At 54.6% G+C, this 57,671-nt stretch carries 57 protein-coding genes (2 of these 57 cut by a window edge); 8 read left to right on the top strand and 49 right to left on the bottom strand.

Annotated elements, in window-relative coordinates; genetic code table 11:
- The 7 genes from K1558_RS10975 to pdhA form a co-directional block, all read right to left on the bottom strand.
- Positions 1–156 carry the 5' portion of a glutamate synthase subunit beta gene (locus tag K1558_RS10975; RefSeq protein WP_238651611.1) on the bottom strand. Its footprint begins 1,332 nt before the window's first position, so the window shows 156 of its 1,488 coding nt (coding positions 1–156); it begins with the start codon at positions 154–156; its stop codon lies beyond the left edge, outside the window.
- Positions 157–384: 228 nt separating this feature from the next.
- Complete coding sequence (locus K1558_RS10970) at positions 385–876, bottom strand: dihydrofolate reductase (RefSeq protein WP_238651610.1); 492 nt, start codon at positions 874–876, stop codon at positions 385–387.
- A 48-nt stretch (positions 877–924) separates the two neighbouring features.
- Positions 925–1,719, bottom strand: a complete 795-nt coding sequence (thyA, locus tag K1558_RS10965; RefSeq protein ID WP_238651609.1) for a thymidylate synthase — start codon at positions 1,717–1,719, stop codon at positions 925–927.
- Positions 1,720–1,965: 246 nt separating this feature from the next.
- Positions 1,966–3,378: a dihydrolipoyl dehydrogenase gene (lpdA, locus tag K1558_RS10960; RefSeq protein ID WP_238651608.1), complete on the bottom strand. Its 1,413-nt coding sequence runs from the start codon at positions 3,376–3,378 to the stop codon at positions 1,966–1,968.
- A gap of 3 nt (positions 3,379–3,381) precedes the next feature.
- A complete protein-coding gene (locus tag K1558_RS10955; protein ID WP_238651607.1) occupies positions 3,382–5,037 on the bottom strand; it encodes a 2-oxo acid dehydrogenase subunit E2 in 1,656 nt (551 codons plus the stop codon).
- Positions 5,038–5,060: 23 nt separating this feature from the next.
- Positions 5,061–6,038: an alpha-ketoacid dehydrogenase subunit beta gene (locus K1558_RS10950; protein WP_238651606.1), complete on the bottom strand. Its 978-nt coding sequence runs from the start codon at positions 6,036–6,038 to the stop codon at positions 5,061–5,063.
- Positions 6,039–6,053: 15 nt separating this feature from the next.
- A complete protein-coding gene (gene pdhA / locus K1558_RS10945) occupies positions 6,054–7,121 on the bottom strand; it encodes a pyruvate dehydrogenase (acetyl-transferring) E1 component subunit alpha (protein WP_238651605.1) in 1,068 nt (355 codons plus the stop codon).
- Positions 7,122–7,388: 267 nt separating this feature from the next.
- Between pdhA and K1558_RS10940 the strand changes: the two genes are divergently transcribed.
- Positions 7,389–8,120, top strand: coding sequence for an alpha/beta hydrolase (locus tag K1558_RS10940; RefSeq protein WP_238651604.1), 732 nt, complete (start codon positions 7,389–7,391; stop codon positions 8,118–8,120).
- 135 nt (positions 8,121–8,255) lie between these two features.
- Here the strand turns inward: K1558_RS10940 and K1558_RS10935 are convergent, their stop codons facing one another.
- Entirely contained in the window at positions 8,256–8,729 is a 474-nt protein-coding gene (locus K1558_RS10935; protein WP_238651827.1) for a low molecular weight protein-tyrosine-phosphatase, read from the bottom strand.
- 164 nt (positions 8,730–8,893) lie between these two features.
- On the opposite strand from K1558_RS10935, the gene K1558_RS10930 reads away from it, so the two are divergent.
- The gene (locus K1558_RS10930) at positions 8,894–9,535 is read left to right on the top strand and encodes a thiamine diphosphokinase (protein ID WP_238651603.1); all 642 of its coding nucleotides are present in this window, start codon (positions 8,894–8,896) and stop codon (positions 9,533–9,535) included.
- A 280-nt stretch (positions 9,536–9,815) separates the two neighbouring features.
- Entirely contained in the window at positions 9,816–10,340 is a 525-nt protein-coding gene (locus K1558_RS10925; RefSeq protein ID WP_238651602.1) for a C40 family peptidase, read from the top strand.
- 38 nt (positions 10,341–10,378) lie between these two features.
- On the opposite strand, the gene K1558_RS10920 is transcribed toward K1558_RS10925, so the two are convergent.
- The 17 genes from K1558_RS10920 to K1558_RS10840 form a co-directional block, all read right to left on the bottom strand.
- Complete coding sequence (locus K1558_RS10920; RefSeq protein ID WP_238651601.1) at positions 10,379–11,107, bottom strand: winged helix-turn-helix transcriptional regulator; 729 nt, start codon at positions 11,105–11,107, stop codon at positions 10,379–10,381.
- Positions 11,108–11,246: 139 nt separating this feature from the next.
- On the bottom strand, positions 11,247–11,558 hold the full coding sequence (locus K1558_RS10915) for a Dabb family protein (protein WP_238651600.1): 312 nt from the start codon (positions 11,556–11,558) through the stop codon (positions 11,247–11,249).
- 15 nt (positions 11,559–11,573) lie between these two features.
- Positions 11,574–12,641 (bottom strand): ThiF family adenylyltransferase, encoded by a 1,068-nt coding sequence (locus K1558_RS10910; RefSeq protein ID WP_238651599.1) that lies wholly within the window; start codon positions 12,639–12,641, stop codon positions 11,574–11,576.
- A 218-nt stretch (positions 12,642–12,859) separates the two neighbouring features.
- Positions 12,860–14,386 (bottom strand): serine/threonine-protein kinase, encoded by a 1,527-nt coding sequence (locus K1558_RS10905; RefSeq protein WP_238651598.1) that lies wholly within the window; start codon positions 14,384–14,386, stop codon positions 12,860–12,862.
- A 265-nt stretch (positions 14,387–14,651) separates the two neighbouring features.
- Entirely contained in the window at positions 14,652–15,665 is a 1,014-nt protein-coding gene (locus K1558_RS10900; RefSeq protein ID WP_238651826.1) for an SAM-dependent methyltransferase, read from the bottom strand.
- A gap of 56 nt (positions 15,666–15,721) precedes the next feature.
- Entirely contained in the window at positions 15,722–16,504 is a 783-nt protein-coding gene (locus K1558_RS10895; protein WP_238651597.1) for an ABC transporter ATP-binding protein, read from the bottom strand.
- Complete coding sequence (locus K1558_RS10890; RefSeq protein WP_238651596.1) at positions 16,504–16,818, bottom strand: thioredoxin family protein; 315 nt, start codon at positions 16,816–16,818, stop codon at positions 16,504–16,506. Before K1558_RS10890 ends, K1558_RS10895 begins: the two co-directional genes overlap by 1 nt.
- Positions 16,815–17,663 (bottom strand): deoxyribonuclease IV, encoded by an 849-nt coding sequence (locus K1558_RS10885; protein WP_238651595.1) that lies wholly within the window; start codon positions 17,661–17,663, stop codon positions 16,815–16,817. The genes K1558_RS10890 and K1558_RS10885 overlap by 4 nt, the downstream gene beginning before the upstream one ends.
- Complete coding sequence (locus K1558_RS10880) at positions 17,653–18,468, bottom strand: Fpg/Nei family DNA glycosylase (protein ID WP_238651594.1); 816 nt, start codon at positions 18,466–18,468, stop codon at positions 17,653–17,655. Before K1558_RS10880 ends, K1558_RS10885 begins: the two co-directional genes overlap by 11 nt.
- Before the next feature lie 48 nt (positions 18,469–18,516).
- A complete protein-coding gene (locus K1558_RS10875) occupies positions 18,517–19,305 on the bottom strand; it encodes a TIGR01457 family HAD-type hydrolase (protein WP_238651593.1) in 789 nt (262 codons plus the stop codon).
- A 292-nt stretch (positions 19,306–19,597) separates the two neighbouring features.
- On the bottom strand, positions 19,598–20,548 hold the full coding sequence (gene rnz, locus K1558_RS10870) for a ribonuclease Z (protein ID WP_238651592.1): 951 nt from the start codon (positions 20,546–20,548) through the stop codon (positions 19,598–19,600).
- Between the two features lie 238 nt (positions 20,549–20,786).
- Positions 20,787–24,167, bottom strand: a complete 3,381-nt coding sequence (metH, locus tag K1558_RS10865) for a methionine synthase (RefSeq protein ID WP_420800430.1) — start codon at positions 24,165–24,167, stop codon at positions 20,787–20,789.
- Positions 24,168–24,347: 180 nt separating this feature from the next.
- Positions 24,348–24,767: a FixH family protein gene (locus K1558_RS10860; RefSeq protein WP_238651590.1), complete on the bottom strand. Its 420-nt coding sequence runs from the start codon at positions 24,765–24,767 to the stop codon at positions 24,348–24,350.
- A gap of 249 nt (positions 24,768–25,016) precedes the next feature.
- Positions 25,017–25,802, bottom strand: a complete 786-nt coding sequence (locus K1558_RS10855) for an HAD family hydrolase (RefSeq protein ID WP_238651589.1) — start codon at positions 25,800–25,802, stop codon at positions 25,017–25,019.
- Positions 25,803–25,836: 34 nt separating this feature from the next.
- Complete coding sequence (locus K1558_RS10850; protein WP_238651588.1) at positions 25,837–26,367, bottom strand: hypothetical protein; 531 nt, start codon at positions 26,365–26,367, stop codon at positions 25,837–25,839.
- A 48-nt stretch (positions 26,368–26,415) separates the two neighbouring features.
- Positions 26,416–26,625, bottom strand: coding sequence for a DUF896 domain-containing protein (locus K1558_RS10845; protein ID WP_238651587.1), 210 nt, complete (start codon positions 26,623–26,625; stop codon positions 26,416–26,418).
- Between the two features lie 108 nt (positions 26,626–26,733).
- Positions 26,734–27,144, bottom strand: coding sequence for a LysM peptidoglycan-binding domain-containing protein (locus K1558_RS10840; protein ID WP_238651586.1), 411 nt, complete (start codon positions 27,142–27,144; stop codon positions 26,734–26,736).
- A gap of 196 nt (positions 27,145–27,340) precedes the next feature.
- On the opposite strand from K1558_RS10840, the gene lexA reads away from it, so the two are divergent.
- Entirely contained in the window at positions 27,341–27,967 is a 627-nt protein-coding gene (lexA, locus tag K1558_RS10835; RefSeq protein ID WP_238651585.1) for a transcriptional repressor LexA, read from the top strand.
- A 178-nt stretch (positions 27,968–28,145) separates the two neighbouring features.
- Positions 28,146–28,484, top strand: a complete 339-nt coding sequence (locus K1558_RS10830; protein ID WP_238651584.1) for a L,D-transpeptidase — start codon at positions 28,146–28,148, stop codon at positions 28,482–28,484.
- Positions 28,485–28,644: 160 nt separating this feature from the next.
- Here the strand turns inward: K1558_RS10830 and K1558_RS10825 are convergent, their stop codons facing one another.
- The 4 genes from K1558_RS10825 to K1558_RS10810 all read right to left on the bottom strand — a co-directional run bounded on the left by K1558_RS10825 (position 28,645) and on the right by K1558_RS10810 (position 29,910).
- Complete coding sequence (locus K1558_RS10825; protein ID WP_238651583.1) at positions 28,645–28,863, bottom strand: hypothetical protein; 219 nt, start codon at positions 28,861–28,863, stop codon at positions 28,645–28,647.
- A gap of 83 nt (positions 28,864–28,946) precedes the next feature.
- Positions 28,947–29,168, bottom strand: a complete 222-nt coding sequence (locus K1558_RS10820; protein WP_238651582.1) for a hypothetical protein — start codon at positions 29,166–29,168, stop codon at positions 28,947–28,949.
- 91 nt (positions 29,169–29,259) lie between these two features.
- Entirely contained in the window at positions 29,260–29,619 is a 360-nt protein-coding gene (locus K1558_RS10815; protein ID WP_238651581.1) for a DUF4359 domain-containing protein, read from the bottom strand.
- A 15-nt stretch (positions 29,620–29,634) separates the two neighbouring features.
- On the bottom strand, positions 29,635–29,910 hold the full coding sequence (locus tag K1558_RS10810) for a hypothetical protein (protein WP_238651580.1): 276 nt from the start codon (positions 29,908–29,910) through the stop codon (positions 29,635–29,637).
- A gap of 136 nt (positions 29,911–30,046) precedes the next feature.
- Here K1558_RS10810 and K1558_RS10805 point away from each other — a divergent pair, with 136 nt between their 5' ends.
- The 3 genes from K1558_RS10805 (at position 30,047) to K1558_RS10795 (ending at position 32,643) form a co-directional block, all read left to right on the top strand.
- Positions 30,047–30,853, top strand: coding sequence for a HipA family kinase (locus tag K1558_RS10805; protein WP_238651579.1), 807 nt, complete (start codon positions 30,047–30,049; stop codon positions 30,851–30,853).
- 3 nt (positions 30,854–30,856) lie between these two features.
- Positions 30,857–31,438: a serine/threonine protein kinase gene (locus K1558_RS10800; protein ID WP_238651578.1), complete on the top strand. Its 582-nt coding sequence runs from the start codon at positions 30,857–30,859 to the stop codon at positions 31,436–31,438.
- Positions 31,439–31,764: 326 nt separating this feature from the next.
- Entirely contained in the window at positions 31,765–32,643 is an 879-nt protein-coding gene (locus K1558_RS10795; RefSeq protein ID WP_238651577.1) for an HD domain-containing protein, read from the top strand.
- A gap of 343 nt (positions 32,644–32,986) precedes the next feature.
- Here the strand turns inward: K1558_RS10795 and glnA are convergent, their stop codons facing one another.
- The 20 genes from glnA to K1558_RS10695 form a co-directional block, all read right to left on the bottom strand.
- Positions 32,987–34,315 carry a type I glutamate--ammonia ligase gene (glnA, locus tag K1558_RS10790; protein ID WP_238651576.1) on the bottom strand — a complete coding sequence of 443 codons (1,329 nt, stop codon included), beginning with the start codon at positions 34,313–34,315 and terminating at the stop codon, positions 32,987–32,989.
- A gap of 29 nt (positions 34,316–34,344) precedes the next feature.
- A complete protein-coding gene (locus K1558_RS10785; RefSeq protein WP_019910684.1) occupies positions 34,345–34,755 on the bottom strand; it encodes a MerR family transcriptional regulator in 411 nt (136 codons plus the stop codon).
- Between the two features lie 258 nt (positions 34,756–35,013).
- Positions 35,014–35,547, bottom strand: coding sequence for a P-loop nucleotide/nucleoside kinase family protein (locus K1558_RS10780; RefSeq protein WP_238651575.1), 534 nt, complete (start codon positions 35,545–35,547; stop codon positions 35,014–35,016).
- Positions 35,548–35,835: 288 nt separating this feature from the next.
- Complete coding sequence (locus K1558_RS10775; RefSeq protein ID WP_238651574.1) at positions 35,836–37,089, bottom strand: methionine gamma-lyase family protein; 1,254 nt, start codon at positions 37,087–37,089, stop codon at positions 35,836–35,838.
- Between the two features lie 156 nt (positions 37,090–37,245).
- Positions 37,246–38,535, bottom strand: coding sequence for a GTPase HflX (hflX, locus tag K1558_RS10770; protein WP_238651573.1), 1,290 nt, complete (start codon positions 38,533–38,535; stop codon positions 37,246–37,248).
- Positions 38,536–38,576: 41 nt separating this feature from the next.
- A complete protein-coding gene (locus tag K1558_RS10765; protein WP_238651572.1) occupies positions 38,577–39,551 on the bottom strand; it encodes an AAA family ATPase in 975 nt (324 codons plus the stop codon).
- Between the two features lie 90 nt (positions 39,552–39,641).
- Positions 39,642–40,298: a YdcF family protein gene (locus K1558_RS10760; protein WP_238651571.1), complete on the bottom strand. Its 657-nt coding sequence runs from the start codon at positions 40,296–40,298 to the stop codon at positions 39,642–39,644.
- 2 nt (positions 40,299–40,300) lie between these two features.
- Complete coding sequence (locus K1558_RS10755; protein WP_238651570.1) at positions 40,301–40,855, bottom strand: ribonuclease FAU-1 family protein; 555 nt, start codon at positions 40,853–40,855, stop codon at positions 40,301–40,303.
- Between the two features lie 222 nt (positions 40,856–41,077).
- Positions 41,078–43,747 (bottom strand): PBP1A family penicillin-binding protein, encoded by a 2,670-nt coding sequence (locus K1558_RS10750; RefSeq protein ID WP_238651569.1) that lies wholly within the window; start codon positions 43,745–43,747, stop codon positions 41,078–41,080.
- Positions 43,748–43,886: 139 nt separating this feature from the next.
- Positions 43,887–44,126, bottom strand: coding sequence for an RNA chaperone Hfq (gene hfq / locus K1558_RS10745; protein WP_042236917.1), 240 nt, complete (start codon positions 44,124–44,126; stop codon positions 43,887–43,889).
- 19 nt (positions 44,127–44,145) lie between these two features.
- The gene (gene miaA / locus K1558_RS10740) at positions 44,146–45,126 is read right to left on the bottom strand and encodes a tRNA (adenosine(37)-N6)-dimethylallyltransferase MiaA (RefSeq protein WP_238651568.1); all 981 of its coding nucleotides are present in this window, start codon (positions 45,124–45,126) and stop codon (positions 44,146–44,148) included.
- The gene (locus K1558_RS10735) at positions 45,110–45,895 is read right to left on the bottom strand and encodes a class I SAM-dependent methyltransferase (RefSeq protein ID WP_238651825.1); all 786 of its coding nucleotides are present in this window, start codon (positions 45,893–45,895) and stop codon (positions 45,110–45,112) included. The genes miaA and K1558_RS10735 overlap by 17 nt, the downstream gene beginning before the upstream one ends.
- Positions 45,896–45,937: 42 nt before the next feature.
- Positions 45,938–48,004 carry a DNA mismatch repair endonuclease MutL gene (gene mutL / locus K1558_RS10730; protein ID WP_238651567.1) on the bottom strand — a complete coding sequence of 689 codons (2,067 nt, stop codon included), beginning with the start codon at positions 48,002–48,004 and terminating at the stop codon, positions 45,938–45,940.
- Between the two features lie 477 nt (positions 48,005–48,481).
- Positions 48,482–51,325, bottom strand: coding sequence for a DNA mismatch repair protein MutS (mutS, locus tag K1558_RS10725; protein ID WP_238651566.1), 2,844 nt, complete (start codon positions 51,323–51,325; stop codon positions 48,482–48,484).
- A 459-nt stretch (positions 51,326–51,784) separates the two neighbouring features.
- Entirely contained in the window at positions 51,785–52,162 is a 378-nt protein-coding gene (locus K1558_RS10720) for a SpoIIAA family protein (protein ID WP_238651565.1), read from the bottom strand.
- 186 nt (positions 52,163–52,348) lie between these two features.
- Positions 52,349–53,905 (bottom strand): putative amidoligase domain-containing protein, encoded by a 1,557-nt coding sequence (locus K1558_RS10715; protein ID WP_238651564.1) that lies wholly within the window; start codon positions 53,903–53,905, stop codon positions 52,349–52,351.
- A 346-nt stretch (positions 53,906–54,251) separates the two neighbouring features.
- The gene (locus K1558_RS10710; protein WP_238651563.1) at positions 54,252–54,809 is read right to left on the bottom strand and encodes an outer spore coat protein CotE; all 558 of its coding nucleotides are present in this window, start codon (positions 54,807–54,809) and stop codon (positions 54,252–54,254) included.
- A 243-nt stretch (positions 54,810–55,052) separates the two neighbouring features.
- Positions 55,053–56,075 carry an HD-GYP domain-containing protein gene (locus K1558_RS10705; RefSeq protein WP_238651562.1) on the bottom strand — a complete coding sequence of 341 codons (1,023 nt, stop codon included), beginning with the start codon at positions 56,073–56,075 and terminating at the stop codon, positions 55,053–55,055.
- Between the two features lie 228 nt (positions 56,076–56,303).
- A complete protein-coding gene (locus K1558_RS10700; protein ID WP_238651561.1) occupies positions 56,304–57,293 on the bottom strand; it encodes an aromatic acid exporter family protein in 990 nt (329 codons plus the stop codon).
- A gap of 88 nt (positions 57,294–57,381) precedes the next feature.
- Positions 57,382–57,671, bottom strand: partial view of an ABC transporter permease gene (locus tag K1558_RS10695; RefSeq protein WP_274528528.1) — the 3' portion only. It continues 499 nt past the right edge of the window; the window shows 290 of its 789 coding nt (coding positions 500–789); its start codon lies beyond the right edge, outside the window — the gene reads right to left on this strand; its stop codon occupies positions 57,382–57,384.

Here is a 57,671-nt window from a genome sequence, read left to right as displayed (position 1 = left end):
AGGTGTGCCGCAGTCCATACAACGGGCACCCTGGGTGCGAAGCTCCTCTTCGGACAGGTGCTCATGGAATTCTTCCCAATCCTTCACGCGCTGCTCGGGTTCCCGGTCTCCAGGGAGCTGGCGCTTATACTCCATAAATCCAGTAGGTGTAGACATATTTACGTTTCCCCCATCCGTTCTCTTCGTGTTGATGTATAGTACACTATTGCATCCCCGCGGCATAATTCGATAATGATACAGCGCAATGAAGGTTCTGCATATTTTATACTAACTAACATTTCTAATTTTAATTATAGTAGCATTCATTACTTTTGCACGGTAATGGATTAATTTGCTGATTATTTGTACTATTTCACATCTGATGTCAGAGAAAACGCTTCATTGTCATCCCTTGCGTTCATACACATAGAAATGGTAATCATATGGATTCTGCTCATTCTTCAGCCCCGGTGTACTGGAAACTTCCTTCCACCCGCTCCAGTCTACCTCCGGGAAAATAGTATCGCCCTCGAACTCTGCATCAATTCGTGTCACCTGCAGCTTATCTGCAAAGGGAAGCATCAGGCTGTAGATCTCGGCGCCGCCGATCACCATCAGCTCATCCTCCTTACGGCCTTCGGCAAGCGCGTCTTCCAGCGTATGCACCACTTCAGCGCCTTCAGGCGCGAAGCTGCGGTCCCGGGTCAGGATCAGGCTGGTGCGTCCTTTAAGCGGCTTGCTGCCGAGGGATTCCCAGGTTTTGCGCCCCATCAGCATTCTTTTGCCGAGCGTCTCTGCCTTGAAATAAGCAAAATCCAGCGGCAAATGCCAAGGGATATCATTATTGTTCCCGATGACCCTGTTCGAGCCCATCGCCCAGATCATAGTTATGCTCATCTGCACACTCCCTTCTTCAAGCTATCACACATCCGCATATGGAATGCTCTATATCGCTACCGGTGCCTTGATCCCCGGATGATGGACGTAATCCTTAAATTCGAAATCCTCAAAGGTATAATCAAATATACTGTCAGGCTTGCGGCGGATCACCAGCGTCGGCAGCGCATACGGCTCCCTGGCCAGCTGTGTGGCGACCTGCTCCAGATGATTGGTATAGATATGCACATCTCCGCCCGACCAGATGAATTCTCCTACCTCTAGGCCCGTCTGCTGGGCGACCATATGAGTGAGCAGCGCATAGCTGGCAATGTTAAAAGGAAGCCCCAGGAACGTATCCACAGAACGCATAGTGAGCATACAGGAGAGCTTCCCGTCCGCCACATAGAACTGAAATACAAAATGACAAGGCGGAAGCTTCATCTCCTCAATCTCGCCTACATTCCAAGCGCTGACGATATGACGGCGGGAATCCGGGTTGTTCCTGATTGAATCGATAACATTCGCAATCTGGTCAATATGACGGCCGTCCTTGGACTCCCAGGCCCGCCACTGTGAACCATAGACAGGTCCCAGCTCGCCGTTCTCATCGGCCCACTCGTCCCAGATCGAGACCCCGTTCTCCTTCAGATACGACGTGTTGGTCTCTCCCTTGAGGAACCATAACAGCTCATGCACCACCGACTTCAGATGAATGCGCTTAGTAGTCACGAGCGGGAAGCCCTTCGTGAGATCGAAGCGAAGCTGCCGTCCGAAGACCGAGATGGTGCCGGTGCCGGTCCGGTCGTTCTTGGCTGTGCCGTTATCCAATATATCCTGCAATAGATCCAAGTAATTACGCAAGTAGTATCGCACCCCACTCTCTTTTTCTTATACCAGTTTACCATGAGCTGACTGTCCTTGTAATTCCCTTTGCACAAATTCCTTCCGGTTAAAATAACCCCACAAAGTGAAGCTCTGACTCCGATGTGATCTCAAGTACTTTGCGGGGGCCCCAAAACATATTTTTATATAAAAAGGATGTTCCCCGCCACTTGCATGGCTCAGGAAACATCCTCTTGAATTATTGCGGAAATAGCTTCGCAGCTATTATCTGATTACATGAATCGGGTGGCCTTCTACCAGCTCAGCCGCTTCCATAACAATCTCGCCGAGAGTCGGGTGTGCATGGATGGTCAAGGCGATATCCTCAAGGGTAGCGCCCATCTCAATGGCCAGCCCCAGCTCAGCAATCAGGTTGGAAGCTTCGATGCCGACGATTTGCGCGCCCAGCACCTGATTATTGTCGCTCTTCGCAACAATCTTGATGAAGCCTTCAGGCGCATTCAGGGAGACAGCACGGCCGTTGCCTGCGAACGGGAATTTGCCGGCTTTCACTGCATAGCCCTTATCCTTGGCTTCCTTCTCAGTCAGGCCGACGCTGGAGCATTCAGGATCAGTGAATACGACAGCCGGCATCACTTTGTAATCAACGACCGACTTGTGTCCGGCGATAGCTTCGGCAGCAATCTTACCTTCGTACGAGGCTTTGTGCGCCAGAGCCAGGCCAGGTACGATGTCACCGATCGCGTAAATGTTAGGAATGTTGGTGCGTCCCTGGTGGTCAACCTTCACCAAACCGCGTTCGTCCAGCTCAACGCCGATCAGATCCAGACCAAGCTCACCGTCAGTGTTCGGACGGCGGCCTACGGTTACCAGCAGGTATTCCGCAGTGACTTCCTTGGACTCTCCGCCAACGGAGTACTTCACAGTAACTTCCTTGTCGTTCTGCACAGCGGATTCCGCTTTGGCATTCGTTACAATCTCAATGCCGGTCTTAGCCATGTTCTTGGCTACCAGACGGGTCATGTCCTTGTCGAAGCCAGGCAGAACTGTATCCAGACCTTCAATGATCGTAACCTTCGTACCGAACTTGGAGTACATCTGGCCCAGCTCGGCGCCGATGTAGCCGCCGCCGATCACGATCATGCTCTTCGGAATTTCAGGAAGATCCAGCGCTTCGGTGGAGGACAGAATCCGTCCGCCGAACGGGAACGGCTTCAGCTCAATCGGGCGGGAGCCTGTCGCGATGATGCAGTTATTGAACTTGTAGCGCGGGGATTCATGGTCATTGAACAGACGGGCTTCGTTTGCACTAATGAACATCGCTTCACCGCTGAATACTTCAATCTTGTTGCCCTTCATCAGGCTGGTTACACCGGAAGTCATCTTCTTGACTACGCCGTTCTTGAAGGCCTGGGTCTTAGCCCAGTCTACCTTTACGTTCTCGGCAGTCACGCCGAATACGTCGCCGTGCTGAGCAGCCTCGTATTGATGAGCTGCCGAGATCAGCGCCTTGGAAGGGATACAGCCGCGGTTCAGACACACGCCGCCGAGCTCCGATTTATCTACAATGATGACCTTTTGGCCGAGCTGGGCGGCACGAATTGCCGCCACATACCCGCCGGGACCTGCACCAATTACCAATGTGTCGATTTCAATTGAAGCGTCTCCGACTACCATTAATTACACCTCCATAACTAACATATCAGGATTTGCAAGCAGGGTCTTAATGTAATTCATGAAGTTCTGTGCAGTTGCGCCGTCGATAATCCGGTGGTCAAAGCTCAGCGACAGGGCCATTACAGGCGCAGCTACGATTTCACCGTTCTTCACTACCGGCTTCTCAGTGATACGTCCGGTTCCCAGAATTGCAACTTCAGGGAAGTTGATAATCGGGGTGAAGAACATACCTCCGGCCGAGCCGATGTTGGTGATCGAGATGGTGCTGCCCTTCATTTCATGCGGTGCCAGCTTGCCGTCACGTCCGCGCACAGCCAGATCCGAGATCGCGCTGGCGATCATCCAGATGCTCTTGCGGTCAGCATCCTTGATCACAGGAACGATCAGACCGTTGTCTGTGTCTGTAGCGATACCGATGTTGTAGTACTTCTTGTAGACAATCTCATTCGCAGCTTCGTCAATCATGGCGTTAAGCGCCGGGAACTGGCGGGAAGCGGCAACGAGTGCCTTCACGATGAACGGAAGGTAAGTGACCTTCACGCCCTTCTTCTCAGCCACAGGCTTCATGCGGGCACGGAAGGCTACCAGCTCGGTAACATCCACTTCGTCCATGATGGTTACATGCGGTGCAGTGTAAGCCGATTTCACCATCGCATTCGCGATCGCCTTGCGGATACCCTTGAACGGTACACGTTCTTCTTCCAGGTTCGCGTTGCCGGAAGCTGCAGGAGCCGAAGCAGCTTCTTTAGCCTTCGCCTGCAGTGCTTCTGCTGCTGCCGGTGCAGAAGCTGCTGGAGCCGCCGCTGCCGGTGCTGCTGAGCCGCCCTTCAGGAAGGCTTCCACATCTTCAAGGGTGATCTTGCCGTTCTTACCGGAGCCGTTCACCTTGGAGATGTCCACGCCTTTATCACGGGCGAATTTGCGTACGCTTGGCGTTGCCAGCACTTCGCGGTCCGGAGCCGGAACGGCTGCTGCCGGTGCTGCCGCCTGGGAAGGTGCTGCGCCCTGCGCGCCGGAGGCTTCAGCATGGCCGCCTTCCTGATGCGGAACATCGCCTTCAGCGGCAATTACCGCTACAACCTCGCCTACGCGGCAGACCTGGCCGTCTTTGGCGAACACTTCAACGACTGTACCATTGACCGGGGAAGGAACTTCCACTACCGCCTTGTCGTTCTGAACTTCCATGATGATATCATCGTCAGTGATCTTGTCGCCGACCTTGATGTGCATCTTGATGATTTCCCCTTCATGCAGGCCTTCACCCAGTTCAGGGAATTTGTATTCAAAGTTCGATGCTCCGCCGCTTGCCGGTGCACTGGTAGCCGGAGAAGAAGTCGTCTCTGCTCCGCCCTTGGCTGCGTCAGCTTCCTGGGAAGCATGCTCTGCCGGATGGCCGCCTTCCTGTTCAGGAATGTCGCCTTCCGCATCAATGATAGCTACCACTTCGCCTACGCGGCAGACCTGGCCGTCCTTGGTGAAGACTTCCAGCACAGTGCCGTTAACCGGACAAGGCACTTCAACTACTGCCTTGTCATTCTGAACTTCCATTACGATATCGTCATCGGTTACCTTATCGCCAGCTTTGATATGCATTTTGATAATTTCGCCTTCATGCAGACCTTCGCCCAGCTCAGGGAACCGGTACTCAAATTTTGCCACCTTGATAACCTCCCGAGTGTAGTTTAGAATTCCATAACTTTCTTAACAGCTGCAATAACACGTGCTGGTGTAGGAATCCAGGTATCTTCGATTTGTGCAAATGGATATACAGTATCAGGACCGGCTACACGAAGTACAGGAGCTTCCAGGTGCAGCAGTGCTTTTTCGTTGATCTGGGCAATGACCTCAGCGGCCACGCCGGAGCTCTTCTGCGCTTCCTGAACCACGATGGCACGGTTAGTCTTCTTAATGGAGGCTACAATCGTGTCGATATCAATCGGGCTGACCGTGCGCAGGTCAATGATTTCAGCTTTGATGCCCTCTTTTTCGAGCTGTTCCGCGGCTTTGGTGGCAGTATGTACCATCAGGCCGTAAGCGATGATCGATACATCGGAACCTTCACGCACTACGTTAGCTTTGCCCAGCTCAACCGTGTATTCACCTTCAGGAACCTCAGCACGGAATGCATGGTACAGGTTGAGGTGCTCCATGAAGAATACAGGGTCATTGTCGCGGATCGAGGCGATCAGCAGGCCCTTGGCGTCGTATGGATTGGATGGAATTACTACCTTAATCCCAGGGCTCTGGGCAATCAGGCCTTCCAGGGAGTCTGTATGAAGCTCGGCTGCCTTAACGCCGCCGCCAAAAGGAGTACGGAATACTACAGGAGCATTATACTTGCCCCCGGAACGCCAGCGCAGACGCGCAGCTTGAATGACAATCTGATCCAGGGCTTCAAAGATGAAGCCGACAAACTGGATTTCAGCAATCGGGCGGAAGCCTTGTACACCCAGACCGAAGGCCAGACCGCCGATTGCGGATTCTGCCAGCGGGGTGTCGAAGACACGCTCTTCGCCGAATTCTTTCTGCAGTCCTTCCGTTACACGGAAGACACCGCCAACATTACCAACATCCTCCCCGAAGATAAGGACATTAGGGTCACGAGTCAGTTCAACGCGCATCGCGTCACGAATTGCTTCTTTCATATTCATCTGTGCCATTGCCTGATATCCCCCTTATTCAAAATCGGCTTTTTGCTCTTCAAGATGTTTCGGAGTTACCTCGAACATGCTGTCGATCAAGCCGGGAATGGTCATTTTTTCGGTCTGTTCTGCTTTCTTAATCTGCTCGTTGACAGTAGCCTTCGCTTCTTCTCTCACGCGCAGGGTGTCTTCCTCGGTCCAAAGGCCTTTCTTCTCCAGGTACTTGGCCAGACGGGCAATCGGATCCTTCTCGTTCCATTGTCCTTCTTCTTCCTTCGTACGGTACTTGCTGGCATCATCGGAGAGGGAGTGCGGACGGAAACGGTAAGTTACCGCTTCGATCAGCGTTGCTCCTTCGCCTTTGCGTGCACGTTCAGCAGCCTGCTGAACCGCAGAGATTACTGCGAATACGTCCATACCGTCCACCTTGATCCCAGGGATGCCAGCGGCAACAGCCTTATGGGCAATGGACTTGGCAGCGGTCTGCTTCGAGAACGGAGTCGTGATTGCATAGCCGTTATTCTGCACGAAGAAGATTACCGGAAGCTTGTATACTCCCGCATAGTTCAGACCTTCATAGAAGTCACCTTCAGAGGAGCCGCCGTCACCAGTGTAAGTGATCGCAACGTTCGGCTGTTTCTTCAGTTTGAAGCCCATAGCAATCCCGGTCGCATGAAGGATCTGTGCGCCGATGATGATCTGAGGCATCAGTACATTAACACCGTCAGGAATCTGTCCGCCATGCTGGTGTCCGCGGGAATACAGGAATGCCTGATATAGCGGAAGTCCGTGCCAGACGAGCTGCGGAATATCACGGTAGCCCGGGCATACGAAATCTTCTTTTTGCAGAGCGAACTCACTGCCGATCATTGTTGCTTCCTGGCCGGATACCGGAGCATAGAAGCCGAGACGGCCTTGGCGGCCAAGGTTGACTGCACGGTCATCCCAAGTACGGGTAAATACCATACGGTACATGATTTCTTTCAGCTGGTCATCGGAAAGCTTAGGCATCATATCCTTATTGATAATTTCTCCATCCGGGGAAAGTACCGAAAGGGCCTCAACGTCCTCTGTATACACTTCATAAGGAACTCTGGTCATTATCTTCACCTCAATAAAAAAATTTGAATATCAGTGGTCTCTGTTATAGAATTATTATACACCTGTTGTATCTGTTTCGTCAAAGAAATACGCATAAAATTTATGTTTCCATAAATTTTGTATGTATAACAGGGTAAGATAAATTATATAACAGATTACAGGAAATCAATCAAGTAAATGATATTTCCCACATTTGCCGCTTGGGTAATATTAACGCAACACTACGTGTTATGCAAAAAATCCGACATGAAAGGTGACGATCTGACAATGAATGAGCCTGTTTTTCTGAAACGAACAATCGTCAAACAAACCCTTTGGAGCGAGCATCTGCAGGAAGAACGCAAGCTGCGCATCTATCTCCCTCCCGGCTATAATGAAGTTCTCAGCTATCCCGTGGTCTACTGCCAGGACGGTGAAGAGTTCTTCAACTTTGGACGGATTGCTACACTGGCCGGCCAGCTGATTCTGGAGCAGGATGTGGAGCCTTTCATTATAGTAGGCGTTGAAGTGAACGTCGCCGTTCGCACCGCAGAATATGCTCCGTTCGGCAGCCGCTTCCAGCAGTACCTGTCATGCTTCGCCGAAGAGATTATTCCCTTCATTGAACATAATTATCCTGTCCGGCGCACTACCGGGGAACGGATTATTGCCGGTGACTCCCTCGGAGGCAGTGTCTCCCTTCACCTTGCGCTGGCCTACCCGGGATTATTCAGCCGCGTGCTCAGCCTCTCCGGCGCGTATTACCCCGAGACCCGTGAGCTGCTGGCCAAGGAAGAGGATCTCTCCTGGCTGCAGATCAATATGGTTGTGGGTCTCCAGGAGAGAGAATATAAGACTGACACCGGGGTCTACGATTTCGTAGAGATGAACCGGCTGACCCGCGACATGCTGGAATCCCGGGGAGCCACCGTCTCCTACCGCGAGAAGGACGGGCAGCATCTTTGGGGATTTTGGCAAAAAGAGCTCCCGGAATCATTACTCTATTTCTTCAACGCTTGAAACAGCAAATAGAGCCTCAAAAGTGAACATCTTACGAACTTATGTATCTCCCCGTGATGTGCGCGCTTTCAAATCTGCCGGATCAGCGGTGCCGGCCCTTAAGAGATAAGGACGGCAACCGTTCCGGGCGTAATCCTAAGCTTGCTTAAGCTTGTCCTTGATGATCTTCTCCAGCAGCACATCACAACCGGCGTTAATCAGCTCATAGACCTGCTCGAAGTTTCCGGTGAAGTACGGGTCAGGCACCTCGCGCAGCTCCTCATCCGGCAGCAGGTCCATGAAGAACAGCAGCTTCGCATGCTCGCCTCCGGGAATTTTGCGGACATTGTCGCCATTGGACTTATCCATGCAAATGATATATTGGAAGCTCTCAAAATCATCACCGCTTACCAGGCGGGCTCTCATCTTCTCATAGCTGATTCCGTGCAGATCGAGAATCCGTCTGGTCCCTTCATGCGGCGGATTGCCGATATGCCAGTCTCCGGTTCCTGCAGAATCTACGCTGATCTGATCCTCCAGCCGGTGCTCCGCCACCTTATGGCGCAGTACCGCTTCTGCCATCGGCGAGCGGCAGATATTCCCCAGACACACAAATAACACGTTTACGATCTCTCTCACCCCCTGATCTGGTACAATAATCACTGCACCGGGTTTGTGCGCAATGCGCACTGTCTTTATTTTAGCGTCCGCACAGCAATTGTACAACTTCAGAAACTGCTATATACTGTTCAGGGTGATACACTTGATTGCACCGAACAAGGAGGGAGAATATCTTGCCAGCAGGGCGTGTCGTTATTGTAGCGGGCGGTAAGGTGACAGCGGATTGCCTGCGTTACTTAGATGAAGAAGATTATATTATCGGCGCTGACCGGGGGGCGCTGTTCCTGATAGAGCACGGCTTCAGACCCGCTCTGGCCGTAGGAGATTTCGATTCTGTCCCTGAGGAAGCATTAGAACGGATTCAGGCGGGCAGCAACGAGACCATCAGCTGTGATCCGGTGAACAAAGACCTGACAGACAGCGAGCTGGCGCTTGATTACGCGCTGGGCCTCCAGCCGCAGTCTATTGTAATGATCGGAGTGACCGGGACACGCATGGACCAGACCCTGGCCAGCATCCAGATGATGACACGGGCGCTGCAGCGGCAGGTGGCGTGCTCCATCATTGATCCGAACAATTATATTACGCTTACCGGCTCCCAGGCGGTGGTTGAACAGCGCGGCTATACTTATGTCTCTCTCCTGCCTCTGACTCCGGAGGTTACCGGCATCACACTGAAGGGCTTCCAGTACCCTCTGAATCAGGCTACCCTGAAGCTGGGCCAGTCGCTGGCTGTTAGCAATGTGCTTGTCGAGAGCACCGGAACCGTCACAATCGAGAGCGGACTGCTGATTATTATTCAGAGCAAGGACTGAATACATAGAGTTTTGGAGACATCGCTGTAACTTTTGATTCAAATCAAAGAAACCGGGAATTCCTTGTATTATCAAGGGTTTTCCGGTTTTTTTCTTCGCGCAGAGCTGATAAATATTAATTTTTTGTAACTTTTAATGAGATTTTAATAAAACGCTTTCAATGTAGTCGCTGCCTGCATTTGGAGGGTCTGTTCCATAATTTAGGGACTCTATAACCTGCTATACTACGAATCAGAGAACGGCACTACTACACTAGATTACAATTTCGGAGGTATACAACATGAATAAGCATCCTTGGGTCAAGCGGGCCCTGACTATTGGTTTGTGCACAACAATCGGCTTCGGCGCACTCTTGGCCACCGGAGCAGGAACAGCACCTGCGGCTGCCGCAGCGGTATCGGCTGACTCGGTTTCAGCTTCAGCGAAAGGATCGAGCGTAGTCAGCTTCGGCAAAAAATACCTGGGCACACGTTACAAATTCGGCGCTTCGACTTCCACCACACGTTATTTTGACTGTTCATCATTTACACAATATATCTTCAAAAAATACGGCGTGGATCTGCCCCGCACTTCAGTCGCCCAATCCAAAGTCGGCTCGGCCGTCAGCAAAGCAAATCTGCGGGTCGGCGATCTGGTATTCTTCTCCAGCGGCAGCCGGGCGAATGGAAAGAACGTAACCCATGTTGCTGTATACGCCGGTAACGGAAAGATTCTTCACACTTACGGCTCACCGGGTGTGACCATTTCAGATCTTAACTCCGGCAACTGGAAAAAAACCTACCTGAAGGCACGGCGCGTACTATAGTCAAGCCTTTCAGCCGGGGAGCAGCACTGTAACGGACTTCAGCCAGAGGTCCCGCTCTCCGGTACCCGCAGTACATACCCTGTCCCCCGTACGGTATGAATCAGCTTCGTCCGCCGGCCCTTATCAACCTTCGTCCGGAGATGCCGGATGTAGACATCCACCACGTTGGTGTCTGCATGGAAATGATAGCCCCAGACCTGCCGCAGAATCTCGTCCCGGGGACAGACTTCACCCTGATTCATCACGAGATACTGCAGCAGGTCGAATTCCTTCGGGGTCATCCTCACCTCTGCTCCGTCCCGGCTGACCTGCCGGCGTCTGGGATCAAGAACCAGTCCGCCTGCCTTGAGCAGAGTACCCGTATCCCGCCTGCGGCCCGTAAGCTTCAGCAGATTCATGACCCTGCATGCGAATTCACCGGTATGCACCGGCCTTTCCATACACTCATTGCCCCCCGCTTCAAAAACCGTAACCGCTGCTTCCCCCCGCGCTTCGGATGGTCCGGTTATCACGATCACCGGCAGCCTCATCCCTTGTCTCCGGGCAGCCGAGACTTCCTCCCAGCCCGCCCACTCTCCGGGATCATCCAGCTCCGCGACCAGCAGTACCGGTTCACCGCTTGACAGCACGAAGCGAAGACTCTCCGGGTCTTCGCTTCGTGCTGTTGTCATGCCCAGACTGCGGAGCCCCTCCTCCAGTCCGGTACGGCTTGCTTCCCGCCCCGCCGGATCAGAGGCAGGGGCATACCAAGCAATCAATTCATTCACAAGCCCTATCCCCCCAGATCAGCCTTGCACCGGCAGTGCCGCCGCAGATACAGGATAGAATTCCCCCACAGCAAAGAGACCATTCGGAGGAACGGCCTCTTTGCTGAAACATCTTCTTGTGAATGAAGCATTCCGGAACTTATACAGCCCCGTTTACGAAATCGATCTCCTGGAAGGCCGCAACCTCCGTATCCCAGCGCCTTGTAACAAACGCCTGATGGTCCGGGTGATTGTTATACGCATCATAAGCCGCCTGATCGGCGAATTCCATGGAGAAGGCATACTGATAATCACATTTACTGCTGATCTGATTCAGCACCTCGAAGTTATCCACGCCAGGAATGGCGCTCAGAATCTCTGCACCGTCCCGCAGAAAAGTCCGGGTCTTCTCGCTGTCGGGGGCAGACTTCAGTGTGAATACCGCCATATGCCTGATAGTTCCTTTGTTCATTCGTATCTCCTCCAGTTATCCGAAATACCGGTGATAGAAGCTGCGGGCAGCCGCCACATCACTGGTTCCATGTATCAGAGCCCTGCCATCCGCGAACACAACCATACGGTACGGCTCCTCCGTATAGGACACCAGATAGGGGTTGCTCTCCACCTTGCCGCTGTCCAGTCCCGCCAGCCGTGCGGCAATCTCCGCAAGATTGAGGCTTCGCCTCTGGGCCGGGCGGATCTGCACCGTATCCCTGCCGCACAGCACATCGCTGCGTTCCGTATTCGCTGCCGTCAGATAAGGATAGAGCGGATGACCGCCGCAGGAAGGGCAGTCTATTCTTTTCGCGGACTTCACCCCGATCTCCTGCTGCTCATTGCGCCAGACATCGAAGGTCAGCAATCGCCCGCGCAGGTTGTCCCTGTATCCGCCAAGCAGCTTGAGCGCCTCCGCTGTTGCGTTGGCTGTAACCAGTTGCACCGCCTGCGGCAGAATACCGGCGATATCACAGGTATCCCCGCCCATAGGAACCGTCCCGAGCAGGCAATTCAGGCAAGGCGTCTCGCCCGGCAGGATAGTGTATGTAATCCCGTAGCTGCCGACACAGGCCCCGTAGATCCAGGGAATGCCGTGCTTCTGGGCCAGATCATTCATGATCAGCCGGGTATCGAAGTTATCCGTACCATCCATAATAAGATCCACCCCCGGCAGCAGGCTCTCCAGCTCCTCCGCCCGTACATCCAGTACATGGGCCTCAATCGCAATTTCCGAGTTCACTTCTGCCAGTCTGGAGCGGGCTGCAGCCGCCTTAGGCATTCTCTGACGGGCATCCTCCTCCGTGTACAGCTGCTGCCGCTGCAGATTGCTCCATTCCACATAATCACGGTCCACCAGAATAAGCCGGCCGACCCCGCAGCGTGCCAGTGTCTCGCCTATCCCTGTTCCCAGCGCCCCCATCCCCACGATCAGCACACAGGACTGTGCCAGTCCCTGCTGTCCAGCCGCTCCGAACGGCGCGAAGCGCACTTGCCTTGAATATCTGCCGTCCCTTCCGGCGGATGAAGCCGTTGCCGGTGTATCGTTGTCAGGCCCCATCTATGACCAGCCCTCCTAAATAAGTCTATTACCCCAAGTTGTGTCCGGCCGTAACCGAGCCTCCCATCATCCGGCTCATTGCACAGGAGTCTGGATGGGATTTCGCTCCATTGTAGCATACCTGCAGCTTACACCGGAAGTCCGCAAGCCAGCTCTTTCCAGCCCAGCAGCCGGGTATACGATTCTATCAGGCCAGTGATAGGCTGGTCAAAAGCACACTACCAGCGCTTCAGCGTCGCCCGCAGGCCGGAATGCAGGCCCAACAGACTACGGAGCGTCTGAGTCAGCCTCCCTTTACGCTGAAACGGGTCCGGCTGAAGCGGCAGGCTGTACACGCCGGCTATTCCCAGTGCCGGTGCCAGCAGTCCGGCGGCCTGCTCTCCGGCCAGCGGCAGGCCAATCCGCCACTGCATTCCGGGAACAAGCTGCCGGCGGCGCAGCCAGTGCAAGGTTTCTTCCAGCCTCCAGTCGGCTCCTGAAGCTATGAGCAGCGGCACATCGCTGCCTGTAAATAGCGGCAGTGCCCCCTCGAAGCCGCCGGTTCCCAGATCCAGGACAATGAAGGCATAATCCTGATCCGGTCGCTGCGGCAGCCCCTCAGCAGGCGCAGGCGGCCAGAAGTCTACTTCCTTCCAGGTAAACGGAAGGTCCGGTGCTCCGAGCCTGCCCCTTTCTTCAACAGCTTCAGCCATACCCTTCATGCGGTTAAATATCTGCGAGCCCGGAGTGCAGTCTACCCAGGCAGTCAAGCCTGCACGGGACACGCAGCTTGCGGCCGCAAGTGAAGTATGGGTCACCCCAAGTCCGGGGGACACGCCGAGCACCGCAATAATCACAGCTGACTGCTGCGGTCCAGATTGCACAGCCCCGCCAGACTGCTGTCTGCTTGAGTGGAGGGTTGTCTTAACACCCGCCCGGTCCGATTCCGGGAATTTCAGTGGCGCAAGCTGCCCCAGTGCCCCCTTCACCTCTTCCGCGCTGGCATAACGCTCCTCCGGGTGCTGCCGCAGCAAGCGCCGGATGACAGGGATCAGCCGGTCCGGCAGGTGTCCTCCCCGCAGCCTCCTCTCCATTCCCGGCTGCCAGGCGCTGTACTGGCCGCCTGAGGCCATATACAGCAACAGCGCCCCCAGACCGTACAAATCCGATTGCGGGCAGCTCTGCCCGCCTCCGTATTGCTCCGGCGCGGCGAAGCCCGCTGTTCCCAGCTTCTCCGTATCCCCGCCGCTCCCGCTTCTCACTCTCCGCGCTATACCGAAGTCAATTACCTTCAGCTCATGCTCTCCGGTCAGCATGATGTTAGAAGGCTTCAGATCCCGGTAGATGATCGGCGGCTGATGGCTATGCAGGTATTCCAGCACGTCCAGCAGCTGCAAGGCGTAGCTTATGATTCTGCCGCCGGGGACCTGGAAGGGCTGTTCTGATATATATTGCTGCAGCGTGATTCCTTCGATATACTCCATCACCAGATAGCTGTAGCCTTCAGGGTCCGGCGGGAAGAAATCAGCGATCTGCGGCAGCAGCGGATGGCGCAGCGAGCTTAGCAGCTCCGCTTCCGCCCGGATAGCCCCTGCTCCCGCTTGCCCTTCGCGGATTACGCTCTCCTTCACCGCCCGGAGGACTCCCGGCAGCCGCAAGTCCTCCGCCAGATAGACCTGGCTCATTCCTCCCGTTCCGAGCAATCCCCTGATGGCGTAACGCTCCCCAAGGATTTGTCCCGCCTGTAATTTCGCTGCATATTCCATTCAGTTGCCCTCCTCATAAATGCCCTGTATTGTTGTAAGCCCTGAACAAACCTCCGTAGCCTCGTACCTACCCAACTCGTACCTGCCCAATATGTTCGGTTTTCCGATTACATTTGGCCTACGCAGCACATTCGCTCCAAATGTAGTCGGTCGGTTTTCCGCCTACATTGCCCTCGCCCCTCTTACCCGCCAACAAAAAAGCACCCCACGACCGCCCCGAACCGGCCATAGGCCGGCAGTGCAGTCGCGGGATGCTTTCCCACGCTTAATATTTAATCATATAAAGTGTTATCTCGTCCCGGTTATGGAACAGCTGCTTCGCACGCTGGATCTGCATCCGCTCTCCCTCGAACATGGCCATAATCTCCTTGATCACCGCCATCGGCTTCTTATGCATCAGCTTGACTGTTACCACCGCCGTCCCGCCCGGCGACAGGCTGTACAGCAGTCCCGTGACCAGCTTGGCCATCAGCTTGGGACTCCAGCTCATATCGCAGACCAGCAGATCGAATTCATTCTCACGGAACTTGACCTCGCCGGCATTCTTGCGCAGAATCTTCAGGCCCGGATGACTGCGCAGCGATTCATGCATCAAGGCAGGATCAACAGCGGTCACCTTAAGGCCCCGTTCCAGCAGGAACGAGGTCCAGCCGCCGGGCGAGGCGCCAATGTCCAGCGCATTCCTGAAGCTGCCGAACGGAATGTGGAACTCCTTCTCCGCCTCCATCAGCTTGAACTTGGCCCGCGAGATCTGCCCGTCCTCCTTGCGGAAGCGGATCATACCGCCGTTCCAGCTGGAGAGATTGTCTTCCGGCCGGGAGATTCCGGCATACAGGGCGTCAGCGTCCGCGTAGACGGAGATTATCCAAGCCGGTTCCTGCACGGTGAACTCTGCATCCAGGTTCTCCAGCCGGGCTTGCAGCCACTCGCGCAGCTCTCCAGGACTGTCCTCCCAGAAGGAACGCGTCCCTTTGCGTACATGCAGCGATACCTTCGCCCCTTCCAGCTCAGAGCGGCGGCTCAAGAAGACCGCCAGCCGCTCCAGCGCAGGCAGGCCGCCTGTATCCTGGAAGTCCACCGGCTGAATATGGCGCAGGAATACCGGCGGATGCTGCCCCAGCCTGCGCGAGATCTCCTGCGGCTCCGCCTCAAGGGTAGCCAGGAACACCTCGCCCGGCAGCAGAAGGGTGCTCTTCACCGCTCCGAACAGGCGGCGCAGCTCCTCCTGGGCGTAAGGAGCGAAGCCGTGATTCGCCGTGCAGATGTATCTTGAGGTGATCCTGTCTTGCGGAGCAGCATCCTGCTCCGGGACTACTTCTGTTTCTGTGAAATCATTCAAATCGGTAAGCCTCCAGGTCTTATTTTAATCCAGGGACGTCCATGCTCCCATTCAACATCTACAGGAACTCCGAAGGTATCCATCAGCCCCTCCTGTGTCAGTACTTCTTCCTTGGGGCCCGCTCCTGCCAGCTTCCCGCCGCGGATGAGCGCCACATGAGTGAACAGCGGGACGATTTCCTCCACATGATGAGTGACATAGACCACCGCTACCTGCTGCCCGCCGAGCTTGTTAATCTCGTGCAGCATCTTCTCCCGTTCATAGAGATCCAGACCCGCACAAGGCTCGTCCATAATCAGCAGCTTGGGGGAGGCGATCAGGCAGCGGGCCAGCATCGCTTTCTTGCGTTCCCCCTGAGAGAGCGAACCGAACGGATGATACGCCAGCCCGCCAAGATTCATCCCCTCCAGCAGCTCCAGCGCCCGCTCCTTTACACTCTCCGGAATCGTCTGATAGAAGCGCAGGAACGCATAGGCGCCCGTTGCCACTACCTCCCACACCGGGTCGCTGAGCGAGAGCTTCTCCATCAGGGAGGGCCCGATATAACCAATCTCCTTGCGCACCTCACGCAGATCACACTGGCCGTATTTGTAGCCCAGCACCTCCACCGAGCCCCTGCTCGGAAAAAGATAGCCGGTCATCATCTCCAGCAGAGTCGTTTTGCCGGAGCCGTTGCGTCCGAGAATTACCCAGTTCTCCCCCGGCTTCATTTCAAGCGTCACATCGTCAAGAATCTGGCTCTGCTCCCTGCGGAGCGACAGATGTTGTAAAGATATCATTATGAGTTCACTCCTCTTATGAAAGCCAGTACACGTTCTACCGATCCGAATGAATACAGCATTTCCGGCCCGGTATTGCGGTCTCCAGGCAGGGCCAGCAGGGCCGGGACACTGGAGATCTTCAAGGTCTGCACCAGCTGCGGCAATAGATTCACATTGCCTTCGGCAATCCGCAGGCCAGGCGGCAAAAGATGCTCCGCCACCTCCAGCATCCTGCGTGCAGCCTTGCACGTTCCGCACAGCGGCGTATACAGGAACACGACGAGCGGCTCTCCTGGCTGCGCCAGCAGCTCTGCCCCATTCATCTCTTTCATGCGCCACCCCCGAACCAGCCGCGTACAGCAGCAATCTCGTCCCTGTGTGTACCGTCCGGCCCTTTCTCCGTTTCCATAACAACCAACTTGTGAAGCAGGGGGCCCTGGGTCAGAAGCTTACTGAGCGCAGGTGCTCCGATGCATCCTCGCCCGATACCGGCATGACGGTCCCGCCTTGAACCATACGGATACAAGGAATCATTCAGATGCACAGCTGCAAGTGCAGTCCAATATGCAAGCCGCTCTCCGCGCTCCAGCAGCTCGTCTGTCTGCTCTGGATTCCAGATTCCGGCTGCGAAGGCGTGGCAGGTATCGAAGCAGAAGCCGATCCTCTCAGGATAACGGCTGAGTTCCCGGACCTTGACCAGCTCCTCCAACGTCATCCCCTCCTGCCCGTGGTTACCCGCCATGTTCTCAATCAGCAGCTTACACCGGCCTTCCCAGCCGGCAAGTGTGTCGTTTATACATTGGATAATATTCTGGTACCCCTGCAATGGCTCCATTCTGGCAAAATGCCCGAAATGCACCACAATCCCCAGTGATCCGCAGGCCTCAGCGATCTCCAGATCATTGCGCAGGGAAGCCGCCATACCTTCCCGCTCCCGTGTTCCGGCAGCCAGATTCGTCGGATACGGGGTATGGGCAATGGAGGACATTCCCTGATCACGGCAATAGTCCGCGCAGCTTAGCGCATCACGATAATCGACCGGCTTCAGCTTCAGACTGCGCGGGTTCTTCGGAAAATACTGAAAGCATGCCGCCCCGCTCTCCCTGGCAGAACGGGCTGCCCGCCCGTATCCGCCGCGTATGCTGACATGCGCCCCAATGCAGGGGCTATGCGTCATGCTGGCAATCCGGGCAATAGAACACCTTGCGCCCGGACAGCTCCGTCTTCACGATGGTTCCCCCGCCGCGCAGGCAAGGCTCGCCCTCGCGGTCATACACTTTGCACGCATCATTGTAAGCGCCGGTTACGGTATCGCCGGTCATAAACGGCATTTCCATATAACCGCCGATATCGGTCGCCTCCGTCAGCACCTTGCGCACACTGTCATAGAGCCGCGACACCGCCTCGGCGCTCAGATTCTGTACCAGTGTTGACGGAAGCAGCCTGGCCTCATAGGCAATCTCGTCCGCATAGCAATTGCCGATGCCAGCCATCACCTGCTGATTAACCAGCAGGCTCTTGAGCGCCCCGCGCCGTCCTTTGAGAAGCCCTGCGAAGCGCTCCGGAGTCATCCGCCGGTCCAGCAGCTCCGGCCCGAGCTTGCCCATGGCCGCTTCGCTCTCCTTAACCGACAAGAGATGCAGATAGCCCAGACGCAGCCCCATGAAGTAGAGGATATGCTCCCCGAAGGCCAGCTCAACCTGAGTAGCCCGGTCCGGACGCTCGTCTTCTGTGCCGTAGAACAGCAGTCCGCCAAGCATCAGATGCAGCAGCAGCCGTCTGCCGTCATGAAGATGAAAGAGGATATGCTTCGCGCGCCGCTCTACAAACACGATCCTCGCGCCAACCAGAGCGTTTACGAAATCTGCAGTCTCCATATTAATGGTCTTGGCCCGGTTCACGGTTACTCCCTTGATCGGTATATTTATGATGTGCTGGCTCAGCAGCTTCCTGTAATTCTCCATTTCCGGCAATTCCGGCATAGTGTCATCGTCCCTTCAAGATTGGTAAAAATGCTCATACCTCTGTCATTATACACCGAGCAGTGTCATAAGTTCAGCTAAATCGGCACAAATCTCATCCGGCTTGACCCCGGTCAGCTGCCGGTAATGCTCCAGATTCTCCTGTGTGGTGAGTCCCGTCAGCACCAGCACTGTCTTACATCCGGCGTTGGCCCCTGCTGCTATATCTGTGCGCATGTTGTCCCCAACCATCACTGCTTCCTCCGCCTTGATGCCCAGCAGAGAAGCGGCGTAGGTGACCAGATGGGTCTCAGGCTTCCCGATGACAACCGGCCGGACGCCGCTGGCTGCTTCAATGGCAGCACCGATCGTTCCGGCACCGGGCATCACCCCGTCATCCGAAGGCAGCATCAGATCAGGATTAGTCAGCACGAACCCGGCACCCTCCCTGATCCAGCGGGATGCACGGGCCAGCGATTCATATGTAAAGGAGCGGTCAATCCCCTGAACCACATACTGCGGGTGATCTGTAACCAGCCTTAACCCGGCCTCTTCACAGGCCTGTACCAGCCCCTCTTCTCCAAGTATCGCCACAGATGCCCCCGGAGATTCGCCGGCGATATAACGGGCGGCGGCAAGCGATGAAGTGCAGACCTCTTCCGCTCTTGCTTCAATACCCATCCCGCGCAGATGAGCGGCTACCCCTTCCGGGGTCCGTGAAGAATTATTCGTTACGAACAGAAACGGGAGCTTCGCCCGGCGGAGTGCCTCTATCAGCTTCTCCGCTCCCGCAATCTTGCGTCCACCATGATACAGCGTACCGTCCAGATCAATTAATAAGCCTTTGATTGTATCCATAACTCCCCCTCAGACCGGAAATAATTATTTCATACTATTTATTATTAATGCTATGAATTATATTTCAGGTCAGCAGGAACTTCCCCGGAGAAGTGCTCTGCAGCAAGGTTTAACCCCCGCCCAGAGCCAGTTCAAGCCGCTTGAATTCGGCATTTTCCCCAGTGCTTCGTTCCTCTGCCCCTTGCTGTTTAATTCAAATTTAACATTCTTCGTCGAACCGTAGGGAACCGCAGCAAGGGTAGGCTCTTTTTGGCATCCCCCTGTCATTTCCTGCGCTTTCCCGGAAAATAATTCATTGCCCCGGGGAATTTCCCGCGCCTCTCCGGTAGACCGGGAAGGTGCAGAATTCCTCAGCCAGCAGCGTATCCGGGAAGATCGCCTTCGCTTCCTGGAGCAGCGGAGCCAGTTCTTCCATCGAGGTATAGCGCGAGCTGAAGTGCGTCAGCAGCAGCTCGCGCGCCCCTGCGTCCCTGGCCAGCTCGGCCGCCTGCCGTGCGGTACTGTGGTGATACTGATAAGCCATATCCGCCAGATCATGGGCGAACGTGGCCTCATGAATGATCAGATCGGCATCGCGCGACAGCGGCAGCGCACCCGGCGTAGGACGTGTATCCCCAAGAATCACCACCACGCGTCCGCGTTTGGGTGCATGGACAACTTCAGCCGCCCGGATGACGATACCGTCGTCTGTCGTTATGTCCTCCCCTTTTTTCAATCTGCCGTACAGCGGACCGGGCTTCAGCCCATAGCTCTTCAACAGCTCCGCATTCAGATTGCCTGGACTATCCTTCTCCGTAATCCGGTAGCCGTAGCTGTCGATCCGGTGCTCCAGCAGCCCTGCCTCCACCTTGAAGGTCTCATCTTCGTATATCAGCCCGCCGCTGTGCTCCACAATCTCCAGCTTATAGGGAATCCGGGATTGACTGACGGACAGGGAGATCTCCAGATAAGCCTTAAGCCCCGGTGGCCCATATACCGTAAGCGGTGCGCTCCCGCCCTGATAGCCGCGGCTTGAGATCAGCCCCGGCAGACCGAACAGGTGGTCACCATGCAGATGCGTTATGAACAGCTTCTCCAGCTTGCCCAGCCGCAGCGGTGAGCGGAGTACCTGGTGCTGTGTGCCTTCCCCGCAATCGAACATCCAGAAGGTCCGCCGTTCTTCCAGCAGCCTTAGCGCAACCGAGGTGACGTTACGCTGCAGCGTGGGCACTCCGGCATTCGTTCCCAAGAAATAGATTTCCATTGAAGTCCCCCTCCTCTCTTCTATCGTTACCCGCATCATATCTTCATATTATCTTGCCATTTCTTATGAAAAGAATTCTACTCTGTTTTGGCTGCAAAAGCATCTTTTTGTCCAAATGGACACGGATATGCCGCGAAACAGGTTCATTCATTATCAGCAAAAAACCTCCCGCTGCCGGGAGGTTCCGAAAAGAAGGGGCATAGCCTGCCCCTTCTGGCCGGTACAGACCTGTGGGAGCCTAAGCCTTCTCCACATTGAAATACTGGGCTTCCGGGTGAGCGAAGACCATCGCCGATACTGAAGCCTCCGGCTCCATCATGAAGCCGTCCGTCAGGTGCACGCCGATATCTTCAGGAGACATGAGCTTGAACAGCGGTCCCTGATCCTCCAGATCCGGGCAGGCCGGATAGCCGAAGGATACCCGGATGCCCTGATACCTCGCTCCATGCCTCTGCTTCATGGTCATCTCTGCCGGATCCGGGAAGCCCCAGGTATCGCGCATCATGTGGTGGACGCGTTCAGCCAGGCCTTCCGCGACCTCCAGCGCCACCGCCTGCACAGCATGGGAGCGGAGATAGTCGCCCTTATCCTTAAGCTCAGACGACAATTCACGGACCCCGTGGCCGGCGGTCACCACCAGGAACCCGACATAGTCCATGATACCGCCGTCTGCCGGCTTCAGGAAGTCAGCCAGGCAGAGATACGGCTCCACATTCTGCCTTGGGAAGGTGAAGGTATGCAGCACCTGTGTGTGATCCTGCGGATCATAGATCAGGATGTCGTTCCCTCTGGACTGCGCCGGGAAGAAACGGTACATGGCATGCGGAGTAATTGTACCCTCCAGCATCGCCTGATGCAGGATATCATCCACCGTCTCTTTCAGCTCTAGCGTACGCGGGTCTCCCGCCGCCAGCTGTGCTTCCACGGAGCCGCGCAGCCCCAGATGGTGACCCAGCAGCATCTGCATGTTCACATAAGGGATGATATGCCCCAGCGGATAATTGCGCAGGACATGACGCTCCGTATCCGGCGGAATGAACACAGGCGCATCAGCGGAGATTGTGGAGCGCACTGCACGGGTCAGCTCGGGAAGCGGCTGCTGCGGAGCTACCGCTACCGCAGCGGCTTCAGCCTCCAGGCGGACCTCCTCTTCAATCTTCACCCGCTCTGCCGGATTCATCAGACGGTTGGCGATATCCAGACCGTCCATCGCATCCTTGGCGTATAGCACAAGCCCGTCATATTCCGGGCGAATCCGGGTCTTGGTGAACTTGCGGGTCAATGCCGCACCGCCGACCAGAATCGGCACATCAATACCCGCAGAGCGCAGATCCTGCGCCGTCAGTACCATCTGCTGGGCTGACTTCACCAGCAGGCCGGACAAGCCGATGGCATCAGCCTTCTCTTGGCGGAAGGCTTCAATAATGTTCTCTGGGGGAACCTTGATCCCGAGATTAATGATCTCATAGCCGTTGTTGGAGAGAATGATCTCCACCAGGTTTTTGCCGATATCATGGACATCGCCCTTAACGGTTGCGAGCATAATCCGCCCCTTCACCGAGGTCTCATCCTTCTGCATGAACTGCTCCAGATGACTGACGGACGCCTTCATTACTTCAGCGCTTTGCAGCACCTCGGCAACAATTAATTCATTATTATTGAACAGCCTGCCGACCTCCGACATACCGGCCATCAGCGGTCCGTTGATGATATCGAGCGGAGCCGCTGATTTCAGCGCTTCATCCAGATCCGGGATCAGCCCCTCCTTGGTTCCTTCAACTACATAGGAGGCCAGGCGCTCGTCCAGCGACAGGTTGGAGATCTTCTCCTTCTTCTCAACCTTCTTGCCGCGGAAGGCCGCTACGAACGCAGACAACGTATCGTCATTGGTGTTGTAGATCAGCTGTTCCGCCAGCTTGCGTTCCTCTTCTGGGATCGAGGCATACCGCTCCACCTTCTCGGTGTTCACAATCGCATAATCGAGCCCTGCCTTCGTGCACTCATAGAGAAACACAGAGTTCAATACCTCACGGCCTGCTTCGGGCAGCCCGAAGGAGACATTGCTGATCCCCAGAATGGTATGCACAGCAGGCATAGCTTCCTTGATCAGACGGATGCCATCAATTGTCTCCTTCGCGGAGCCGATATACTGTTCATCCCCTGTTCCAACGGGGAACACCAGCGTGTCGAAGATCAGGTCTTCGGGTGCGAGACCGTATTTGTTCACCAGCAGGTCATAAGAACGCTTAGCCACTTCCAGCTTATCCTTAGCCAGGATCGCCTGACCGGTCTCATCAATCGTCCCGACGACAATTGCTGCGCCATATTTATGAATCAGCGGGGTGACATGCTCGAATTTCTCCTCGCCGTCTTCAAGATTAATGGAGTTAATGATTGCCTTGCCCTGGCAATACTGCAAGGCTAGGTCAATAACCTTCGGATCGGTAGTATCGATCATCAACGGGACCTTGACCTTCTTAACTACCAGCTCCAGGAAACGCTTCATGTCCTCTGTCTCATCGCGGTCCGGGTCCTGTACGCAGACGTCAATCACCTGTGCTCCGCTCTTCACCTGGGCACGGGCGATCTCCGAGGCTTCCTCATACTTCCCTTCAACGATCAGCCGCTTGAACTTCCGGGAGCCAAGCACGTTGGTCCGCTCACCGACCATGTACGGACGGTTCTCGCTCTCCACATATACCGGCTCAATTCCGGAGAGCGCCGGAGGATGCTGGCCGGACAGCTGACGCGGCGGATATGCCGCCATCACCTCTGCCATCGCCCGGATATGCTCCGGCGTCGTCCCGCAGCAGCCTCCGGCAATGTTCAGCCAGCCCTTCTCGGCGAAGCCGCCCAGCTTGCGGGCCAGAGAGTCCGGGGATTCGTGATAATGCCCGTTCTCATCCGGGAGTCCTGCATTCGGATAACAGCTGACCGCCGCCGAGGAGATCGCCGCCAGTGAACGGATATGGTCACGCATGAATTCCGGGCCGGTCGCACAATTGAGACCGACAGAGACCGGCTTCAGATGCTCCAGCGAGATATAGAAGGCTTCGATATTCTGTCCGGCCAGCGTGGTCCCCATCGGTTCAATGGTTCCAGAGATCATTACCGGCAGCGTAATTCCAGTCTTCTCAAAAGCATTACGGATGCCGATGCTGCCGGCCTTCACGTTCAGCGTATCCTGGGAGGTCTCGAGCAGCAGCGCATCGACCTTGCCGTCGATCAGGGCCACCGCCTGCTCCTCATAGCTGTCCACAAGCTCCTGGAACGTTACCCCTCCGGTTACGGACAGGGTCTTGGTGGTCGGCCCCATTGCACCAACCACATAACGCGGACGCTCAGGCGTATCATACTTATCTGCCGCATGGCGGGCCAGCCTGGCCGCCTCCAGATTAATCTCCCGGGCACGCTCAGGAATATCATATTCGGCAAGCACCACAGAGGTAGCGCCGAAGGTATTGGTCTCAATCAGATCCGCTCCGGCTTCCAGGTATTTCTCATGAATATCCTGAATAACCTCCGGCCGGGTCAGCACCAGCATTTCATTACATCCGTCCAGTGCATCCCCGCCGAAATCTGCGCCTGTCAGCGGCACCTGCTGAATCATGGTGCCCATGGCACCATCCAGAATTAATATGCGCTGCTGTAAGCTCTCAGCAAGTGTTAGTTTGGCCACGTTCAATCCCCCTAGTGAAACATTAGAGTTAGTTTAGCAGAATAAAGGGATTTGCGAAAGCCTTCCTTTCCACCCTGCATTATTTGTATTGCCTCCTGTATTGCATACACCTGCCAGCGGTCATGGCTGGACAACCAGCTCTTTACTGGGCATCGAATGCTGCGTACGGGCTGTGACATGGGAGATCACGGTGAACTTGCCGGCTTCCTCAAAAGTATTCTCACCGACATAGGCCCCGTCTCCATCACCTTTACCTTCAATTTCAATCTTCTTGCTCTTGTCCGCAGTATCCGTAATTTCAAACATAACTTCCTTCGCGTCATCTACCGGCTTCCCTTCCTGGGTAACTACAGCCTTGAAGCTGACCTTACTGCCTGCCGTAACCTCTTCCGGGCTCCAGCTCAGCTCTACCTTGATCGGCTGCATGGAAGAACCGGCAGCAGACATATTCATGTTCCCGTGATCGTTCCCCGAGCATCCGGCAAGAGTCATTCCCATTATCAGGCCCATAAGTCCTCTGCGTAACGATAGCTTCATCATCTGAAGTCCTCCCGGCTCATCAATAGATTATTCTCCATCCTCACTTATGCTTATAACGCTTACAATGAAAGTCAGATCGCTTTGATCCTATTATACACATTATATTCAATTTGTCAGAAAGAAGCTTTATAAACTCTCTATTCTCATGAGAATAATCATATACAACACACTGGATAGGTATTCACACCAGCACTGCTGGATCAAAAGAAAGCCGATATCCTCAAGGGATACCGGCTCTCTCTGATTCCATTATAGGGAGTGTACAAGCGGCAGCAGCTCTGTCAGATGGCTAATCTGGTAATCCGGAGTAATCTCCGGGTCAGCAGCCTTGCCGTTGCGGTTAATCCAGACCGTTGTCAGTCCAGCACCAAGCCCGCCGAGAATATCCGTCGTCAGCTTGTCCCCTACCATGATTCCCTCTTCGGGGCCAATATCCAGCAGTCCGAGCGCATGCTCGAAGATTCCCTTGTCCGGCTTCCCTCTGCCGAAGCTTCCCGATATGACAATGTGGTCAAAGTAAGGGGGCAGCTCAGGCACACCGTCAAGCTTCTCCTGCTGCAGCGCCGGGCAGCCGTTCGTCAATAGCAGCAGCTTCACCTTGCCGCGCAGCTCGTCCAGAACCTGAAGCGTCTCTTCATATATATAGGGACGGCTGCGGCGCTCCGCGGCGAACTTATCAGCCAGGCGCGAGGCCAATGCTTCGTCCTCTACCCCAAGCGAGGCCAGGCCCCGGCGCCAGGATTCTGTACGGTAGACAGGAGCCAGCTGTTCAAGCTTACGGAATTCCGGCTGTTCCCCTGCAGAGAAGTTAGCCCACAGGGCTTCATATGGATTAATACCAATCAGCTTCGTGAACGGATAGGTTTCATATGATTCATAGAGCGCACGCGCTTCTCTGCGGACAGCAGCCTCCAGCGCCTGCGGATCTACAACATCTCCGGCAGCCTCGGAAGCGTAGCGGAATGCTTCTTCCACACTCCGGTCATCCCACAGCAGTGTGTCGTCAAGGTCAAATAATACGGCGGTAATCGGCATTTCGTTCTCCCACTCCCTATGCTGGTCTAATATCCTATTCGTGTACTAGCTCAATATTGTTGTTCTTGGCGAACTGCTCCAGGCGTTCCCCCATCGCTGCGGTGTCATAACGGTTGATCAGCTTGGAGAAAATCCACTGCTTACGCTTCCCCTTATATTTGATGGCAACCATGCCGCGTGACAGCGTAATCTTCTCGATCTCTGCCGCTGACAGGAAGCGTTCACGGTTGAATTTAATCGTAGACAGCCGGGCACGATCAATCTTAAGGAACGGACGGCGGAAGAACAGCAGAGCGGCAAGCAGGAAGTACAGGACTACCCCCAGCCAGTTCGCCAGAATTCCGCTTCCCTTGGCCTCATCTATGGAGCCTACTACCCAGAACATTATGCCCAGCAGGACAAGCACAAACGGAAACACAATATTGCGTCCTTTGAAGATATCCGCGCTGCTCTTGGCTCCGGCCTTGGAGCTTGTACCGTAGATCGATTCCTTCCCTTGCTTCTTTCGCTGCTGGTTAACTTGCTTGGTGTTGCGTTGAACCATTCTTTCCCAAGAACGGGACATGTCAGTTCCCCCTAGTCATCCTGTATTCATCTATGAAAAGACACCAGACTAATGCTTCAGCCCGTTATTGCCTTCTTCATCCTCCGGTTTATCAACAATCTCAATGGTCTCAAGCTGGGCGCGGAAGTTCTTCCGGATGTTGCCCAGATAAATCTCGCGGAGCTTGGCGCGTTCCGCCAATTCCTCTTCATTCAGGCCGCCGTCCTTCGCCTTGCGTGCCAATTCATTGATGCGTGCGACCAATTCGTCAATATTCAATACAATCCCTCCCTATAAATTCATTCTAACTGTGCCATGAGAAAAAGAGCTTGTCAAGGTCTTCTCCCTGAAAGCTCTTATGGTCTGCCGCAAGTGTTATTCATACCGTTAGTATTGAGGCACAATCAGTACGTCACCAGCCTTAATTCCGCTGTCCTTAAGTCCATTGCTCTTCATAATTCCTTCTATATATACAGCAGTCTTCATATCCTCCGGTTTATTCTTCAAGGCAATACTCCATAAGGTGTCGCCGGGTTCGACCACGACCCGTACATCCTGCTTGATCACCTGAACAGAACCGGCGAAGACATTACCCACGACAGTGAATCCGGAGATTACGAGCAGCAGCACCAGCACAATCTTCATGACATCCATCCGGCGGAACACGTAAGATAGTGCCGCAAGCTTCTGAAGCAGTACTTCCTGAATCTTAGTCTGGAGCCGGGGAGATAAATTACCTGAAGCCTGCACGTTGATATCTTCACTATATATGCTCTTGTATGTACTGTATTTTAGCATTGAGATCATCCTCCAAACACTTGTTCTTACTTTCGCCAATAATATAACACGAACATGTGTTTTTATCAACACTTTTTTCGAACATTCGTTCTGTTTATTTTCCGCTTTCTATTTCCCTCTTTTTAGAACTTATGTTTGTACGAACGGAAGTTCTATGTTATAATTTTCCCAAACATACTATATGGGGTTGATTCCGATGTCCAAGATTTCAAGTCGTCAGCTGGCGATCCTGGAATTTATACGTAACGAAGTCCGCAGTAAGGGATATCCTCCGTCTGTCCGCGAGATTGGCGAAGCTGTCGGACTGGCATCCAGTTCTACAGTACACGGTCATCTGGACCGGCTGGAGAAGAAGGGCCTGATCCGTCGCGACCCAACGAAGCCCCGTGCAATCGAATTGCTGGGCCAGGAGGATTCAGAGAATGTGCACCAATTCGTCCAGACCGTCACTCGCATCCCGGTAGTAGGCAAGGTTACCGCCGGTGTTCCTATTACTGCTACAGAGAATATTGAAGATTACTTCCCGCTGCCGACTCATTATGTAGGCGATAACAAGGTATTCATGCTATCCGTATTCGGCGACAGTATGGTGGATGCCGGGATTATGAACGGCGATTACGTTATTGTCCGTCAGCAGCAGACCGCCGACAACGGCGACATCGTTGTAGCCATGACTGAAGAAGATGAAGCTACGGTCAAGACCTTCTACAAGGAACGCGACCACATCCGGCTGCAGCCGGAGAATCCGGCCTATGAGCCCCTCCGCCTTAACCGCGTTACCATTCTGGGCAGAGTCATCGGATTGTTCCGCGATATTCACTAATCCCCTTAACAAGAGCAGGCTGCTCCGCATCAAGCGGAAGCAGCCTGTTTTCTTTTTATGAATATGTCATATAGACGGAATCAGAACAATTGTTCTCATTCGTGATTTTTGGCATATCTTCTGCGAACCTCTCTATTCCCCGGCACATATCCTGATCACAAAAGGAGTGCTGATTCTCATGCCAAACTACCGAATCATTGTAGACCTCTCGCAGCGTATGCTCTACCTACTCGATAATGATGTTGTCACCCGTGGCTTCCCGGTCGGCATCGGCAAGATGCTGAGCGTCTCGCCGGTCGGCGAATACACTATTATTAACAAGCAGCCTAATCCGGGCGGCCCCTTCGGCGCGTTCTGGATGGGACTATCCAAGCCGCATTACGGCATTCACGGCACTAATGACCCTGCCTCTATCGGGCATATGGTCTCCCATGGCTGTATCCGCATGTATAATGCAGATGTGCTGGCTCTGGCCGCCCTGGTTCCGATCGGCACCCGGGTCACCATCAGGGAATAAATCCCCGGCGCATGAATAGCCTAGCTTGGCCGCCCAGCTTCCGTCCCCGCACAGCCCGGGCTATAATCAGGACCCGTCTTAACAAAAAGAACCCTTCTGACGCGTTTACGCCACAAGGGTTCTTTGTCTACTATGAATCAGACCGGGATTGTGCTATAAGTTACAGTACGCTTCTCAAGAGACGAATCGCCTCAGCATTTAAGCGAAGGGCTTCACGGATGGACACTCTTGCTTCAAGCAGCAATTTTCTGGCACGAGTGCCCCTGGGGACTATGCGCAGACTCTCATTGATTCTCTCCAGTCTTGCCAGCAGAATCGCTCTCTGTTCAATCAGGACATTAATGGCTCTGCGGATCCGGTTACGTTCTCTCTGGGTCATCAACTACACCTCTTCTACGTTTGATAGTATAAGAGATGCGCGAAGCCGCACATAAGACTGTGTGAACCGGCAATGACTTTACATTATTTGCTATTCAGCTGTACCCGGAATTCGTATTCGTCACGTCTATAGGTCATGCCAGCCAGCAAAATATACTCCGGTGTCCATTTCTGCACAGGTCCGGCATAATCTGCGATGACATGCGGTTTGCCTTCCTCCAGCAGAATCACATAAACTTGGACCTGGGCCAGCGCAGCAGCGAATAGATCAGCATCACTGGACAGTACTTTATAAGCCGTATCCAACTTTCTTCCTCCTTGTTCCACACCCGTAATTAAAGATTCCGTTTGAATCTATTCAATTATACCGGGTTCTGGAACAATATGTAAACCACATTTACAGCTTGACAAAGATGATTTTGAACAATCCAATATACTTCTTGGTCGCCCCGCCATCCCCGGTAAAAAACTTGGTATTCGTAAGATCCGGCACGCTGAATACAGAGAACAAAATGTAATTATCCCTCTGTGTCAAGGACTCCACTACAGGCTGGGCCACCAGCTTGGTGATTCCGTCGCCGATGTCCTGCCCCATCGTATTCTCCAGATTCTTCACCGCATATTCACTGAATTCTTCTTTCCCCGGATTCGTAACCGCCATTAAGATCAGTACCAGGATAAGGACCAGAAACGATTTACCACCCGATCTCCCGCGGACTCTTCGTGCAGGACTGGGTGTATCATAACGCGGATTCATTCTTTTCCCCCTCAGCTACAAAATGTATAACATCTCTTGCAACATGAAACTAAGCGGATTTATTATCACCCGGCAGAGGTACAACAGCCCGTCAGTGAATCCGCTGACTCCGACATCTACATTGCTCCAATCCCACACCGGCGAAGCAGGTGGCGCATTAAGCCCATACTGCTCAATGATCCTTTCTTTCGTCTCCGCAGGCACAACGAGCCCTTCAGCCCCGGCGAGCGGACAGGCTAACGCAATGATAAGCATCATTACCAAAACAACCCTATATGTATTCTTCATCATCCACTCCTATGTCTGCCGCGAGGATTCTCTGGTTAAGTATATAGGATATGGAAGAGTGTGTAAAAGGAATTGATTCCCCATCTACCCTGACTAAAAATTTCACCATGCATATTTTATATTTAGGAGGTGATTTCCAGTGATACGCGGAGAGCAATATCTTCAACCAATACAATCAGGATTCAGCCGCCCGCACTTAATCTTATGTACAGACGGGCAGCTTTACATTGTAAAATTAAGTTCAAATCCCCAAGGGAAAATGGTTTTGGTAAATGAACTTATTAGTTACCGGTTAGCCTTATTGCTGGATCTCCCAGTACCTAAAGGTGAAGCCGTTCTGTTGGATGACAACCTAATATCACGAACTCCTCAACTCCAATCGGCGAATGCACAAGCAGGGCTGCATTTCGGAAGTCTATATATTCCGGAGGCAATCAATCTAACACGCGGAACTGATCTTTCACGGGTGGATAATATTAAAAAAGCAGCAGACATTATCTTATTTGATTATTGGGTGAACAACAATGACCGGCATTTATTCAACGGGGCAAATACCAATCTTTTGGTGACGGACTCTGGAACGCCGCATTTGTGGATGATCGATCAGGCCAATATCTTGAACGGCCCAAATTGGAATGAACATTCCATCATGACCCATGAGCCTTATATTTGCACGTATTGGGGGGAAGTCTATCAGAGATTTGTACCTTATCTTGATCGAGAGTATCCTTTTAAAAACTCGCTCTGTAACTATGAGAATCTCAATAAATCTGCTTTAAGGGGCGTAGTATCCGATATACCGTTAGATTGGGAATTCCCGTCGCAAATGGGTCATGCGCTTGTCAGCTATCTGCTCTCCAGAATGGTTCTATTGCCTCGCGCAATAGAAGCGGTTCACATTCATTTTCCGGTCTGGAACAAGTATTTCTGTCAAGGGGAGATGTAACATATGGAGGATTTCAAGGCGATTCAAGTTTATCCTGGGATTCATCAGGCCGGTAAAAATTATCAGGTCAGTTTTTACAACCCTACCTCTCTTCCCTTCATCGGTGCCGGTGCGCAAGGAGCTGTTTTTTCATTAAATTCCGGCAAATGCGTTAAAATATATGCTTCGCCTGAGGATGCAAAAAAGGAAGCAACTGTACTTAGCCACGCCGTCTCCTCGTCATTCTTCCCTAGATTATTTGATTCAGGCTTCAACTATAATGTGATGGAATTCGTCCACGGCCCGGGGTTAGATAAGTATTTGCTTCATCATAATTCCCTTAATGCTGGCCTGGCTTTCAAAATGATTGATTTGCTTGAGGAAATGCAATGTTTGGGTTTAACGCGGATTGACGCGGCCTTAAGACACATTATTATCACCCCTTCGCAGTCACTGGTGGTAATTGATCATGTTCACTCGATGCATACTCACTCTCCAAACCCCCTTCTCCTTCTTGCTGACCTGAAAAATCTAAACTTAATGTCATGCTTCATGGAGTACGTTAAATTTTATAAACCGGATCTTTATGAGTACTGGAGCGAATAGCATTAACATTCCACAAACATAACAGTTGGCGATACTTTGGTATAAATGAATTATTAAATTGATCCAGTACTATAATTCCCTTATATTATTATGTGAGGGCTCTGCCCAATCTTTCTCATCTGCCTCTCCCCTACATTACCAAACGGGAGAGTTTTTTATTTAGGAGGTAAATGTATGAAAACAATAATCTATGAAATTCCAGGAGGCATTGTTCAATGGATTTTCGGTTAAGACTTGACGGTGCTTTAGACGAAATTTACTAACCTCTGTGGAAGCTACGGATTCCGCTCTCTGATGTAGAAAAAGCATTGCTTAGAAGCAGGAAGGTGCGGCGGCTTCATTATATCCGGCATGGAGGAGCTTCGTTCATCAACACCCATCATACCTTCAGCCGCTTACAGCATACGTTGGGTGTATTTGCGCTTACGGCGCATTTTGAGCCGGACAACCGTACGCTACGGGCAGCGGCATTGCTGCATGATATCGGACACGCACCTTTCAGTCATACGTTAGAATCCATCCCAGGGGTGGATCACCATGATTGGACCCGGGGAGCTTTGTTTTCCGAGGAGATTGTTAACATCCTGTCTCGTGCGAAGATATACGCTGCAGATCTCATGGAATATATAGATGGCTCAAATCGAAGCATCCTGAGGAACAACGACGGGGTTCTTCATGCAGATCATCTGGACTCCTGGGTCAGAAGTGCATTTATCGGCGGTTATCTGACTATTTCTACTGATGAACTTTTAGATGTGATGAGTTATAAAAATGGTAGTCTCCAGTTCCCGCTGGACGCCGGTGAGCGTGTCACCAGTCTCATATGGGAAGAGGCCCGTATGCAGGCTTCCCCGGCTAACATCGGCGTAAACGCGATCATGAGGAAATTGGCTGGCTGCTTAGTACATAATAATGAACTGGACACCACTGAGCTGCCGCTCATGACGGATGCGCATATCGAACAGTTGCTGCTTAATGTTCCAGACACTCAGGAAGAGTATGAAAAATTGCTTATGGAATCCTGGCGGATCCGTGTGTCACGGAATAAGCCTGCTTTTCCAGCGGAAACGGCAGCTTTGAGTAAGCTATATCTCGCCATGCCGCTCATTCAAGGCGTGTTGATCACCGAATATTCACCCGACGTCCTCGCCACGATCAACCAACTTACAGAGCTGATAGGGACATACTATGTTTGGTGGGAGTAGGCTCCCTACTTAATGAGCAGACTGCGTCTTTGCTACCGAACACTTTATATGTAATAAATAATTGTTTGAGGTGATCTTCTGAAGAAATACAACCGATCCGAAAAAGTCATTATCGGAGTGCTGCTGGGCATGACAGCTGTGCTAGCTTTAGGGAGCCTGTTTTTCTGGTATGTCTTCACCACAATTTAATGTAACCCTTCGCGGCTGCCAAATGTATTCGGTTTTCCGCATACATTTTAGCCCTTCATTCGTAAGAGCATCATTCACCAGTAGACGTAAGTCATATATTCTAACCAAATACAAAAAAGCCCCCAGCGCTTAGAGCGCCAAGGGCTGCGGTATTCTAGTAAAGCGTCATGTACTGATCTCTCTCCCACTCGTGCACCTGGGTGCGGTAGATGTCCCATTCGATCTCTTTCAGCTCGTAGAAGTGGGCTAGGGCGTGTTCGCCGAGGGCTTCGGTGATCACGTGGCTGCGGATCATTTCGTTCAGGGCTTCCTTAAGATCGGCCGGCAGGCTTGGGATGCCTTCCTCAATGCGCTCTTCCTCAGACATCACATAGATGTTGCGGTCGATTGGAGCCGGAAGCTCCAGCTGGCGCTTGATGCCGTCCAGACCTGCCTTCAACATTACAGCCAGTGCCAGGTAAGGGTTAGCCGCCGGGTCCGGATTACGGACCTCAACGCGGGTGCTGAGCCCTCTGGAAGCCGGGATACGGATCATCGGGCTGCGGTTACTTGCCGACCAGGCTACATAACAAGGGGCTTCATAACCAGGCACCAGGCGTTTGTAGGAGTTAACAGTCGGGTTCGTGATTGCAGCAAAAGCACGAGCGTGCTTCAGAATGCCGGCCATGTAATGACGGGCGGTCTTGCTGAGGCCCAGGCTGTCGCTCTCATCATAGAACATGTTCTCACTGCCCTTGAACAGGGATTGGTGAGCGTGCATCCCGGAGCCGTTCATACCAAATAGAGGCTTAGGCATGAAGGTAGCATGCAGGCCGTGGTGACGGGCAACCGTCTTCACGACAAGCTTGAAGGTCTGAATCTGGTCCGCTGCCTTAATGGCATCGGCATATTTGAAGTCGATCTCATGCTGGCCGGAAGCCACTTCATGGTGGGAGGCTTCAATCTCAAAGCCCATCTCCTCCAGTGTCAGCACGATCTCACGGCGGCAGTTCTCACCAAGGTCCATAGGGGCCAAGTCGAAGTATCCGCCCTGGTCATTCAGTTCGGTTGTCGGGTTGCCCTTCTCGTCGGTTCTGAACAGGAAGAATTCCGGCTCCGGTCCAACGTTCATGGCCGTGAAGCCCATCTCTTCCGCTTCCTGCAGGCAGCGCTTCAGGATACCGCGCGGGTCTCCGGCAAACGGCGTACCGTCAGGCATATACACATCACAGATCAGGCGCGCTACACGGCTGTCTGTCACCCACGGGAAGATTACCCAGGTGCTGAGATCCGGGTACAGGTACATATCGGATTCTTCAATACGGACATAGCCTTCAATGGAAGATCCGTCGAACATCATCTTGTTGTCGAGGGCTTTCTCCAGCTGGCTTACAGGAATCTCAACGTTCTTGATGGTTCCCAGCAAATCGGTAAATTGCAGGCGAATAAACCGAACGTTCTCATCCTTGGCAATACGCAGAATATCCTCTTTCGAATAGCTCACTTTACCCTCTCCCTTTCAAAAGCTCTATATTATTTATTAAAAAACCGGGACAGCTCACCTTGGATTAGAGACACTTGTCCCGGTCTTTTACCGGAAACCAGCTCCTGCTTCAGCAGACGGTGAAGCTGTGAATCAGACAACTCCCTACGGCGCACCTCTGTGTCAGGGGTAATGACCGTAGCTTCTTCCGATTCCTTCGAGACAGGATTCATCACCTGCTTGATGCCGGCAATATTGACGCCCTTCTCAATCAGCGCCTTAATCTCAAGCAACCGTTCGACATCATTAAAGGAGAACAAACGCTGGTTACCGGATGTGCGTGCAGGTACGATCAGGCTGTGCTGCTCATAATAACGAATTTGTCTGGCCGATAGATCAGTTAACTTCATTACGATTCCTATAGGGAATAATGCCATATTTCTGCGGATTTCATCACCCATGACTCATCCAACCTTCCAATGATCTTTTTCTCATCTCATTGTACATTTCCTTATATGGCGTGTCAATGGTGTGTAAGTTTTTCTTACAAGATTTATTTGTGACACTTGAGATTAAGAGAATAAAGCGTCAGATTCATGGGCTTTAGCTTCCCGCAGTATATCACACAGACCATTCCTCACGCAAAATCACAAGCCGCTGCAAAGACTGCGGCAAACCGGTATTCCACATCACAGCTCTGATATTCCGCTTCATGTCATCTATGCTGTAATGATCCATTCCCCTTCTCCCGCCGGCGTCTCGAACCCGTTCAGGAAACGGGTCAGAATATCCTCCGTAATCGTGAATGCCGCATTGGCGTCATACCGTTCGCTGCGGATCCGGAGCCTGCGGCGCAGCTCTTCCGGCTCTACCTTCAGGTGAACCAGTACCCACTGCCCGCCATGCTGCTCTATGAGCTGTTTGTATTCATCGCGTCTCTGCCGTTGCCAGAAGCTGAAGTCAACTACGACATGGTGCTTCCCGGCAAGCAGCTCCCCAAGCTCTTTCCGCAGCTTTCGCTCCGACTGCTCTTTGTAGGATTCATAAGCCTCTTCGGGGTAATCAATGCCATACCGGCCATGGGTACTCCAGATATCCTCATCGATGGACAGCCGGACGAATCCCTGCTGCTCCAGCTTCTGCGCAAAGGTCGTTTTGCCCGAGCCTGCTACCCCGCACATCATGACGGCAACGGGAGTTTGATCTGTACGCGATATCTGTATCAATTTTTCAACAGCTTCTGCTGCGAGCATCGAACTCTCCTCCTGTAAGCTCTGAATCCCGAAACGTAACCCCTAGGATTTTCGTATAGGGTCTTATAACAATAACGATCGGAGTGAGCCTTATGGATAATAATAATCTGGTATGCAAGACATGCGGACACAGTCATTTTGCAAAAGGGAAGTTAGAAGGCTACGCCACAGTGAGGCCAATCAACAAATTCTTCTCTTTCGGCTCGGCTCTTACCTTGACCTTCTGCAAGCGCTGTGGTGAAGTGGCAGCCATGAAAGTCGCAGATCCACAGAAATTCTGAAACGGGACTACAGCAGCTTGCGTTCCCTCATGCTCTGCAATGCCATCAGCACCCCGTATTTGACATGGGAATACGTTAATCCTCCCTGCATGTATCCGATGTAAGGTGCGCGGATGGGCGCATCTGCCGACAGCTCCAGGCTTCCGCCCTGGATGAACGTCCCGGCAGCCATGATCACCGGATGCTCATAGCCGGGCATGTCCCACGGCTCAGGCACGACATGGCTGTCCACAGCGGCGGCACGCTGGATGCCCTGCACGAAGGCGATCAGATGCTCCGGGCTGTCAAAAGCCACCGCCTGGATCAGATCCGTGCGCGGTTCATTCCAGGCAGGCTTGGTGGTGAAGCCGCAGCGCTGGAATACGGCTGAGGCGAAGATACTGCCCTTCACGGCTTGTCCGACCGTATGCGGGGCCATGAACAGCCCCTGGTACAGGCCGCGTGTCGTGCCCAGCATCGCCCCTACCTCACCGCCGATTCCCGGCGCCGTCAGACGGTAAGCCGCCAGCTCCACGAGATCCGCCCGGCCGCAGATATAGCCTCCGGTCTCGGCAATCCCGCCGCCCGGATTCTTAATCAGCGAACCGGCGATCAGGTCCGCGCCCACCTGGGGCGGCTCCAGCGTCTCGGTGAATTCACCATAGCAATTATCCACGAATACGATGACGTCGGGCTTAATAGCTTTTACCCGTGCTGTCATCTCCCCAATCTCGTCCACGGTGAAGGACGAACGCCAGTCATAGCCGCGTGAACGCTGGATTCCGATGACCTTGGTCTTATCATCTATCGCTAGGGCAACCTCATCCCAGTCAATCTTCCCGTCACTGGTCAACGCAGTCTCACGGTAGCCGATACCGTAATCGGCCAGCGAGCCTGTCCCGTCCCCGGGCTTGCCGATAACCTTGTGCAGCGTATCATAGGGACGCCCTGTAATGTACAGCAGCTCATCTCCGGGTCTTAGCACCCCGAAGAGCGCTGTGGATATCGTATGCGTGCCTGAAGCGAAATGCGGGCGCACCAAGGCCGCTTCAGCCCCGAATACCTCGGCATAGACCAGGTCCAGCACCTCGCGCCCTCTATCGTTATAGGCATAGCCTGTTGAACCTGCAAAATGAAAATCGCTGACATGCTGACGCTGGAACGCCTCGATCACCTTCCACTGGTTATGATCGACTATCCGATCCAAAGCTTTGACAGCCCCTTCAATCTCAAGCTCTGCAGCTTCCGCCGCCTGTAATAAATCCTCTGCAAATACTGCCATTCCCCTTAATCTCCCCTACTCTTCTATATATTCTGAGCCTGAATTCCAGCCCGGGCATAACGCCCCGCTGCCGCAACAAACCCCGCAGCGCAGATGCGGTGCGGGGGCGCAGAACACAGGCCTTCCATCCGGCTGCCCAAGCGGCAACAGGCAATCCTACTTCTGTTCCGTGAATTCAGCCAGCTTGTAGCTCCATTTGGCATAATCCTCTTTATTCACGCGGACGGTATAGAGGACAGCGTTCTCCTCATAATTCTGTTCCAAGACATCACCGACACGGTAGAGCAGCGAAGTCAGATCCCCGCGGTCTGCCGGAATGCGGAAGACCAGCGTATCTCCGGCCAGCCCGTCTTCAATCGTTCTGGTGAGCCTTGACAGGTCATCTTCATTCAGCGCACTGATCTTCATGAAGCCTTCCCCGGCCGGCAGCATCTCCAGCTGCTCCGGCTGGCACAGATCCTTCTTGTTGAACAATACAATCTGCGGCTTACCGGCCGCGCCCAGATCCTGGAGGATTGATTGGACGACCTCCATCTGCTCCTCCCGCATCGGGGAAGAGGCATCCACCACATGCAGCACCAGATTGGCTTCATTCACTTCTTCAAGTGTAGCGCGGAAGGAAGCGACCAGATCATGGGGCAGATTCTGGATGAATCCGACCGTATCGGTGAGGACCACTTCTTTGCCCCCCGGAAGCCGGAGCACCCGCGAAGTCGGGTCGAGGGTGGCGAATAACTGGTTCTCAATGTACACATCGGCATCGGTAAGCTGCTTCAGCAGCGTCGACTTGCCCGCATTGGTATAGCCGACCAGCGCAACCTGGACAGCGCCGCTCTTGCGGCGCCGTTCGCGGTGCAGCTCCCGGGTCTTGACAACCTCATCCAGCTGGCGCTTCAGCTCGGAGATCCGGTCACGGATATGCCGGCGGTCCGTCTCCAGCTTACTCTCCCCCGGTCCTCTGGTGCCGATTCCGCCGCCCAGCCGGGACAGGTTCTTGCCATGCCCTGACAGACGCGGAAGCAGATAGGACAGCTGGGCAAGCTCCACCTGGATGATCCCCTCGCGGGTCTTCGCCCGTCCGGCGAAAATATCCAGGATCAGCTGGGTACGGTCAATAATCTTCAGATCCAGCGCCTCTTCCAGATTCCGCACTTGTGCCCCAGACAGCTCCTGGTCGAAGATTGCGGTATTCGCGCCGAGGCCGTCAGCAGCCATTCTCAGCTCCTCGACCTTGCCTTTGCCGATGAACCATTTGGAGTCCGGAGTTTCCTTATTCTGCCGCAGCACATCCAGCACCTCAACCCCGGCGGTCTCTGCAAGCTGTACCAGTTCCTGAAGCGACAGCTCGGAATCGATGCCTGTGCGCTTGATTTTGTCCGTAACCAGACTGACGAGTATGGCCCGGTCCTGTACTTCCGTCTCTGTGTCATGTGTCCTACTTGCCATTCTCGTTATGCTCCTTGTCTCTGTTCTTCATGTCATGCCCGCTAGCCCTTGAAATCCTCAGTCCGCAGCGTCATCAGCTCCTGCTTGCCCGGACTTGAACTCTCATACTGGTTCAGCAGCCGCACAGCCTGGGCACGCACAGCCTTCTCAATACTGTTGCGCACATACCTGGCGTTGCTGAAGGCGTGAAGACTCTCTGTTTTTTCGGTAAGCAATTGCTGCTTGAGTCTGAGTATGGCCTGAGGCATGAGAATATAATCACGGTCCTTGGCCATCAGCTCGGCAATCTGCAGCAACTGGTCGATCGTATAATCGGGGAATTCTACCTGAATCGGAAACCGCGAAGGCAGACCGGGATTGCTCATCAGAAAATAATCAATCTCGCCGGAATATCCGGCAAGAATCAGAACAAATTGGCTGCGGTGGTCCTCCATGGACTTCACCAGCGTATCAATGGCCTCCTTGCCGAAGTCCTTGTCACCGCCGCGGGCCAGGCTGTAAGCTTCGTCGATGAAGAGAATTCCGCCGAGCGCCTTTTTGACGAGATCCCTTGTCTTCTGCGCGGTATGTCCGATGTATTCGCCTACCAGGTCAGCCCGCTCGACTTCAATAAGATGTCCTTTGCTGAGGACACCCATACGCTGGAACAGCTTCGCCACAATGCGTGCAACGGTGGTTTTGCCTGTGCCCGGGTTGCCCTTGAACACCATATGGTAGGCCTGGCCTCCGGTGGCAAGTCCCGCTTCACTGCGCATCTGGGCCACCTGCAGCAGGGCATAGATCTCAAATACCAGCTCTTTGATGTTATCCAGACCTACGAGTGCATCCAGCTCCCGGCTCAGCTCCTGGAACAGCCCGCTGTGGGTGCCGGTTCTGGGGGGAGCCGCACTGCCGGGATTCTCTGCCGGCAAGCCCGACACCGGCGCCGGCGCTTGATGGTTCAGTACAATATTAATCTGCCTGGACGGTCTGCGTTCCTCCCGTCCGCTGCTTGCCGCCGCTACATGTCCGTTCACCTAGTTCACCTCATTATACAGGTCTGACTTGCTCTAACCAGTCTATTCCAGTACATAATGGGTTATTAGCAGTTTCGGAAATTAGCAGATTTATAAGCTCAGCTGCTGGAATTTCCATTTGGTGTAGGCCAGAATCTCGCGGCTCTTGTACTTCAGCATCGACATGACTTTGGACTCGGTAACGCCGAGCTGAGGACGGGTGTACCCGAGCTCGCGCGCAATCTCCAGAGCACGGCGGCCATGAAAGTCATGCGTAATAATCACTGCGGTGGACCAGCCCTTCTGCTGCATCACCGTCTTGCTGAACAACAGATTCTCATAGGTGCTGGTAGATTTGTCCTCCAGCGCAATCACATTCTCCGGCACACCCTTCTCCACCAGATACCGCTTCATGCCTTCAGCTTCCGTATATTTATAATCCGGCTGATCCAGGCCTCCCGACACCACAAAACGACTGAACGCACCTGATTGATACAGCTTCAGCCCGTAATCCAGCCGTTCCTTCAGCCCGGGGCTCGGTTCATCCCCCCACATCGACATCCCGAGAATGACACCAGCGTCCGCCTGTACCATCGGCGCAGTGGTCTCAGCACTGTTAATCCGGTTAAAGACGACTGCACACCAGATCAGTCCGGCCGCAATCAATACAGCCAGGACTGTCAGCAGCACTCTCTTCCGGCGGCCGCCCCGCTTGCGGGAGACTTTGCGGATCGGGGAAGATCCCCGGCGATACACATACCATTCCATGATTATTTCCTCCTGAATTCTCCGTGATGAAACAATTCGGCACGATGCTTCAGCGAGAGGGCGAAATAGGGAAAGGCATGGGCGTCTATCGTTCGCAGAATAGCACTTGCTGTGGACCAGGCCAGATTGTAATCACTGCCTGTGATATCTTCCCGCTCCCGCGCTTCCTCCAGTTCATCCTCATCCAGCAGAAACACTTCACCGTTCCACAGGACCACGACATCCAGATACAGGTCATCGAACCAGGGAACGCCCTGATCCGTCACGCCCTGCACCTTACAGGTATCGATATACCACTGTACAATATTCTGCCGTTCATCAAACATGGCCGTCACAATATAGTGGCTGTCCTTGGGAAAATACTGCAGCCATGAATATCCTTTGTCCGCAATGCGGTATGTATGCCTGCCGTAGCTCTTCCACAGCGGCTCTTTGAGCCCGTAGATCGTGTAGAGTGTGATATACCCGCTGAATTCGCGGGTCTCTACATAGCGGCAGGCAAAGTGGCGGCGCGTAATCCGGCGCCAGTTGGCCCGGTCTCCGAATTTACGTTTCATATGATTAACCCTCTTCTGATAATAGTGCCTTCAGCTTAACACATTTCGCAGAGACACTCAAAAAGAACTATACCTGAATATTCCGCAGGGCCGCAGGCGAAGAACGTCCAGCCCAGCCTCAACAATAAAAATCCCGCCAGCCGGGAGCTCCGCTTATCGCAGAGCCCTCCGGGCTGACGGGGGTTAATATTGCAAGCAGCAGACTTCAGAAGAAGCTGTACCTTATTGAGGGGTGCCCACGCCTTCCACGAAGCCGCTGCCGGGAACACCAGCCGGGTCTGTAACGGCGCCCGGATCGGGAATTATTCCGGGATCGGCCGTTGCTTCAGGCGCTGGCGGCGGAGTGGATTGTGGCGGCGGGGTCACCTCAGGCTGCGCTGTCGGTGCACCTCCGCCGTTGCCGTTACCATTGCCATTGCCATTGTTGCCCGGCCCGTGATTACCGGGCCCATTGTTGCCCGGGCCATTGCCTTGCCCGTTATTGCCCGGACCGTTGCCTTGGCCATTATTGCCCGGACCGTTGTCTACAGGGTTCTCCCCGTTATCTCCGTTACCGGGATTGTCAACATTCCCCGGATCATCCGTCGGCAGGTTCGGGTCAATGGTTGGCTCCGGCTCCGGTGTCTGGAGTTCATCCTGCACGGACACAGTAACTGTATCCGAAGGCTCGCTCTCCTGGCCCAGCTCCTGATAATAGGCGGTCACATAATACTCATAGGACAGTCCCGGCATCGCACTGATGTCGCCAATGGTGGACGCCATCGTACTCAATATCTGGCTGAACTCCGATTCGGAGGTTTCCCGGCGGTATATGCGGTATTCTACACCACTGTCTGCAGCCGGTGTCCAGCTCATGTTGACCGTCATGGTGTTCGGATCGTAGGAAGCTTGGAAGCCCGCTACCGCAGAGACCGCTTCAGGGGTCGGGGTAGCCTCCACCTCCACATCAGCGCCCTTCGGCACCGGGAACTGCTTGGCAGGAACGCCTTCCAGCGCCTTCTCCATCACCTTGCCCCAGAAGGCCGCAGCCAGCGGACTGCTGTTCTTCAGCAGGTGGGTCTTGCTTGGCTTGTCATAGCCCATCCAGACCGCCGCTGTCCATTCCGGCGTATAGCCGACGAACCAGACATCGCGGTTGGAGCTGATGCCCTTGTAGCCGCTCTGCGTTGTACCGGTCTTGCCGGCGACCGGACGGTTGATTTTCGCTTTTTTACCTGTACCGTCCTGCACGACCTGCTGCATCATCTCTGTCATCTGATACGCGGTCTGCTCGCTCATTACACGTTCCGGCTTGGTGTTCGCTTTGTAGACGGTCTTATCATCTTTGTCGTCAATCGACTTGATGGAATATGCCTGCCGCAGCTCTCCGCCATTGGCGAAGGCGCTGTAGGCCTGGGCCATCTCCATCGTATTCGTCCCCTTGCTCATCCCGCCAAGGGCGAGCGACAGGTTCTTATCTTCATCCGCCAGGTTGATACCCAGCTTCTTGGCGAACTGGAAGCCGGTATTCACGCCGATCTCATTCAACAGCCAGACCGCAGGTATATTCTCGGACTTCGTCAGCGCATCGCTCATGCTGATCGATCTGGAGTACCCGTGCAGATTGTTCGGACAATATTTGCCGAAGCACTGCTTCTCATTGCTCAGCGTGGAATCCATCGTGAACTTGCCGGATTCCAGCGCCGGCGCATAGGACACCAGCGGCTTGAAGGCGGAGCCCGGTGAACGGCGGCTGCTCTCGATGCGGCTGTAGCCTTTTTTCTCATAATTGCGTCCGCCGAGCAGCGCCACAATACTGCCGTTCTCCTGGTTTATAATTGTCATGGAGCCTTGCACCAGCTCATCGTCTACGCTTTTCTCGAAATTATCGCTGTCGGCAAAAGCATCCTCAACGGTCTCCTGGGCGTGCTTATCCATCGTTGTGTAGATTTTGTATCCGCCGATATTCAGATCATCCTCGGTCAGTCCGAATCTCTCTTCGGCTTCATCAATCGCATAATCAATGAATGCCTGGTAGCGCTGCTTCTTCTCCGGCGGCTTGTAATTGTAATCTACCGCCTTCGCCTCGTCCATCTGCTCCTTGGTAATCAGCTTTTGCTCATACATGAGCTGAAGCACGACCCCGCGGCGTTCCTTGGACAGCTCGGGGTTGCGCAGCGGGTTATAGCGGGATGGACCCTTTGGCATTGCAGCCAGAGTTGCCATTTCCCACAGCTTAAGGTCATTCAGATTGCTTTTGCCAAAATAACGGATGGATGCCGCCTTGATCCCGTAAGTGGTCCCGCCGAATGAAATCCGGTTCAGGTACATCGTGATAATCTCTTCTTTGGATTCCGATTTCTCCAGCGCTACAGCAATCGATACCTCGGTCGCCTTGCGGAAGAAGGTCTTGTCACGGGTGAGGAAGATATTCTTCGCCAGCTGCTGCGTGATCGTACTCCCGCCTTCTACCATACTGCGGGCCGCAATATCCTTGACCGCCGCGCGTCCGATAGACCAGAGGTCCACACCGCTATGCTCGAAGAACCGTTTGTCCTCGGTGGCCACAAATGCTTTAATCAACATCTGGGGAATATCCTCGTACTCCACCGGATCGCTTTTCTCCAATGCCAGCTCGCCGATCAGGTTCCGGTTCCGGTCAAAAATCTGCGTCGGCGGATTCACCGTCAGCTTATCCCTGTTCTCCTCCAGCAGCTTCTGGCCGTTCAGCATAATGAACAGATAGCCGCCCAGCGCACAGAAAATAGCCAAGGCTACAGAGAAAAACAAGCTCCACAGCACACGCTTTTTGGTTAAGAATCTCTTCTTCTTCTTGGGTTTTGGTTTGGAGGGCGGCTGGCTGCCTCTGTTTCTGTTGCCCCCGCCGCTCCTGGTTAGTTGGTCTTTCGACATGCTGCCTCCTGACTCCCTTAACGGAAAAAACATGAATGATGTTCACGAATGAAAAGAACAACCCTCTCAGGTTGCTCTCTCGCACTCTCTATTCAAACGATTTATAAGCAAAAAGGTTTCGCTTCAAGACGGTAAAATCTTAAATCTCGGTATTGTTGTCCTGCATCAGCGATACGCTGCGCTGCGGCGTAAAGGTGGAAATCGCGTGCTTGTACACCATCTGCTGGCGCCCGTCGCTGTCGATGACAATGGTGAAGTTGTCGAACGCTTTGATGATGCCCCGGATTTGAAAGCCGTTGGTCAGATATACTGTAGCAGGGATATTCTCTTTGCGCAGCTGGTTCAAGAACGTATCTTGAATGTTAATGGACTTGTTCATATGACGTACCCCCAATGGTTCAATTAGATTGTTCAGAAGTATATTCAAGACCTGAGAGAAACTTTCCTGCTATTATATCACGTATTTTTTCAAAATTCTCAGAAAAGTTTCGGCTCTCCAGTACGTCAACCCACTGAATCTCCTTCATGTGGCGAAACCATGACAACTGCCGCTTGGCGAAACGGCGGGTATCGCGCTTCAGCAGCACCACAGCTTCGGCAAGCGTAGTCTCCCCTTCCAGATAAGCAGCAATCTCCTTGTAGCCCAGGCCCTGCATCGAGACCAGGCTCCTGCCGTAGCCCTTCTCCAGCAGCCCCTGCACCTCGGCGACAAGCCCCTCCGCCAGCATCTGGTCGATTCGGTCTTCAATACGTTTATATAGTATTTGCCGGTCCATTGTCAAACCGATGAGGCATAAATCATACGGCGACTCCTTCTTCTGGACGGCCAGCGAGTCAGATAACGGTATGTTCGTCTGGTGATGAATCTCCAGCGCGCGGATGATTCTTCTCCGGTCATTGGGGTGCAGCCGCTCCGCGCTGGCCGGGTCCACCGCCGCGAGACGGGCATGTAAGGCTTCTGCTCCATGGGCTTCGGCGTAAGCCTCCTGCTCCTTGCGGAACGCCTCATCGGCAACCGCTTCAGAGAAGCGGAAGCCATAGCACAGCGATTCAATATAGAGGCCCGTTCCGCCCACAATAAAAGGCAGCTTGCCCCTCTCACTAATCTCTTCGATCAGCCGGGCCCCCTGTTCCTGAAATTCGGCAACGGAATAAGCTTCGCGCGGATCATGAATGTCAATCAGGTGGTGCGGGATTCCGTTCATCTCGGCAGCAGCAATCTTCGCCGTACCGATATCCATCCCCCGGTAGACCTGCATCGAGTCCCCGGAGATGATCTCCGCCCCGAGAGCTTCAGCCAGCTCCAGGCTGAGCCGGGTCTTCCCGACCGCTGTCGGCCCCAGCAGCACCAGCACCTTGCGTCTAGTCTCTGTTGTCAATGGTAATCACCCCGTACGATGTTTTGGCGCTTGCTCTAAGCAGCTCTGTGAAGCCCAGGCGGGTGAATTCTCCGCTTAGCGCCTTCTCCTTCAGCAGCACGGTCTTGCGCGCCACTCTGCAGGCTTCTGCCACACTGGCTTCCGAGAGGGGCGCGGGATTGGCGAACTGCCGCAGCGGCGAGATCGCCGCCGAATCGGTCAGCGGGACCCGGAACATCGGGTCGAAATAGACGATATCGGTGCTCTTGTCCGGCTGGGCCCGCAAATAATCCAGATGATCGCCATGCTGCACCTCAATTCGGCGCAGCGCCTCGTTCACCTTCGTCTGGCCGGATACATAGGTGCTCATCCCCTCCAGCAGCAGTGCATACAGCGGAAGGGAGCTCTCCAGCGCCGTCACCCGGGATTGCCCGCCACCGGCAACGGCAAACAGCAGCGAGTCGCCCCCAAGGCCTGCCGTGCAGTCCAGCACGCTGTCTCCTGGCAGCATCCCTGCCGCCTCTATCATCGGGTCTGATTCTCCTCTGATGATCCGCTTCGCCCGGACGAAGCCCATGCTGGGATGGAACTCCATTGCAGACATGCCCGGCGTCATCAGCCGGACCGCTTCCTGCAGCACCACCAGAATCTCCCCGTCTCCGGAATGCTCCGCAAGCTTCGTGATGGAGAATCTGGCCCGCGGAATATAAGTGCAGCCAGTGCGTGCGGCAAGCCGCTGCGCCCGGTCTGCCACTTCAGGTATCGGGTCAAAGCCCGTGGTTATAATCATGTTGCCTCCGATCTTGCTCTTGTCAATGGTTACAGCCAATCTCTACATGACCCGCTTGAACAGCTTCTCCAGATCATAGGCCGAGAAAGACACGATGATTGGGCGTCCATGCGGGCAGGTATAAGGCTGACGGCAGGCAGCAAGCCTGCTGAGCAGCGACTCGACCTCCAGCTCCGTCAGCTTCTGGTTCGCCTTGATCGAAGCCTTGCAGGAGCAGAGGATGGACGATTTCTCGCGCAGCTTGGCCAGATCAATCGAGCGTTCGCTTAAGACCCACTCTGCCATCTCCTCGACCACTGCCTTCTCGTCACCTTCCGGGAACCAGTACGGCAGCGAACGGACCAGGAAGGTCTGTCCGCCGAAATGCTCCAGAATCACCCCGGCCTGCTCGAACCAGTGCAGCCGTTCGCTGAGCTGCTTGCTCTCCGAAGGCGTGAACTCCAGCGTAATCGGCAGCAGCAGCTCCTGGGAGGCATCCTCAGGCTTGCCGAACTTCTCATAATAGAATTCATAATTCACCCGCTCATGCGCAGCGTGCTGGTCGATCAGATAGAGGCCGCTGTCATTCTGGGCGATAATATACGTTCCGTGATGCTGCCCGATGTAATTCAGCTCCGGGAATTGCGGCAGCCCCGGTTCAGCCAGCTCCGCCGGAGCATATAGCTCCCCTGCCCCCGGCTGCGGCCGGTAGCTCCCCTGCGGACGGAAGAGCGGACCCTGTGTCCCGCTCCGGTATGGAGCCGGGGAAGTGTTCCCGCCGCTGTAGGCTGCAGCTGTCTCTCTGGCCTGCGGCTGCGCCGGCGGATTGCCGCCGGGCAGCGGCATCGTCCCGCCTGCTCCATAGCTGCCAGGCGCAGCAGAAGCGGCAGAGCCTGAGCCGCCCGGATGCGGAGTCCCGCTCCATTCCTCCCTGGCCAGAGGCGTCAGGCGGCTGGCGTCAGCCTGACCGGGCACTCCCGGACCGGAGCTGCGCGGGCCCGGGGAATTCACGGGTCCGGCTGTGCCTGCATTATGCTGCCCGCCGCCAGCCGCAGTGTCCTTAGAGAACGCGAATTGCTCCTGGATGAAGGAGCTGCTGTTCTTGCCGCCGATGATCTCTTTGGTCGGACGCGGGATCAGGGTCTGTCCCATCAGCAGCGCCCGCAGCTGCTGCTCCACGAAGGCGTACAGCTCGGCTTCCTTGCTGAAGCGGACCTCCAGCTTGGCCGGATGCACGTTGACATCGACCAGAGACGGGTGCATGTCCAGCTCCAGGACCAGCAGCGGATAGCGGTTAATCGGCAGCAGGGTGTGGTACGCGCGCATGATCGCCGCATTCAGCCCGTTACTGCGGATATACCGTCCGCCGACAATTGTCGTCACCGCATTGCGGTTCGAGCGGGTCCATTCCGGGCGGCTGATATAGCCGGACAGCTTGTAATCCGGGTCCTCCGCTGCAACCGACAGCATCGCCTTGGCCGCAGAGGTGCCGTACACGGCGGCAATGACCTGCAGCAGGTCTCCGTTGCCGAGTGTCCGCAGCAGCTGGTTGCCGTTATGATGCAGGGTGAAGGAGATGTCCGGGTGGGCCAGCGCCATCCGGTACATCGCATCCGAGATATGGCCCAGCTCGGTCTGAATGCTTTTCATATACTTCAGCCTTGCCGGTGTATTGTAGAATAATTCCGAGACGGTAACATCACTGCCCCGGCCGGAGGGCGAATCCTCATTCTGAATCAGCTTACCGCCTTCAATCACAAGCCGCCGGCCCTTGCCGTCATCGCCGCTTGCGGTCAGCAGCGTAAGCTTCGAGACCGCCGCAATACTGGGCAGCGCCTCTCCCCGGAAGCCGAGGCTGGTGATCTGGAACAGATCGCGGCCGTTCATAATTTTGCTGGTGGCGTGGCGGTAGAAGGCGGTCTCGCAATCCTCCGGCTCAATGCCGGAGCCGTTATCCTTCACCCGGATACTCTGCAGGCCGCCCTCTTCAACAGAGACTTCAACACGGGTGCTTCCGGCATCAATCGCATTCTCCACCAGCTCCTTCACTACGGAAGCCGGTCGTTCCACCACTTCCCCGGCCGCAATCTGGTTGGCAATATGCTCGTCCAGCACGTGAATTCTGGCCATATTCGTTCACCTCACATTTATCAATTTATTAGATGATACTGAACACTAACGAACTGTAAAAGCCTTATCCGGCTAAGTGGAAACGACTTTGCCGTACTATTAAAGGACGGTACTGTTTCAGCGAGAAAATCATCCTAACGAATGAATAAGATTACTTTTGCGCAAGTACAATGGATGTTGTTTTCCACATACATTCAGGCCGGGGCCTACTTGCAAGTACAATGGATGTTGTTTTCCACATACATTCGGGCCGGGTGCCTGCTTGCGAGTTCAATGCATGTTGTTTTCCACATACATTCGGGCCGGGGCCTGCTTGCGAGTACAATGTATGTTGTTTTCCACATACATTCAGGCCGGATGCCCACTTGCGAGTTCAATGTATGCTGTTTTCCACATTCATTCGGGCCATATTCTGCTGTTACTGACAGTTGTATTCGGTTTAAACACTCCCTCGACGGCATCAGCAGTTCCGCTGAATTACAGCTCTCTTGCCTTCAGCTTCAGCTCGTTCAAGAGGCCCATCGCCTGCAGCGGCGTCATGTTCATCAGGTCCGCGCCCTGAACGGCTGCGACCAGCTCCTTGAGGAGCGGGTTCTCCCGGGCCGGGGCTGTAGCCGCCCCGCCCTTGCCCCGCTTACGCGGCTCTTCCTCGCCAAAAATCGAGAGCTGCACCACCTCATTGTCCTCCTCCAGGGCGGAAGAAGCAAGGGCGGCCGCAGCTTCCTGCTGTCCGGCAGCCAGTGATGCGGCAGCGGAGCCGTGGTTAGGAGCCGCCGAGTCATCCGAAGAAGCTGAGCCGGTTCCCTGTACTTCCGCGGGTACTGTATCCGGCTGCCCGGTGTGAGCGGATGCCTGCGTCTGCTCGCGGAGAAGCGGCCCGGAAGCATCCATGCTTCCTACTCTGTTGTTCAGCTGCGCGCTGCCCGGAGGCGCGGCTTGTTCGATGCTCTGGAGCAGGCCGTAGGCGCGGTCAATAATGCCTTCCGGCAGCCCGGCCAGCCGCGCGCAGTAGATGCCGTAGCTGCTGTCCGCAGCGCCCGGCACCAGCTTGCGCAGGAAGTTGACCTTATCCCCGCTCTCCTGGACCGCCATCGAATAGTTGCGCAGACCCTTAAGACTCTGCTCCAGATGAGCGAGCTCATGAAAATGCGTCGATACCAGCGCCTTACAGGCAATGGTATCATGCACGTATTCGATCACCGCCTGCGCGATGGCCATCCCCTCGCTGGTGGAGGTTCCCCGGCCCAGCTCGTCGATGATGATCAGGCTGCGGGCGGTAGCTTTTTCGGTCATGACCTGGATGTCGGCCATCTCCACCATGAAGGTGCTCTGTCCGCCGATCAGGTCATCCGCCGCACCGATGCGCGTAAAGATGCGGTCGATCAGCGGAACCTCAGCACTGTCTGCCGGAACGAAGCAGCCGATCTGAGCCATGATGCAGATGAGCGCCACCTGACGCATATAAGTGCTTTTGCCGGCCATATTCGGTCCAGTAATCAGGAGGATATTGCCTTCATCCCTGCTCAGCGTGCTGCCATTGGCAATGAAAGCGGAGTCCTTCAGCACAGCCTCTACGACCGGATGGCGTCCGCCTTCGAGCCGCAGATCATAGCTGTCAGACAGCTTCGGCTTCACGAAGCGCTGCTCGGCACTCACAGCGGCCAGACCTTGATACACATCAATCTCCGCTACCTTCTCTGCCAGCGCCTGAAGACGCGGAACCTGGCTGCTAATCCGCTCGCGGAGCTCGATAAAGAGGCTATACTCCAAATCAGTCATCTTGTCCTGGGCCTCCAGGATGAGCGCTTCCTTCTCCTTCAGCTCCGGGGTCACGTAACGCTCGGCGTTCGCCAGTGTCTGCTTGCGCTCATACCGGCCTTCCGGCAGCGACGACAGGTTGGAGCGGGTTACTTCTATATAATATCCGAAGACTTTGTTGTAGCCGATCTTCAGCGACTTGATCCCGGTGACCTGGCGCTCCTTCGCTTCCAGCTCAGCAATCCAGCGTTTGCCGCTGCTGCTGGCTTCCCGCAGCTCATCGAGCCGCTCATGGAAGCCCGCCCGGATAATACCCCCGTCACGGACAGACACCGGCGGATCTTCAACAATCGCTGCCTCTATGTCTTCCCGGAGCTCTGTGCATTCATCCATTGACGCGCCGATCTCCCGTAAGGTAGACGAGCCGGAGGACATACACATCTCCTTCAACACCGGAATCTGGGCCAGCGACAGCTTCAGCGCATTCATATCTCTGCCGTTCGCGCTGCCAAAGGCAATGCGGCCGACCAGACGTTCAAGGTCATAGATCTCCTTCAGCGCGCCGCGCAGGTCTTCACGCACAATGAACTGGTTATAGAGATAATCGACCGCCTCCAGCCGGCGCTCAATCGGCGCGCGCTGCAGGAGCGGCTTATCGATCCGGCGGCGCAGCAGACGACCGCCCATCGAGGTCTCGGTACGGTCGAGCAGCCAGAGCAGCGAGCCCTTCTTGGAACGCTCCCGCACCGTCTCTGTCAGCTCCAGATTCCGCCGGGTGAACGGATCAAGGATCATGAAATTGCCCGGCTCATAAGGGGAAATCTGCGTGAGCTGCCCCAGTGACCGCCGCTGGGTCTCGCTGAGGTAGGAGATCAGCAGCGCCAGGGCGCGGCCGCGCTCCTTCTCCAGCCGGACCCAGGCGGCTTCGCCGAACTGGCGGCGGGCCAGCCCCTCTTCCAGCTTGTCCCACGGTGTATAGACCACCGGCTTGGCCAGCAGGGAGGCTTCACTGCGCAGCAGCGTAAGGAGCCCCGGGTCCCCCATGATCTCCGCCGGCTCATAGACACCGATCTCGTCGCGCAGCCACTCCTCATTGCCCGGCACAGAAGTGACATACAGCTCCCCTGTCGTCAAATCACAGGCAGCCAGCGCCATCATCCCGTCCTCTTCCGTAACGCAGACGAGATAGTTGTTGCTTTTATCTGTAATGCTTTTGCCGTCCATGACCGTACCCGGGGTTATCACCCGGACGATATCACGGCGGACCATCCCTTTAGTAACGGCCGGATCATCAAGCTGCTCGCAGATGGCGACCTTGTAGCCTTTTTCAATCAGGCGCTGTATGTATCCTTCCGCAGCGTGGTAAGGCACCCCGCACATCGGGATCTTCTCTCCGACCCCGCCATCGCGGCCTGTTAACGTAATCTCAAGCTCCTTGGATGCAAGCAGCGCATCCTCGAAGAACATTTCATAGAAATCGCCCAGCCGAAAGAAAAGGAAAGCGTCCTTGGCCCCTTCCTTCACTTTCAGATACTGCTGAATCATCGGCGTATAGTTTGCCATCGTCTACCTCCATGCCTACTTCATTACTGTTCTCTATTATAGCAGAAACTCCGCCGGTTACGTTACCCGCTAGACCCAGGGGCTTCTGCTAAAAGCTGGGGTGTGTCAGAAAGGTAGGATGGGGGAGTGCGGGATGAGTGTGGAGAGAGATATATAAAGTAATAAATTTAGCGGATAATGCGGGTGTTAGTCGGCGGTAAGGAGGGGGATCAAGCGTATGATTGTTGATGAAAAGTCAATTTTTTGAGGTGGCTCATGCCAGGGGACCGGGGATAAAAGTCTGGTTAGTGTTGGAGGCGCGAGCACGGGTTGTGTTTGGTTTTCCGCATACATTTGAGAGACGCGTGAGGTTCACGCCCAGACACTGGTACATTATGATTGTGGTCGGTTTTTCGATTCCATTTCGTCCCCGCGCCTCACGCCAGCAGTTGATTGTGTTCAAATAGGTTCGATCAGCATTTACAGCGGATAATTATTCAGCCAGGTCAACGCCTGTTCATAATCATCGAAAAATTTCACAGCTTCCTTGGTATTTGTCTGCTGTAAATGGTTCAGGATCTCCCCTTCTTCCAGGAGAAACGCAATAGCCTTGCTGTGAGTTAATATGGACTCATTGAAGAATTTATCTTTCCATTCTTTTTGAACCGAAAAATGATCCGGCGTGTAACCTTGTCTATCCACCAGCAGTTTGAACCTCCGGCCGCCGGAAATAAATTGTGTGCACACCTGCTCGAAGCCGGCAAACCATTCATTAACATCCTCTGTTCTAATCCGACCTACCAAACGGGTAGTAATTACATCTCCTGAAGCAGTTGTGCTGATATTATGGTTACTCAACTAGAATTCATCCCCTTCAGGTACAATTATGAATATAAATCTCCTAAAATCAACCTTTAATAAAAAACAGCGCGCTATACACTAACTCCCCGCTAAGGTGCGGCGGATCGTGAGTGGCGGCTGTCTGTGCTTCCAATTTGCAAAAGCTTAAAGTCCGTGCTGCCGCTGAAGGCAGGCGCTGCGCTGCTATTCTAAATGGCGCTGCGCCCCGGAGACGGACGGGGCGCTGCCGAGCCAGGAGGCGCGGATATCCCGCGCCTCATCCCAGGTCCGCCGGGCGGCGATTGCCCGCCACAGCGGACCCAGCCAGCGGGCGGCGGCCGTGTAGCCGCCCAATCTGCGCAGCTGCGCCTCCAGCGGAGGCCAGGCTGCGCGCAGCGGGGTTTTGTCGCCGCTGTAGTAGGCGGCATGCAGGTCTTCCCGGTCGAGCGGGCGCAGCGGCAGGTCTTCGTAATGGCTCACGATCAGGTGAGCCAGGGCGACCGCGCCTTTGGCAATGACCGGGGAGACCAGGAAGCTCGGCAGGGTCCGGTACTCGAAGCCGCCATGCGGCTGCCGACGGAAATCGCCGAGCACGCCATAACGGGGACGGCGGGCCGCAGCCCGGACGTCCTCCAGCAGGAACATAGGCAGCGCGAGATAGTTGTCGAGCGCGCGCAGGAGCGGCGCACACAGCGTGACGCCGCTGAAGTGCAGGTGGCCGCCGAGGGCCCAGCCCCGCAGCGGCATGCCTCCCGCCCGCCAGCAGAGCGAGCGGTCGGCAATGAGCCGGTCCGCCTCGCGCGCGGCGGACATGAGCTGCGCCAGCAGCGCCCGCGGTTCACCGCGCGGCGCGGGGCGCAGCTCCGCCACCGGGAACACGCCGTGCGTTCCCGGGGGTCCGGCATCGCAGCCCGCGATGCCGTCCGTGGGCAGGTGCCGCGACGCCGGCACGACGCGGCCCGTGGATGCCCGGAGCAGCAGGAACTCCGGGTCCATGCCCATCAGCAGCCCGGGGCGTCCGGGCGGCTCAAGGGCCAGCAGCCGGTCCAGCCCGGCGGAAGCGGTCCGGTACGGCTCAGGCAGCGGCGTGCCGGGAACAGGCATCAGCGGAGCGATGCCTGTCACCGCATACCGCCGCCCGCCCATGGCCCGCAGCTCCACCTCGCCGCTGTCCAGTCCGAGGCTATACAGCGCCCTCACCGCCGTCGTGTAGAGTACACCGGCCGTGCCGCGCGCTTCTCCGCTCCGCTCTGCTAATCCCGCCTGTTCATACCCGCTCCAGCCATCGGCACGCCTTCCCTCACTTCCATCCTCCCTCTGCTCTCCAAGCTGCCCATGCCCGGCTCCGCTCCGCCCCGCTAATCCCGCCTGTTCATCTCCACTCCATCCATCAGCGCGCCTTCCCTCACTTCCATCCTCCCCCTGCCCTCCAGGATACGCCTGACTCGTCCTATACTCTATCCTTCCAACTGCATCTACGCCATTCCGTATTTCGCCACTGCCACGTAACACTCCGCCCATGGCTGCGCCGGCCCCGAACGGGCGGCATTCCAGCACTGCCAGATTGAAGACCGCCACCCGGTAATGCTGTCTGTAGCTTCCAGAGTCTTGTCCCAGGGAATATGTAATATGATCTTTCGTTTCCTTGTTCCGGGCCTGCCGTGCGAGCGCAACCGGGTCCGCCTCAATCCCGCAGCGCCGGAGCCTGTGTTCAATCTGATCCGGTGCCAGACCCCGGAATAAGTGAAGCCCCTCATTCATGACTTGGCCTCCGTCCATCAGAATAGGTTCAAGCCGCGCCAACTGCATTTTCCGCCTCAAACCCACATTTGACTAATTTCAGGTGCACTAATCCCCTTCATCCCCTCATTTCACCCACACCCGCTATATTCAAGTGCACCATTACACCACATTCTCTCTTCTATCCATAACCGCCGTCCCCAATCACACATCCCCCTATCCATCCTGCCAGTCTCTCCACCCCCCAAGAATAAATAAATCCCCTTTTTTCAAAAAAAAGAGGGCATTCGCCCTCTTCGCCGCTGCCCTCTCTACATATAATGGATCATATCCCGCACAGTGACAGCGGCAAGCGGCGCCTTGCATCCTACAACTCATCATCCAGTGCGTCAGGGTCCAGATCATCGTAATCGAAGCTCTCGCCTTCAAAATCATAATCCTTGTCTTCCGGATCATCACCCAGATCGCTGACATACACGCGGACCTTGGTCTCAGCCACCAGCTCCGCCTCGAACTCGCGTTCCACCCGCAGTGTCACACTGCCGCCGCCCGGCGATACTCCGGCTTCCACGCAATTCGGTTCCTGCGTTGCCTCCGCAGAGACCTGCGCTGTGGAAGCACGGTGTCTCGGGTCGAGATACGACAATGGAATGAGCTCCACATAGGAGACCGTTTCCTTGGCGACCTCAGTCTGTTTGTTTTTGTCGTACGAATACCAGATGTTCACATCATAGGTACCGATTACTTCGATTCCGTTCCCGGCGGCAACCGCTTCGTACTGGTGGTTAATAATCCATGCCCCCAGAATACTAGTCGGATGATGTGGCGGAGTCACGGTATGAGTTGCTGTAGAGAACTTACGACCTTTGCCGCAAACTGCCTTCGTAATGATCTCCCTTGTTTGACGTTTATGGCTTAATGACATCTTTGAACCTCCTCCATACAATCATTCACTATCAAGTGTATGCACGTTCTGGGCATTTGTTGATTGTTAGAGTAGAAATAAATTTGGGTAAGCCCCCGGAGCCCGTTTATTCATCCCTCTGGTTCATTTTATTGCCGGATTCTGCCTGTTATGAGTCCTCAGCTCCGAAAAAAAAGCAGCGCCTCCCCAAACCAGGGAATCGCTGCTTCTATATGTTGTGCACCATCAGGTCCGGTAAATGGGTTACTGCGGCAGCACACGGACCACCCCGAGCTGCCGGTGGCGGCTAAGGTCAATGAAGTCTTCGCCGATGTTCACCAGCGGACGCAGCGGATCATGGGCCAGAATCATGATGATTTTGCCGATCTGCCCGTCTGTGAGCAGCACATCGTTGCCGATCATCGACTGCATGAGCTTGTGAATGAACACGCTGCAGATATACGGGTCCAGCTTGCCGTAGACATTGTCATCCATCTGCTTCAGCACCTCATAGAGCGGCGCGGCGTTGCGGTAGAAGCGGTCGGAGGTCATCGCGTGGAACACATCCGCCACCGCTACAATTTTGCTGAAGTCGGTAATCCGGTGACCCATCACGCCGAACGGATAGCCGGTGCCGTCCATCCGTTCATGATGCTGCAGGGCGACCAGTGCCTGCATGTGAGTCGTGCCTGGTGTATCACGGATCATCTCATAGCCGAACGTCGTATGCTTCTTCATCAGCTCATATTCTTCGCTGTCCAGCGGACCGGGCTTGGTCAGAATCTCAGCCGGGATCATCACCTTGCCGATGTCATGGAGGGTTGCGGCGGTCGTCAGCATACTTAGCTCCTCCGGCTTCAGCTTCAGCCATTTGCCGAGCAGAGTGGAGATAATCCCCACCGCCACATTATGTCTGTATGTATAATCATCCTTGGTCTGCAGCGCTGCCAGAATCCCGTAGAAATCATTCTTCTCGCTGACCTGCTGGATGAACGGAATTACTTCATTTCTGATCTCCAGCATAGGCAGCCTTTTGGTCTTGGTGTAGCGCAGCTCCTCGAAGATGCTCTCCATCGCCGCCGTGCACTCATCCACGGCCAGCTGATAGAACGCAGCGCTGTCCACCTGCAGCACATCCTGCGGCGTAAGAAAGATCTTGTGCTGTGTGATCAGACGGATATGCTCGCTGTTTAACAGGGTCATAGCCGGGAGCACAAATACGCCGCTATGATTGAAGAGGTTGGCTGCAAGCTGTTTTCCGATATATTGTTCATTGCTGTTGTTCATATTTCTTCACCTGCCAGTGCAGAAGTTCACCGGAGTGAACCCCGCTATATTGGAAAGCTTCGCGGCTTACGGTAGAGCCATCTATCAGAACTATGAAGTGCGGGCTGGATCTGCGGATGCCTGGGCATGACGGAACAGACCCGCTCACTTTTTGTGCTTATGTTTCTTATCGTTATTTTACACCGTAATGTGAATACTTGAGCTATATATTTCCCGCTGAACTTACACTCACAGCTTGCCGCCCGCAGGTTGCTTGTCCTTGACCGGACGTCCTTCAACCGGACTCTTGTAGCGCTTCGCAATCTTCAGGTACAGTGCCAGCTCCCGGCACAGCTGCAGGATCGCCGAACGGATCTCGAATTCCTCGCGTGAATCCGGCAGCTCCATCTCCTGGAATTCCTGCTCCAGTGCTTCCAGCAGCCGCTCGGTCCGGCCAGTGTATTCCTCAGCCAGCACATCCCCGCTAAGCTGGTCGAACAGCTCCGCCACCATATCCCCGTGCGGCAGCTGGCGGTAGACCTGGGAGAGCAGCTGCATCATGTTCTGGATGGACTCTAACTGCTCCTTGCGCATATAGAAGTAGACATTCCAGGCTTCATCCGGGTGGATCACATGATTCTCCATTTCCCTCGCAGCGGCATTCAGCCCCTTCTGAACTGCTTCTCCAGCGCCAATCAGCTCCTTCCCGTCCCACAGGTAGCCCGGATCACGCAGCGTGCGGGCCATCTGGCGGAAGATGACCGAGAAATAGCCGTCCACCTCCTTGCGGATACCGGCCATAATCCCCCCGGCGGGCGGCATATAAGCGAAGTTCACGAGTCCGGCCGAGCCGAGTCCGATCGCCAGCAGCTCGATCTGCTGCAGCAGAATATGAACTGTCAGTTCAGCTTGTCCGAATACGCGGAAGACAATAACCGAGCTGGTCACAATCCCTTCCTTGAAGCCGGAGCGGACGATCAGCGGGAAGCCGAACAGTACATACAGTCCGAGCACCCAATAATGAAAGCCCAGGGTGTAGAACAGAATACAACCCAAAAAGAGCCCTACCAAAGAGGCGAAAAAGCGTGCCGTAATGGTACGAAGACTCCGTTTGCGGGTGGTTTCCACCCCGAGAATGGCAAGCAGCCCCGCGCTTTGCGCATTCGGGATGCCTGCGGCGGCTGCCAGCAGAATGGACAGCAGAGTTGCAGCCGCCGTTTTGATGATCCGAAATCCCATGTAAATATCTCTCCTACCGGCGCATAATTCAGATAAAGATATAGTCATGGTACAAGATTTTGCCAAGAGACACAATATTACATGATTCTTACCTTCTCGACAACAGCAGCTTCTCCACATACACCACGAGCTGATACATTGCCGTTGCCACCGCTGCGATAATCAGCAGACTGGACATGACCAAGGTGAAGTTGAACACCTGGAAGCCGTAAATGATCAGGTAACCAAGCCCCGATTTGGCCACCAGAAACTCTCCGACAATGACCCCGACCCATGACATCCCGACATTCACCTTCAAGGTGGAGACTACAGTGGGGAAAGACGCAGGGAGGATAACCTTGCTGAATTCCTGGCTTTTGGATGCGCCGAAGGACCGGA

The organism is Paenibacillus piscarius, assembly GCF_022234545.1.
GTDB lineage: Bacteria > Bacillota > Bacilli > Paenibacillales > Paenibacillaceae > Paenibacillus_AQ > Paenibacillus_AQ piscarius.
Note: the sequence above shows the minus strand (reverse complement) of the source record. Positions and strands in the feature narration are given on the sequence as shown.

Bases quoted from the DNA above. Each gene is read 5' to 3' on its own strand.
- K1558_RS10970 (WP_238651610.1), bottom strand. From the start codon at position 876: ATGAGCATAACTATGATCTGGGCGATGGGCTCGAACAGGGTCATCGGG.
- lpdA (WP_238651608.1), bottom strand. From the start codon at position 3,378: ATGGTAGTCGGAGACGCTTCAATTGAAATCGACACATTGGTAATTGGT.
- K1558_RS10950 (WP_238651606.1), bottom strand. From the start codon at position 6,038: ATGGCACAGATGAATATGAAAGAAGCAATTCGTGACGCGATGCGCGTT.
- pdhA (WP_238651605.1), bottom strand. From the start codon at position 7,121: ATGACCAGAGTTCCTTATGAAGTGTATACAGAGGACGTTGAGGCCCTT.
- K1558_RS10940 (WP_238651604.1), top strand. From the start codon at position 7,389: ATGAATGAGCCTGTTTTTCTGAAACGAACAATCGTCAAACAAACCCTT.
- K1558_RS10925 (WP_238651602.1), top strand. From the start codon at position 9,816: ATGAATAAGCATCCTTGGGTCAAGCGGGCCCTGACTATTGGTTTGTGC.
- K1558_RS10915 (WP_238651600.1), bottom strand. From the start codon at position 11,558: ATGAACAAAGGAACTATCAGGCATATGGCGGTATTCACACTGAAGTCT.
- K1558_RS10910 (WP_238651599.1), bottom strand. From the start codon at position 12,641: ATGGGGCCTGACAACGATACACCGGCAACGGCTTCATCCGCCGGAAGG.
- K1558_RS10905 (WP_238651598.1), bottom strand. From the start codon at position 14,386: ATGGAATATGCAGCGAAATTACAGGCGGGACAAATCCTTGGGGAGCGT.
- K1558_RS10895 (WP_238651597.1), bottom strand. From the start codon at position 16,504: ATGATATCTTTACAACATCTGTCGCTCCGCAGGGAGCAGAGCCAGATT.
- K1558_RS10890 (WP_238651596.1), bottom strand. From the start codon at position 16,818: ATGAAAGAGATGAATGGGGCAGAGCTGCTGGCGCAGCCAGGAGAGCCG.
- K1558_RS10885 (WP_238651595.1), bottom strand. From the start codon at position 17,663: ATGACGCATAGCCCCTGCATTGGGGCGCATGTCAGCATACGCGGCGGA.
- K1558_RS10880 (WP_238651594.1), bottom strand. From the start codon at position 18,468: ATGCCGGAATTGCCGGAAATGGAGAATTACAGGAAGCTGCTGAGCCAG.
- K1558_RS10875 (WP_238651593.1), bottom strand. From the start codon at position 19,305: ATGGATACAATCAAAGGCTTATTAATTGATCTGGACGGTACGCTGTAT.
- rnz (WP_238651592.1), bottom strand. From the start codon at position 20,548: ATGGAAATCTATTTCTTGGGAACGAATGCCGGAGTGCCCACGCTGCAG.
- metH (WP_420800430.1), bottom strand. From the start codon at position 24,167: ATGGGCACCATGATTCAGCAGGTGCCGCTGACAGGCGCAGATTTCGGC.
- K1558_RS10860 (WP_238651590.1), bottom strand. From the start codon at position 24,767: ATGATGAAGCTATCGTTACGCAGAGGACTTATGGGCCTGATAATGGGA.
- K1558_RS10855 (WP_238651589.1), bottom strand. From the start codon at position 25,802: ATGCCGATTACCGCCGTATTATTTGACCTTGACGACACACTGCTGTGG.
- K1558_RS10850 (WP_238651588.1), bottom strand. From the start codon at position 26,367: ATGTCCCGTTCTTGGGAAAGAATGGTTCAACGCAACACCAAGCAAGTT.
- K1558_RS10840 (WP_238651586.1), bottom strand. From the start codon at position 27,144: ATGCTAAAATACAGTACATACAAGAGCATATATAGTGAAGATATCAAC.
- lexA (WP_238651585.1), top strand. From the start codon at position 27,341: ATGTCCAAGATTTCAAGTCGTCAGCTGGCGATCCTGGAATTTATACGT.
- K1558_RS10830 (WP_238651584.1), top strand. From the start codon at position 28,146: ATGCCAAACTACCGAATCATTGTAGACCTCTCGCAGCGTATGCTCTAC.
- K1558_RS10825 (WP_238651583.1), bottom strand. From the start codon at position 28,863: ATGACCCAGAGAGAACGTAACCGGATCCGCAGAGCCATTAATGTCCTG.
- K1558_RS10815 (WP_238651581.1), bottom strand. From the start codon at position 29,619: ATGAATCCGCGTTATGATACACCCAGTCCTGCACGAAGAGTCCGCGGG.
- K1558_RS10810 (WP_238651580.1), bottom strand. From the start codon at position 29,910: ATGATGAAGAATACATATAGGGTTGTTTTGGTAATGATGCTTATCATT.
- K1558_RS10800 (WP_238651578.1), top strand. From the start codon at position 30,857: ATGGAGGATTTCAAGGCGATTCAAGTTTATCCTGGGATTCATCAGGCC.
- K1558_RS10785 (WP_019910684.1), bottom strand. From the start codon at position 34,755: ATGGGTGATGAAATCCGCAGAAATATGGCATTATTCCCTATAGGAATC.
- K1558_RS10780 (WP_238651575.1), bottom strand. From the start codon at position 35,547: ATGCTCGCAGCAGAAGCTGTTGAAAAATTGATACAGATATCGCGTACA.
- K1558_RS10775 (WP_238651574.1), bottom strand. From the start codon at position 37,089: ATGGCAGTATTTGCAGAGGATTTATTACAGGCGGCGGAAGCTGCAGAG.
- hflX (WP_238651573.1), bottom strand. From the start codon at position 38,535: ATGGCAAGTAGGACACATGACACAGAGACGGAAGTACAGGACCGGGCC.
- K1558_RS10760 (WP_238651571.1), bottom strand. From the start codon at position 40,298: ATGGAATGGTATGTGTATCGCCGGGGATCTTCCCCGATCCGCAAAGTC.
- K1558_RS10755 (WP_238651570.1), bottom strand. From the start codon at position 40,855: ATGAAACGTAAATTCGGAGACCGGGCCAACTGGCGCCGGATTACGCGC.
- K1558_RS10750 (WP_238651569.1), bottom strand. From the start codon at position 43,747: ATGTCGAAAGACCAACTAACCAGGAGCGGCGGGGGCAACAGAAACAGA.
- hfq (WP_042236917.1), bottom strand. From the start codon at position 44,126: ATGAACAAGTCCATTAACATTCAAGATACGTTCTTGAACCAGCTGCGC.
- K1558_RS10735 (WP_238651825.1), bottom strand. From the start codon at position 45,895: ATGATTATAACCACGGGCTTTGACCCGATACCTGAAGTGGCAGACCGG.
- mutL (WP_238651567.1), bottom strand. From the start codon at position 48,004: ATGGCCAGAATTCACGTGCTGGACGAGCATATTGCCAACCAGATTGCG.
- mutS (WP_238651566.1), bottom strand. From the start codon at position 51,325: ATGGCAAACTATACGCCGATGATTCAGCAGTATCTGAAAGTGAAGGAA.
- K1558_RS10715 (WP_238651564.1), bottom strand. From the start codon at position 53,905: ATGAATGAGGGGCTTCACTTATTCCGGGGTCTGGCACCGGATCAGATT.
- K1558_RS10710 (WP_238651563.1), bottom strand. From the start codon at position 54,809: ATGTCATTAAGCCATAAACGTCAAACAAGGGAGATCATTACGAAGGCA.
- K1558_RS10705 (WP_238651562.1), bottom strand. From the start codon at position 56,075: ATGAACAACAGCAATGAACAATATATCGGAAAACAGCTTGCAGCCAAC.
- K1558_RS10700 (WP_238651561.1), bottom strand. From the start codon at position 57,293: ATGGGATTTCGGATCATCAAAACGGCGGCTGCAACTCTGCTGTCCATT.